This window comes from Thalassospira sp. (assembly GCF_048059015.1).
Lineage (GTDB): Bacteria > Pseudomonadota > Alphaproteobacteria > Rhodospirillales > Thalassospiraceae > Thalassospira.
This window is the reverse complement of record NZ_JBLLNT010000005.1, coordinates 1-57,671: the sequence shown is the minus strand read 5'-3', so window position 1 is coordinate 57,671 and position 57,671 is coordinate 1. Positions and strand designations below refer to the sequence as shown.

Sequence of the window (57,671 nt, the reverse complement as noted above, 5' to 3'; positions counted from 1 at the left end):
GCCGCAGATTTGCCGGCGGTCTCAATCGTTTCTTGATGCTCAAAGCCCGGTTCACGCAGTTGCGCACGCATATCGACCAGTCCCGGTGCCAAGCAGGCACCACCAAGATCGATGATCTCAAAACCTTCGGGCACGGTGTCCTGGGTAACGTCAGCACCACTTTTAACAATGGTGGCGTCTTCAATCAGAAGGCCGCCGGTGCCATCGAACTGTTTGACCGGATCAAGCAGGCGGGCATTGATAAAGGCCTTTTTGCCAGCGCCCTTGGCGCGAATAGCGGGGCTCATGCCTGACCTCCCATCTTTCTGTGGTTCTGCACGAGCAATTCAAGCGCAGCCATACGGACTGCCACACCCATTTCGACCTGTTCGCGGATGACCGAACGTTCGACATCATCGGCAACTTCGCTGTCGATCTCGACCCCGCGGTTCATCGGACCGGGATGCATAATCAGCGCATCTGGCTTGGCATTGGCAAGCTTGGCGCGATCAAGGCCATGGAAATGGAAATATTCGCGTACGGACGGAATGAAGCTTCCCTCCATGCGTTCCAGCTGAAGGCGCAGCATCATGACGATGTCGCAGTCTTTCAGTCCTTCTTCCATGTCATGAAAAATCTCGACACCCATCCGGTCGATCTTTGACGGGATCAGGGTCGGCGGGGCGACCAAGCGCACACGCGATCCCATGGTATTGAGAAGAAGAATGTTAGACCTAGCAACGCGTGAATGGGCGATGTCACCACAGATCGCAACATTCAGGCGATGCAAGCGGCCCTTGTGGCGGCGGATGGTCAGCGCATCAAGCAGGGCCTGTGTCGGATGTTCATGGCGACCATCACCGGCATTCAGGACCGCGCAATTGACCTTTTCGCTCAGCAGTTTGACCGCACCACTATCGCCATGGCGGACAACAAGCGCGTCCGGGTTCATGGCGTTAAGCGTCATTGCCGTATCAATCAGGGTTTCACCTTTTTTGACCGAACTTGTTCCAACCGTCATGTTGATGACATCGGCACCAAGCCGCTTGGCGGCCAGTTCAAACGATGTCAGCGTTCTGGTGGAGTTTTCGTAAAACAGATTAACAACCGTGGCACCGGCCAGAATATTGCTGGTCTTGTCAGCAGAGCGGTTCTTTTCCGCGTAATGCTGTGCACGATCGAGAATAAGGGTGATTTCCCCGGGGGTGAGACCCTCGATGCCGAGGAGATGTGGGTGCGGATAGTGATCCGCCGCTGGTCCCATGACGCTCATGGCGTTGCACAATTCCCTTGGATGGTCTTGATGAATTTCGCGCGGAGCATAACGAATTGCCCCTGTCACGAAAAGTTAAATATTCCAGACCGGATGTCGCAAAAATCGGACAGTTTTCCTGACTAATTGGTCAGGTTTTATCGATCAAACCGCGTGGGTCAAAATCGCGATAATCGGCATGGTGACAATCGCAAGCAGGGTATGAACCGTAATGATACTGGCCATCATCTGGGCATCCCCACCCATAAGGCGGGCCAGGACATAGGCGCTGGCCGAACAGGGAAGGGCGGCATAAAGTACGACAGCTGCAAGCTCGACACTTTGCAAGCCCAGAACAATGCAAAGACCCGCCGCAATCGCTGGACTGATCACAAGTTTGCCAAGGCTTGAAATGCCGACCGGAAGCCCTGCACGCCCTGCAGCGGCAAGATCAAGGCCCGCGCCAACCGCAAGCAAACCAATCGGCAGTGCCGCGCGGCCCAGAACTTCAAGGAACGGGCCAATGATTGGCGGCAACCCGACGCCAGCAACGTTAAACAAGCTACCCAAAACACAGGCCATCAGAAGCGGGTTTTTAATCACATCGCGCAAGAGCGACAAAATGCCGGGCTTCCGATCATTTTCGCCCCAATGTGCGCATGCCAGCACCGAAATCACATTCACCGTTGGAACAACAAGCGCGACACAAAGGGCGGTTACGGTTAGGCCTTGTGTCCCCAAAAGGGCTGCTGCAACTGCAAGACCAATATAGGTGTTGGGGCGGATAGCACCTTGAACCAGTGATGAAAATGCGGCGGGACTTACTTTCAAAACGGGTTTGGAGGCAATGATCAGGGCAGTACAAATTGCAATCGTGCCCAACATCGCACCGGCAATGCCAAGCAAGGGCAGGCTGCCCAGATCGGCCTTGGCCGTATTTGAAAATAGCAATGCCGGGAAGGTCACAAAATAAGTCAGCTTTTCCGCACCTGGCCAGAATGTGTCTGGCAGGAAGTTTCGTTGGCGCAAGACATAGCCCAGAACGATCAGGGCAAAAGTCGGCAGCAAGGCGGAAAGAATAGCGATCATTTAGAACCTTTGGGTGGGGCGGAACAGGGCATGGCGCATCGCCAAGCAACTGTTAGCATCTTTGCGTTCTGGCGAAAAAGACTATCGTGATAAGTAACTGGCTTAGATGACTAAAATTCATTTGGCAGCCACTTGTTCTTTGCTCGAATGGCGCGCATGTGATACTCAGCACATCAATAACAATGCGATGACTTTAGACTGTTTTCAATTCAAAGCTGTCCAAACCACCGTAAATCCAAGAAGGGAACGTCATGTCGCGTGCGATTGATCATCTTGTGTTGTGTGTGAACGATCTTGATGCTGCCATCGCTGCTTATTCCCAGCTTGGTTTTACCGTTACCCCGCGGGCGATCCATCCTTTTGGTACCGGTAATGCCCTGATCCAGCTTGATGGCATGTATATAGAGCTTCTGTCGGTTGTTGATCCGGAAAAGATCGACGAAACCGATTTGGCCGCGCCATTTTCGTTCCCGATCTATAACCGCGACTATCTTCGTCATCGCGAAGGCATGTCGATGTTGGCATTGCAATCGGACGACGCGGAACGCGATCGCGTTGATTTTATCAATGCGGGGGCGGCGGTTCCCGATGTGTTTCATTTTGAACGTGATGCGAAAACGCCTGACGGGGATACTGTCGGTGTGGCGTTTTCCTTGGCATTTGCCAACCATCCGCTGCTGCGCCACGCGGTAAGCTTTGTTTGCCAGCATCGCCATCCGCCAGAAAACTTCTATTTCCCGACCTATCAGTCACATGCAAACGGTGCGATGGCCATCGGCAAGGTTATTCTTGACCACTGGGCGGCCGATGCGGTGCGCGATTTCTATGCCGAGATCGGGGTTGATGATCTTGTTGAAACGCTGCATGGCGATGAACTGGTGGCTGCTTATGGGCTCGACGACCCGGCATTCCCGACAGATGGATTTGCCGGGTATGAGCTGATTGTCGATGATATTTCCAAGATTTTTGACGCCGCAATATCGCTTGGCGCGCTTGAGCTCAAAGGGCGCCTGATCCTGCCGCCGTCGAAATTCTTTGGCGTGATGGTCGTCATTTCATCGAAATAAGAAAAAAGCTGCCTGAGCGATCAGGCAGCTTTTAAAATGCATTTATATAGACAAAAGCCTTGGCTTAGTCGTCGTCGCCGTCAAACTCATCTTCATCGGGCTCGGCATTTTCGCCGGGATCGGTGTGAAGGTTAAGGTGATCAAGCGCGCCCTGCAGGATGTAGGCAGCAGCCGTCTTATCAACCACTTCCGCACGGCGTTTACGCGTCATGTCGACTTCCTCGATCAGGATACGTTCAACCGCGTTGGTCGACAGACGCTCGTCCCACATCAGGACGGGCAGGTCGATATATTTTTCCATCTCATCAATAAACGCATAAACGCGATGGCAGGCCTTGCCGATCGAACCATCAAGTTCACGCGGGAAGCCGATCACGATGCCGCCGACATTCTGTTTGTCGATGATCGATGAAAGCTGGGCAATATCGCGGGTGAATTTCTTCCGCGAGATCAGCTCATGAGGTGAAGCGATCTGCAGCCCAACATCTGAAAGGGCCACGCCAATGGTTTTGGTGCCCAGGTCCAGGCCCAAAACGCGCGCTGCTGGTGTCAAGAACCGCAGCAATTCCTGAGTATCATTGCAAATCATGGCGACGTTATATGTCTGTTGCGGACAAAGTTCCAGTGCAATCGCGACATGCCGCTTGTCCATCCGTGCATGGCTTGCTGTACATTTGGATAGTCAGATCGCGAAATTGCGAAGATTGTTTGGCATATGTCTCTAATTTTAGAGAATTCAACTTAATGGCCCGGTGGGGTTGATGTGCTTGGACAGGTTTGTTTTAATAACGCACTGCAGAATTTGATCGAAATCGAAAATGCAGGGCACATGAAGCACGTTAAATGCGAACCGCACCGCAAGCGAAGATCCGGGCAAATACAGCGCATCCGTTACGCAAGTATGTCGCAATGCTTCTATACTTCTGCTGTTAGAACGCTCAAGCTGAATGCGTTCTAGTGAAATAGCTCAAAAAATAATCACCAAAAGCGAAAAACACTGAACAAACAATGACATATCAGGGGGTATTGGGTTTGGCCGACGGTGCATCGAATGACGCTTTCGTTGAGTTTGAACGCGTACAGAAGAGTTACGATGGCGAAAGTCTCGTCGTAAAAGATCTAAATCTATCAATGCCTAAGGGCGAGTTTCTTACCATGCTTGGCCCGTCAGGCTCTGGTAAGACGACCTGCCTGATGATGCTGGCAGGGTTTGAAACAGCAACCCATGGCGATATTCGCCTTGGTGGTGTTTCGATTAATGACATTCCGCCGCACAAACGTGGCATCGGCATGGTGTTCCAGAATTATGCGCTTTTCCCGCATATGACGATTGCCGAGAACCTCTCGTTCCCGCTTGAGGTTCGTAAAATGGGCAAAGCCGAACGCGAACAGAAGGTCAAAAGGGCACTCGACATGGTCGAGATGGGCGCTTTTGGCGGTCGCCGACCGGCACAGCTTTCCGGTGGTCAGCAGCAACGTATCGCCTTGGCGCGTGCATTGGTGTTTGAACCGGAACTGGTCCTGATGGATGAGCCGCTTGGTGCACTCGATAAACAGCTTCGCGAGAAGATGCAGTTCGAAATCACCCATCTGGCCCATCAGCTTGGCATTACCACGGTATACGTGACCCATGACCAGACTGAAGCGCTGACGATGTCAGACCGCGTTGCCGTATTCGACGACGGCCGCATTCAGCAGCTGGCACCGCCTGATAAGCTTTACGAAGCACCGGAAAACAGCTTTGTCGCCCAGTTCATTGGTGAAAATAACACGCTCGAAGGCGTCATTAAGGAAATCAGGGGCAATAGCTGTGTTGTTCAGCTCGATGGCGGTGAAATCATCGATGCCGTACCGGTCAATGTAAGCGAGGTTGGTGAACGCACCCGCGTATCGATCCGTCCGGAACGTGTTGAATACAACAAGGATCGCCTGCAGGAAGGGGCGCATACGCTTAAGGCTGAAGTGCTCGAATTCATCTATATGGGCGATATCTTCCGGACCCGCCTGCGCGTTGCAGGCAACGAAGAATTCATCATCAAAACAAGAAACGCGCCAGACCAGGCGCGACTGCAACCAGGTCAGCAAATCGAAATCGGTTGGCTTGCCGAAGATTGTCGCGCGCTCGACGCGTAACCGTCTGGTTCAGTCAGAAACAGGACTGGTACGCCCGGGTGCGGGTCCTACATTAAACAGGCCGGGAAACAATCAGGGAGTATGCAATGCGACTCATTAAAACGATTTCTGCGACGGCACTGCTTGTCGCATCCAGTGGCGTGGCTTTTGCCGACGATCACATGGCATCGAACATGACGTTGGTAAGCTGGGGTGGTGCCTATCAGGCCAGCCAGGTAGCTGCCTATGCTGAACCATACAAAGAAATGAACCCGGGTGTTGCTATTACCTGGGACGAAAGCTCGAACGAAGCTGTTGCTAAACTGCGTGCGATGAACGAAGCCAACAACGTCATGTGGGACCTTGTTGACGTCGTTGCTTCTGACGCACTTCGTCTTTGCGACGAAGGTTTGGCAATGGAAATCGATGCCAACGAAGTTCTTGCTGCGGCACCGGATGGTACCTCGGCAGAAGATGACTTTGGTGATCTTCTTGTAAGCGATTGCTTCATCCCGCAGATCGTTTACTCGACCACCGTTGGTTATCGTAAGGACATGGTTCCGGCCGGTGCAGCTGCTCCGACCGATATCTGCGCGATCTTCGATACCGAAACCTATCCGGGTATGCGTTCGCTTGAAAAGCGTCCGATCAACAACATGGAATGGGCTCTGCTTTGTGACGGTGTTGCCAAGGACGAAGTTTACGACGTGCTCGGTACCCCGGAAGGTCAGCAGCAGGCACTTGATAAGCTTGCGACCATCAAAGACAGCGTTATCTGGTGGAGCGCTGGCGCAGACACCCCGCAGCTTCTGGCTGACGGTGAAGTCTTCATGGGTTCGACCTATAACGGTCGTCTGTTCTCTGCAATCGTTGAGCAGAACCAGCCGATCGCAATGCTTTGGGACGCACAGGTGTTCGACCTTGATGGTTGGATCATCCCGGCCGGTCTTCCGGAAGAACGTCTTGAGCGCGTTCTGGACTTCGTGAAGTTCGCAACCGACACCCAGCGTCTCGCTGACCAGTCGAAATACATCTCCTATGGCCCGGCGCGTGCTTCCTCCGCACCGCTGGTTGGCAAACATGCTTCCCTTGGTATCGATATGGCACCGCACATGCCGACCGATCCGGCAAACAGCAAGAACACGTTCCTCTACAACTACGAGTTCTGGGCTGATTACCGTGACGACATCGACGCCAAATTCCAGGCGTGGCTTGCACAGTAAAAGTCAATGGAAGGGGGCCGTCCGCGGCCCCCTTATCCAATTGCTATCTGACCAATTTGAATAACTGACCGACAAATGCGGCGGGCTTACGGGGGCGTGATGAGTGAATCGACAGATGGGGTAGTGTTGGCCGCGGATGGCCGACCGTTAAAACAGAGTTTGCGTCGTGCGTTGATGCGCCAAAAAATGCGCGCATTGATGCTGGTTGCACCACTTTTGATTTTTGTGGTGGTGACCTTTATCGTTCCGATTATCTCGATGCTTTTCCGCTCTGTCGAAAATGACATCGTACCAAATACGCTTCCCGGTACCGTGGTTGAGCTCGCCGAATGGGATGGCTCGACGGGTGTCCCGCCGGAAGAAGGCGTTTTCCGTAATCTTTATATCGATTTGTTCAAGGCCGAAGAAGCCAAGCAGCATACCCGCCTTGGTACGCGCCTGAACTATGAAAAAACCGGTTTGTCGTCGCTGATGCGTACCACGGGGCGCGGGCTTGATGACATCGGTGAAGAATGGCAAGACCCGCTCGAAGATATTGATGCGAACTTCAAGGACGGTGCGTTCTGGTTCGACATGATGTCTGGCTCAGGCGGTGAAGAACTGCTTGAAGAACGCCGCGACCTTTGGGTTGCCATGACGGGCGAAAGCATGGCCGGCGATGTTGGCTTTGTGCCATCTGCTGAGGTGGCAAACATGCTGCCCTGGACCGCACGCGCCTATGCTGATTTCGCGATCTGGACGGCGATTGCCGATGAAGACGAAGTCGCCAAGGAAGATCCGTGGGAAGCCGTCTATGGCGCGCTTGGCATGGATTTAACCAATCCGGCAACGATTTCGGCCATCGCAAGCTATAACGGGTCGGGTGCAGATGCGCTCAAGACCGCTGTTGCCAATATCGATCAGCTGCCTAAGCAAGGGTTCCGAGAATTCTTTGCGGCAGAAAACGAAGATTGGCTGTCCCCGGAAGTCTGGGCGACGATCAAGCTTTATTCAGATCGCATTACGTCGGGTTACTTCCTTAATGCTGTTGATCTGCAGCTGACGCCAGAAGGTGTCGAGCTCAAACCAGATAACGAACAGATCTATACCCAGCTCTTTATGCGCACGCTTTACATGGCGCTGATCATTACCGCGAGCTGCATTTTGCTTGGTTATCCAGTAGCTTGGCTTCTGGCGAACCTTCCGATGCGCACAGCAAGCTTGTTGATGATCCTTGTTCTTCTGCCGTTCTGGACGTCACTTCTGGTGCGTACGTCGGCATGGAAAGTGTTGCTGCAGCAACAGGGCGTGATCAACGAAATCCTTGTCTGGCTTGGCTTTGTGAATGATGCGGATCGTTTGATCCTGATGAACAATGCGACTGGTACCGTGATTGCCATGACGCATATTCTGCTGCCATTCATGATCCTGCCGCTTTATTCGGTGATGAAAACCATCCCGCCAAGCTATCTGCGCGCAGCAAAGTCCCTTGGTGCAACCAACTGGACGGCGTTCTGGCGGGTCTATTTCCCGCAGTCGGTTCCGGGTATTGGTGCTGGTTCGATCCTCGTGTTCATCCTGGCGATTGGTTACTACATCACGCCGGAAATCGTTGGTGGTACCAGTGGTGTCTTCATTTCCAACCGTATTGCGTATCACATTTCAAGTTCTCTCAACTGGGGCCTTGCGGCGGCACTTGGGTCGATCCTTCTGATCGTCGTGCTGGGTCTGTACTGGTGCTACGACAAGATCGTCGGCATCGATAACGTGAAGTTGGGGGGCTAAGAACATGAATGACGTTATCGTAACCATCAAACGGCCAGACCTTATGACCTTCACCATGCCGATCGTGGCAGTGTTGGGCGCAATGTTTGGCTTCGTTACGGGCAATATCTATGGCAGTCCCTGGATCGGTTTCCTTGCCGGTGCGGTTGCCGGTGCTGTTGTCGCTGCGGTGATGCAGAAATTCATTAAGACCAATTCGCGCAAGAAAACGCTTTCGACGGCTGTATTGTTCGGCATCGTCGGGTTCGTCTTTGGCGGCGTGGGTGGTCTTGTTGGTGGCTTCCTGATCGGGGTGTCTATGGGATGGTTCGCATCCTGGGTTGGCACCGGTAAATATCGTTCAGGCGTGCCGATCTATTACACACCGGGGCAGGTGCTTTGGCACAACTCGTTCCTGTTTATCTGTGCCTTTGTGTTCTTCTTCCTGATCGCGCCGCTTCTGCCGGTGATCTGGTTGAGCTTCAATGCCGAGAACTTCTTTACCTTCACGCCAGAAATGCTGAGCTTCAAGGCAGAAGGTTACAGCCTGAAGCATTATCAGGACTTCCTTGGTACCGATGAATGGATGGTTCCGCTTAAGAACTCGCTGATCATCGCACCGGTTGCCACAATCATTTCTGTATCGCTTGGAACGCTTGCGGCGATTGGTCTTAGCCAGTCGCACGTTCCAGGGCGTCAGGCAATGATGGCGATCCTGATCTCGCCAATGATTGTGCCGCTGATCATTTCCGCGACCGGCATGTTCTTCTTCTATGCACCGCTGGGCAACTGGCTTGAAGCCAATCTTGGTCTGAACCAGTCCTTTGTCGGCTATGTGAAGGTGATTTTGGCCCACGCGGTTCTTGGTATCCCGTTTGTGATCATCACGGTGACCGCAACGCTGGTCGGCTTTGATAAATCGCTGACCCGTGCGGCGGCAAACATGGGTGCGGATCCGGTTACGACCTTCTTCCGGGTTCAGATGCCATTGATCCTGCCGGGTGTCATTTCCGGTGGCCTGTTTGCCTTCATCACCTCGTTTGACGAAGTTGTGGTGGTTCTGTTTGTCGGCTCGGCCCGTCAACAAACCCTGCCATGGCAGATGTATACCGGCCTGCGTGAGCAGATTTCACCGACGATCCTTGCTGCGGCAACGATCCTTGTGTCGGTATCGATCTTGCTTCTGCTAACGGTGGAGATTTTGCGCCGTCGTTCCGAACGTCTGCGCGGCATGAGCCCGACCTGATCTTTTCCATCAGGTAACACGCCTTTACAGGCCGACAGCATCTGCGCTGTCGGCCTGTTTTCGTATGGGCCAAGGGGCAGGGTGATGGCGTCCTGTCACGGTGACCAAAACAGGAAAAATGCATCATGCTTGTGATCGCGTGATCATCAGCGTTTCCGGCCCTTGCGATAGGGACGGCGGGGTGCTAGTTTCCGCGCTGTAATTCACGTTCTGGCAGATATCGATCTGCCGGGTTTTTTGTCATTCCTTAAGAGAGACTTTCATCCATGTCGTCTTTGGATAAGGAAACAGTTCGCCGTATTGCCTATCTTTCGCGTATCAACGTGTCCGAAGAAGGCCTTTCCGAACTGGCGGGAGATTTGACCCGTATCCTCGATTTTGTCGAGGAACTGCAAGAAGTTGATGTCGAAGGCTGTGACCCGCTGACGTCTGTTGCCGATCTGACCCTGCCGCTGCGCAAGGACGAAGTCACCGATGGCAACATCCAGCAAAAAGTGCTGTCCAATGCACCGATGACCGATGCTGGCTGTTTTGTTGTGCCGAAGGTGGTTGAATAATGACTGATCTGACAAATCTGACGCTTGCAGAAGCCCGCGACGGGCTTGCAAAGGGTGAGTACACCTCGGTCGAACTGACCGAAGCGCACCTGAAATCGATGGACGCCCATCGCAATCTGAATGCGTACATCACCGAAACCCCGGAAAAGGCCATTGAAATGGCTAAGGCATCCGATGCCAAGCGCGCCAAGGGCGAAGCTGGCAAAATGGAAGGCCTGCCGATTGCGGTCAAAGACCTGTTCTGCACCGAAGGTGTTCAGACCACGGCTGCATCGCACATCCTTGAAGGTTTCAAACCGGAATATGAATCCACCGTCACCAGCAACCTGTTTAACAACGGTGCTGTGATGCTGGGTAAGGCGAACCTAGATGAGTTCGCCATGGGGTCGTCGAACACCTCGTCCTATTACGGTAACGTGATCAACCCTTGGAAAGACAAATCCGGCAAGGATCTGGTTCCGGGTGGGTCTTCTGGTGGTTCGGCTGCTGCTGTTGCTGCGAACATGGCGCTTGCCGCAACCGGTACCGATACCGGTGGTTCGATCCGTCAGCCGGCATCCTATTGCGGTATCGTTGGCCTGAAGCCGACCTATGGTCGTTGCTCGCGCTGGGGTATTGTTGCCTTTGCAAGCTCGCTTGATCAGGCTGGTCCGATGACCAAAACCGTTCGTGACGCAGCAATCATGCTGGGTTCGATGGCAGGTCACGATGCCAAGGACAGCACGTCCGCACCCGTAGCCGTTCCGGATTTCGAAGCAGCTCTTTCTGGTGATATCCGTGGCATGAAGATCGGTATTCCAAAAGAATACCGCGTGGACGGTATGCCGGAAGAAATCGGCAAGCTGTGGGATGATGGCGTTACGATGCTGCGCGATGCGGGTGCAGAAGTGGTCGATGTGACCCTGCCGCACACCAAATACGCCCTTGGCACGTACTACATCGTTGCCCCGGCAGAAGCTTCTTCCAACCTTGCACGCTATGACGGCCTGCGTTATGGCCAGCGTGTCATGGAAGAGGGCGACAGCCTTGATGACATGTACATGAAGTCACGTGCGGCTGGTTTCGGTAAAGAAGTCCAGCGCCGTATCATGATCGGCACCTATGTGCTTTCGGCTGGTTACTATGACGCCTATTACAACAAGGCGCTTAAAGTCCGTCGTCGTATCTATCAGGACTTCGAAGGTGCGTTTGGCAAGGTCGATGCGATCCTGACCCCGACGGCACCGTCAGCGGCCTTTGCGATTGGCGAAAACGAAGGCGATCCGGTCAAGATGTATCTCAATGACGTCTTCACCGTTCCGGCAAGCCTTGCAGGTCTTCCGGGCCTGTCGCTTCCGACCGGTTTGTCGTCCGAGGGACTTCCGCTTGGTCTGCAGCTGATTGGCAAGCCGTTTGATGAAGAAACCGTTCTGCGTGTTGGTGGCGTACTTGAAAGTGCAGCCAACTTCACCGCAAAACCGTCCGGGCTGGAGGGTTAATCAATGACCTATATTCTTGAAGGTTCAACCGGCCCGTGGGAAATCGTTGTCGGTCTTGAAGTTCACTGTCAGGTGATTTCACATTCCAAACTGTTTTCCGGTGCGTCGACCAAATTCGGTAACGACCCGAACACAAACGTCAGCCTCGTGGATGCGGCGATGCCGGGTATGCTTCCGGTCGTGAACGCAGAATGCGTGCGTCAGGCGGTTAAAACCGGTCTTGGCCTTAAGGCCAAGATCAACAAGGAAAGCGTTTTTGCCCGCAAAAACTATTTCTATGCTGACTTGCCGCAGGGCTACCAGATTTCTCAGTTCGACAAGCCGATTGTTGGCGAAGGCACGATCATTCTTGATATGCCGGATGGTTCGACCAAGTCGGTTGGCATTGAACGTCTGCATCTTGAACAGGATGCCGGTAAGTCGATGCATGATCAGGACCCGAAATACTCGCATATCGACCTGAACCGTTCGGGCGTTGCGCTGATGGAAATCGTTTCCATGCCAGACATCCGTTCGCCGGAAGAAGCAGGCGCATACCTGACCAAGCTGCGCGCGATTGTGCGTTATCTTGGCACCTGTGACGGCAACATGAACGAAGGCTCCATGCGCTGTGATGCCAACGTTTCTGTGCGTCGTCCGGGCGAAGGTTTCGGTACCCGTTGCGAGATCAAGAACGTCAACTCCATCCGTTTCGTGATGCAGGCGATCGAGATCGAAGCAAAACGCCAAATCGAAGTCATCGAAGGTGGCGGCACCATCGCTCAGGAAACCCGCCTGTATGATCAGCGTCTGGGTGAAACCCGTTCGATGCGTTCCAAGGAAATGGCACATGACTATCGCTATTTCCCGGACCCGGATCTGCTTCCGCTGGTATTCGATGATGCGTTTATTTCGGAAATCGAAAAAGAACTGCCGGAATTGCCGGACGAGAAAAAAGCCCGCTTCATGCGTGAAAACGGTCTGTCGGCATATGATGCTGGTGTTCTTGTCGCCGAAAAGGAAAAGGCTGATTACTACGAAGTCGTCGCCAAGGGCCGTGATGGCAAACTGGCTGCGAACTGGGTGATCACCAACCTGTTTGGCGCGCTCAACAAGGCTGAAGTCGGTATTGCTGACAGCCCGGTTTCTGCTGAAAACCTTGGTAAGCTGATCGATCTGATCTCGAACGACACCATCTCTGGCCGTATCGCCAAGGACGTCTTTGAAATCATGATCGAAACCGGCGGCGATCCGGAAAAGATCGTTGAGGAAAAAGGTCTTAAGCAGATCACTGATACCGGTGCGATTGAAACGGCGATTGACGAAGTCATTGCCGCGAACCCGGACAAGGTTGAAGAAATCCGCGCAGGTAAGGACAAGATGCTTGGCTGGTTCGTTGGTCAGGTCATGAAGTCCACGGGTGGTAAAGCCAACCCGGGAATGGTCAACAAGCTTCTGCGTGACAAAATCCTCGGCTGATTTAAATCATCAGACCAAAGAAAAAGCCGCCCTGATGGGCGGCTTTTTTTGTGTGAGGATTAAGAAACCGGTTCGATTGCCGCAACTAATGCATCAAGCGCGCGATCAAGAAGTCGGCGGCTATCGTCGTTCTCAACGATGTCCGCCACGCTGAAATTCTTGCCATTCAGTGGAATGGTCAGACAGGCTTGCTCAATGATCCTGGCATCCATCGTGCGGATGGTTTCGATCAGGGCGGCTTGCGCAATTGTTGCCCGGCCCGATGCATTCAAACAAGCAACCGGCTTTTGCATGAATTCGCCGCTCGCGACGACCCAATCAAGGGCATTCTTGATCGCACCGGTCACACCATGGGCGTATTCGGGACTTGCCACCAAAACTGCGTCAGCATCGCGGAGCGCAGTGCGAAATGATCGGACATGGATGTTATCTGTGTCTTCATGATCGGGGTTGAAGATTGGCAATGTTCCCAGTTCTTCAAAAATATCGATCTTGGCCCCATGAAGATGCGCAAGCTTGTGGGCTGCTTTCAGCAGGGTTTTGTTGATTGAGCCTGTTCGAAGGCTTCCGCACAAGGCGATGATTTTAAATGTCACTTTCGTGCCGCTTTCAGTTTGTCGCGATGGTTGCACAAACCGGGCATCCGGGTAAAGAAAAGCCGCCTGCATCATATTAATGCAGGCGGCTTTGACGTTCGGGTGGGGGGACGCGAACGTGGGGTTTGGTTTAGCGGGATTCTGACGCCGGATAACCGGCATCCGTGATTGCCGCGATCAGGGCGCTGACGTCCGGGTTGCCGGTAACAGCGACTTCTCCGTTATCGAGATCAACCTGTGCGCCTTCTACGCCACTGACGTTGATGGCAGCTGCAGTCACAGCATTTGCGCAGTGACCACAGCTCATTTTTTCGACCTTCAGTTTCACCATCATGTGTCTCCATAAGTTTAGGTGCTTATGAAGTGACTATGCAGCTTCCAGTAGATGGAAGGTCAAGCAGTTTATGCAGACAGAAGTTTGATGACTTCATCTGCCGTTGCATCGCTTGATGCCGGGTTTTGACCCGTGACAAGTTTGCCGTCGGTAACTGCAAATGGCGCCCACATGTCACCGCGTTCATAGCGTCCGCCCTGTTTGGTGAATTCATCTTCGATCGACAGTGGCACAACAGCTTCGAGGCCAACGGCCTTTTCCTCGTCATTGGTAAACCCTGTAACCCGTTTGCCGGCCACCAATGGTTTTCCATCCGCTGATTTTGCATTCACCAAAGCGGCCGGGCCGTGGCAGACAGCCGCAACCGGCTTGTTCTGAGCAACGAATTCCTCGATCAGGGCGAGGGATTTTACATCGGTTGCCAGATCCCAAAGCGGGCCATGGCCGCCCGGATAGAACAGGGCATCAAAATCATCTGCCTTAAGGTCATCAAGGGTCAGGGTGCTTTCGAATGCCTGCTTGGCGGTGTCGTCCTTTTCAAAACGTTCGGTTGCCTCGGTCAGGGCATCTGGCACCAGGCTGTTGGGGTCAAGTGGCGGCTTGCCACCCTTGGGCGATGCCAAGGTGATGGTGGCACCTGCGTCACGAAAACGGAAATAGGGCGCTGCGAGTTCTTCAAGCCAGATTCCGGTTTTGTGGCCGGTATCACCCATCTGATCGTGGGACGTCGTGATCATCAAAATACGCATCAGATCCTCCATGCGTTGATTTCATTTGCCATGATGGTAACTGGCTGACAAAATTTGCGTTAGAGTGAATAACTAAACACATTGTCAAATTATTTGAGCGTTATGAATGTCGGCACTTGATGAAGTCAGGGCGATGATGATCTTTGCCCGCGTGGTCGAGGAAGGCGGATTTTCCGCGGCCGCCCGCAAGATGGGGCTGAGCCGCGCAGCGGTATCACATCAAATCCGACAGCTTGAAGCCAAGCTTGGTGTGCCACTGCTAAGGCGCAGCACGCGGACCTTTAGCCTAACCGATGCTGGTACGCGCTATTACGATAGTTGCCGTACGATCATGCTTGAGGCAGAGGCAGCCCGTAAACGGGTTGAAGAACTGCGCGATGAGCCGGTTGGCAAGATTTCGATCACGTCATCTGTGCATCTTGGCAATTTGCGTATCGTTCCCATTCTGGACAGGTTCCGACAGGCTTATCCCGGTGTTGCGATTGACATCCATCTGAGTGACGAGGTCGTCGATTTGATCGGGCAGGGGATTGATATCGGCATTCGGTCGGGGCCACTAAAAAGTTCGGAGCTTAAAAGCTTCAAGCTTTATCAAACGCGGCGCATTGTTTGTGCCAGTCCGGCATATCTTGATCGCGTGGGCTATCCACAAACGGTCGATGAGTTGGCGACGCATGATTGGGTGATGTATAGCCGCGTCCCGGAAACGCTGACTTTGATGTGTGACGGTGTCGAAAAGAAAGTCCGCGTCACCGGGAATGTGCGGGTGGATAACGCGACCGCGCGTTTGCAATTCCTGCGGGGTGGGCACGGTCTTGCCGTTGTTCCGCTGTGCGATGTGCAAGACGGGGTAAAGAATGGCGATCTGGCTTGGGTCTTACCGGATTGCACTCTTCCGGATTTGCAAGTCTATGCGGTTTATCCGGCTGGCGTGACCCGCAGTGCCAAGGTCCAATCCCTTTTGGAATTCATGCGCCGGGAGCTTCGCGATATCGATTTATCGCGCAATGGCGGGTGACATGTTTATCGTCGTATTGATCAATCGTGTTTGATCGGCTATGTCCCATTGACGACTTTCGGGGGGATCCATGGCCAATCTGTTTTTCTACTACTCGTCGATGAATGCGGGCAAATCGACCACGCTGCTTCAGGCAAGTTTCAATTACCGTGAACGCGGTATGGAAACGCTTCTGATGACCGTGGCGTTTGATAACCGCTTTGGCGAAGGCAAGATTGCATCACGCATCGGTCTTGAAGCCCCGGCACTATTGTTTGATGCAGAAACCGATATGTGCGTCTTGATCCTTGAGCAGATGGAAAAAGGCAAGGTCGATTGCGTTCTTATCGACGAAGCGCAGTTCCTCAGCAAAAAGCAAGTCTGGCAGCTTTCCGATATTGCCGACAAGCACAATGTTCCGGTGTTGTGCTATGGCATCCGTACCGATTTCCAGGGCGAGCTGTTTGAAGGATCCAAATGGCTTTTGGCGTGGGCGGATAAGCTCAATGAACTTAAGACCATTTGTCATTGCGGACGCAAGGCCGGCATGGTGCTTCGTGTAGATGAGAATGGCGACCCGGTGCGCGAAGGGGCACAGGTCGAAATCGGCGGCAATGATCGATATGTCCCGGTCTGCCGTCGCCATTTCAAAGAAGCAATGGCGTAAATCGCCTTAAAACAACGGTTTGGCGTGAAGCTTAAATTCGTTCCCAAACATCGCGAATTTTACGGACGTCTTGGCACTTGCCAGTGACCGTTGGATTGTTAAAACTAGGCCGAAGTACATAACGCTTTGATGATATACCTCTTTCGAGTGGGAGAGGAAAAAGGCGCACTGGAGTTCGGTTTTTGGCGATCCTTAAACGCCTTTACGTGTCGGCTGCCCTGGCAATAACAATTCTTGTCCTGATTTCAGGGGCACGTCATCAGGCAAGCTTTGCCCAACTTGGCGATGAAGCCGAGCTGACCAATATCATCCAGCGTAGCCAGACCAATCTTCAACTATCTGATTTGGAACGTAATTGGCTTGCCGAGCATCCGGTTGTTCGGGTCGGCATTGATGCGGATTTCGAACCTTATTCCTTTGCCGATGAAGACGGGTTCGATGGCATTGTTCCCGATTATCTTTCGGTTCTCGAAGGCCTTTTGAATGTCCGGTTTGAAGCCGTTTCCGGTTTGAGCTGGTCTGACATTATCGAAAGAGCCCAGTCGCGCGAGATCGATATGATCGCGACTGCTGCGCGCTTGAAAGAGCGCGAAAGCTATTTGACCTTTTCCGACTTTTTGCTGCCGACGCCAATCGTGATCATGACGCGCGAAAATCAGAAGGCAGAATTTTCTGATCCGTCTGACCTGGCGGGCCGCAAGATGGCGCTGGTGCATGGTTACGCCGCAGGCAAACGCGCACGGCAAGATTATCCTGACGCCATTGCGATGATGTATGACACGCCGCGCGATGCCCTTATTGCCGTCGCATCGGGCGAGGCGGATGCCTATATCGGCGTTTTGGCAACCAATGCCTATCTGGTGCGAAAGCATGGGCTTGGCAATCTTGTGGTGGCATCGCGTTACGGTAATAACGTTGACGGTCAGCGATTTGCCATCCGCGATGACTGGGAAATCTTGCGCAGTGCCATTGATAAGGCGCTTGCGGCGGTATCAACGCAGGATCACAGCCTTTTGGTTAAATCCTGGTCGCCAAACCTGGAGATTCCGAACTACAAGCCGACAAAACTGGTCATTGGTGCGCGCGAGCAGGCCTTTATCGCCAGCGGAAAACCTGTTCGGATGTGCGTTGATCCGGATTGGATGCCCTATGAGCGCATTGATGCAAACGGTAAGCATGTCGGAATTGCTGCGGACTATATCGAAATGTTTGCGGATACGCTGGGCATCAAGGTTGAGTTGGTGCCCACCGAAAGCTGGGCCCAGAGTGAAGAATACGCACAAGCGCGCAAATGCGACATTCTGTCGATGCTAAACAAGTCCGAACGGCGTTCGGAATTTCTGAACTTCACCGACCCGTATATTATTGCCCCAATCGTGATCGTCGCACACCAGTCCGCGCCATATATTGACGGGCTTGAAAGCCTGTCGGGCAAGACCTTTGCGATGGTCAAAGGCTATGTCTATGAAGACATCCTCAAGCAGCAATATCCATCGATTGAGCTTGTCTATGTCGAGAATATGGATGAAGCCCTTCGTAAGGTTTCAAGCGGCGAGATTTATGCGACGATGGGCTCGCTTTACATCATCTCGACGCAGGTTCAAAAGCTGGGCTTAAGCGATGTGAAAATCGCCGGTCATACGGAGCTTACCAACGAGTTTCGCGTTGGTGTACGCAATGATGATCCCATCATGCTGAGCCTGTTCCAAAAGGCCGTTTTGCAAGCAGATGAGCAGCGTGAATCAGAAATTCTGCGAAAATGGGTTGCGGTAAATATTGAACAACCCTTTGATTATGATCTTCTTTGGAAGGTGTTGGCGGTCTTTGGTGTGATCCTGGCCTTCGTTGCTTATCGCCACGTGACAATCCGAAACTATAACCGGCAGCTTCGTGAAAAGAATGTCGAGTTCGAGCGTCAATCGCGTACGGATGCCCTGACCGGTTGCGCAAACCGCCTGAAATTGAACGAAGTCATTGCTGATGCAGAAAAAAGCGCCAAGCAGGATAGTTCGAACCTATCGCTGATCCTGTTTGATATTGACGGGTTCAAGCCAATTAATGACATGCATGGCCATCTGGTAGGTGATGACGTGTTGATCGCCGTTGTAACCGCCGTTCGATCAATCTGCCGGGACAGCGACACTTTCGGGCGTTGGGGCGGCGAAGAATTCATGATCGTTTGCCCAAACACAGCCGTCGATGTCGCCAAGGAAATGGCAGAGGCCTGCCGTCAGGCAATTGCCGATATTTCTGTCGGTGAGGTCAAGCAGGTTACCGCAAGCTTCGGCGTGACGGGATGCCGTGGCGATGATGGTGCCAATGCCATGGTGCGGCGTGCTGACAATGCGCTTTATCAGGCAAAGGAGAACGGACGCGACTGTGTCGTTGTTGGATGACGTTGATCCCGTCCATTTGATACCCTATGCCATCAGAGCGCGGATTTCCGGTGCAAGCAGGCTATAGGCCACCAGCCACATTACGACACAGGTAATCGCATCAACGATCTTCCAGGTGATTGGACGCGCAACATATGGCGCAAGCCATGCAGCACCCAGTGCAATGGCAAAGAACCAGACGAAACTTGCACTCATCGCCCCCAAGGCAAAGCCAAGTCGCTCATCCGTCGGGAACTGCCCGCCAATGCCGCCCAGCATGACGACGGTATCAAGATAAACATGCGGGTTGAGTAACGTCACCGCCAAGGTGGTCGACAGCACCGCTTTCCATCCGTTTTTTGAAATCGCTTCGTCCGACAGCGTTTCAGTTTCAAACAGACGCCGCAGGGCACCAAGCCCATACCAAATCAAAAAAGCCGCACCGCCCCATGCCGCGATCTTTGTCAGAAGCGGGTAGGCCGCAATAAGGGTGCCGAGGCCTGCAACGCCCGCTGCAATCAAAAGCGCATCACACAGCGCGCAGACAAATGCCACCATCACCGGATGATTACGACGCAGACCCTGACCAAGGACAAAGGCGTTTTGCGCACCAATGGCGATAATCAATCCACCACCAAGGCCAAATCCGGTTGCATAGCTCAGAAACATTTATCAGCGTCCTTACGTTGTTCGGTCCGCCTTTGATATCAATTTCCCAAAATAAGAAAATCGAATTATGATAAACTATCATTAGAAAAATTTATGATACGGATATGCTCGATTACAAATTGCTTCAAGCCAGTGCGGAGGTCATCCGACATGGCAGTTTTGAAAAGGCAGCACGTGAACTGGGACTGACCCAGTCTGCGGTGTCTCAACGTGTGAAACTGCTTGAAGAGCGGTTGGGGCAGCCCGTCATCATTCGTGCCAAGCCGATTGCCGCAACGGCCGCCGGACAGCGACTGTTGGCGCATTATCAAAGTGTCCGTTTACTTGAACGGGAATTGCAGGAAGAACTGCCCGACATTCAATCAGATGGCGGGTTTGGGCAGGTGTCATTGGCGATCAATGCAGATAGTCTGGCGACATGGTTTGTCGATGTGCCAAAGCATCTTTTTGAAGAGCTGGGGCTTCTTGTTCATCTGCGCGTCGATGATGAATCGCTTAACCACGAAGCATTGCAGGACGGCACGGTTCTGGGCGCGGTTAGCATGCGGCCAAACCCGATTCAAGGATGTCGCGTGCGGCCCTTGGGGCTGATGCGTTATGTGATGGTGGTGTCGCCGGAATTTAATGAACGCTATTTTGCCAATGGTGTGACAGCAGAAAGTCTGCGCGCTTGTCCTGCCGTGAACTTTTCCGAACATGACGAGCTGCAAAACCAGTTTCTAAAGCAGTATTTCGGTCTCAATCCCGGAGAATTTCCAGCCCACATGGTGCCAAGCTCCCAGGGTTTTGTCACCGTGGCAGAGCAGGGCATTGCCTATGCGGTTGTCGAACAGCATCAGGCCGAAGAAGGTTTGCGTGCCGGACGATTGATCAGGCCATGTGATTATGAAATCGACCGGCCGCTATATTGGCATCACAAAACCATCCAGAGCCGATTGCTTGATCAGGTCAACGAAATCGTTATTTCGCAAGCTCGCCGTTTTTTGCCCAAAATCACCTCGTAACAAAGGCTTCTGAGCTGTTCTGTAAAGTTGCGTGACGCTTTGCGTTGGGCCGTGTTCGTCTTGATGCGGTTTGACTTCACCTTAAAAGTGTCGCTTACTTTGCTAGACGAGCCAATTTGGATAACGGTTTGTTTAAACAGGGAAACCATGTCGCATCGACTGATCGCCTGTGAACATTGCGACTATCTCCATGTCGAGGAAGACATCCCGACAGGAAGCGTTGCCTGCTGCGTAAGATGTGGATCACCACTTTATGGGGCGGAGCAAACCCGCTTTGACAAACCGCTTGCCTTGGCACTAACAGCACTTCTGCTTTTCATCATTGCCAACAGCTTTCCGGTTTTGACTTTTGCCATGGAAGGCCGGGTTGAAACCAACACATTGGGAAGCGGTGTTTTGACCTTCTGGCAGGAAGGCTTTCCGTTTTTGGCCTTTATGGTCGCGCTGACATCGATCATCGCACCTTTGCTTCTGATACTTGCCCATATCTATGTGTTGCTGCCGATTTGGCTTGACCGGGAATTCTCAGGCATGCAGCGCGTTTGGCGGGTTCTGGCCCATATTCGGCCTTGGTCGATGTTGGATGTGTTTCTGATCGGCTTGCTTGTCGCGCTGACCAAGCTGACCGACTTTGCGCAGGTGATTGTCGGACCGGCATTTTTTGCGATCTGCTTTTTGATCCCGACGGTTCTTTTAATGAATGTCACGCTTGATCCGCGCTTTGTCTGGCGCAGACTTGCGCCGAGCAGTTTGCGATATCCGACATCTGACGATGTCAAGCCATCAGCCAATCCGGAAGCCGCCCAAAACGACCTTTTGACTTGTCATACCTGCGCTATGGTGGTTTTGGCACCGCGTACCGGGCATGTGCATTGCCCGCGTTGTGGCGATGCTGTCCATCACCGCAAGGCCAGAAGCCTGTCACGTGCTTGGGCACTCTTGATTGCGGCGATCATTCTTTATGTGCCGGCCAATGTGTTTCCAATCATGACCGTGACCTATCTTGGTCGGGCAGAGGCCGATACAATCCTGTCTGGTGTTGGGGCATTGGTTCAGGCTGGTGAATGGCCGATTGCAATTGTGGTCTTTACCGCAAGCATTTTGGTCCCGATCATCAAGATCGTAATGCTGGGCTGGGTTTATCTTGCGACCTATCTTGGGCTTGCCGGTCCGCTTCGTGAACGGACATTGATTTACCGGGTGACCGAGCTTGTCGGGCGCTGGTCGATGGTTGATGTCTTTATGGTTTCGATCCTTGCTGCCTTGGTGAAGCTTGGAAACATCGCGACGGTGCAGCCGGGGTTTGGTGCAGTGGCATTTTGTGGTGTCGTGATCCTGACCATGCTTTCGGCGATGGCATTTGATCCGCGCCTGATCTGGGATCGCGCTGGTATGCGGGCCAATAAAATCAATCCATTTTCTGACGACAACCAACAAATGGTTGAAAAACAGGGGACGCCGTCATGAGTGACGAAAACAGTTCTTCATCAGATCAAAGACCCGGCTCGCCTGAGGTCCGAAAAGGATGGGGGCGTTTTTCCATCATTTGGCTGGTGCCACTTGTTGCGCTGATCATTGGAGGTTGGTTGTTGTGGCGCGATATCGTTTCAAAAGGCCCTGAAATCACCGTGACGTTTGAAGCAGCCGAGGGGATATCAGCCGGTAAAACAGCGGTGCGCTATCGCGATGTCGATGTCGGGCAGGTCACAGCAATTAATCTGTCAGACAATCTCGATTACGTCGAACTCACTATTCGCATGTCTGCGGATTTCGCGGATTATCTGACCGATAAAACCCGGTTTTGGGTCGTGCGCCCGCGCGTTAGTGCGCGGGGCATTACCGGGCTTGAGACCATTGTGTCGGGCGCCTATATCGAAGTCGTCCCAGATAGTAGCGGGGCCAAATCCCGCGAATTCGTCGGCGAAGAAGAACCGCAATATATTCCCAACGATGATGACGGAACGCGTTTTGTCCTAAAGGCTGAGGAGCTGGGATCGCTTAGCACCGGGACGCCCGTTTTGTTGCGCGGGATTGAGGTTGGCGAGGTGCTTGATACAGAGCTTGATGCCAATGCCGAATGGGTGTCGATCCCGGTCTTTATCCGCAAACCATTTGATGCCTTGGTCAAACGCGATACGCGGTTTTGGGATTCAAGTGGCATTGCCCTTGATTTGAATGCCGATGGCCTGTCGGTTCGCGCGCAATCTGTGCGCTCGGTCCTGGCTGGCGGGATTAATTTCTACACACCTGATGGCAGCGTCAAGGAAGACAAGGCGCAGGCCGATACGGTATTTCGTTTGCATGAAAGCTTGGAAAAGGCAGAGCTTCTGGCACAGGGCTATAGCCAGAAATACATGCTTTATTTTGATTCATCCGTACGCGGTCTGTCGCGTGGTGCGCCGGTTGAGTTTAATGGCATCCGGGTCGGTACGGTCGAAAGTGTTGATCTTGAATATGTCGTCAATCAGGGGACTTTCCGTGTCCCGGTTGTCGTAACGATTGAGCCGGAGCGCGTCAGCCTTGTTGGTGGCCGCCAAGGCGACATTGATCCGCAGCAGACCGTTGAAAAGCTGATTGATAGTGGTCTTCGTGCGCGGCTTAAGACCGGATCTTTCATTACGGGCCAGCTGTTTGTTGATCTTGCGCTGAACCCGGTGTCGCCCGCGCGTTATCTTGGCGATCAGCGCGGCGATTTGCCTGAACTGCCGACCTTGCCCCAGAAGCTTGATGAAATTGCCAATTCGCTTTCAAGCCTGCTGGAGAAGGTCGAAACTTTCCCGCTGGAGGAAATTGGCATTCGGTTGCTTGGCACGGTCGAAGGGATGGAAACCATCGTGACGTCTCCAGCACTGACCGAGGGTATGGATAGCCTTAAGGAAGCAGCAGCAGGCATCAGCAGCCTTGTTACCAACCTTGATACCAGTGTCTTGCCAGCGACCCAGACCGCATTAGATGCAGCGCGTGAGGCACTGGGCGGGGTGCGCGACGTCACCGCGCCGACATCGCCGGTGCGCTATAACCTTGAACAGGCGTTAAAGGAACTAAGTGCGACAGCACGGTCCTTACGCGATCTGACCGAATTCCTTGAACAAAACCCGAGTGCACTGATCCTTGGGAAAAGTGGCCCGAAGGAGGATGAATGATGCGACAGGTAATCCGAATGCAGATCCGTAAATGCGTCTTGTTCCTCGCGGCACCGTTGTTGGTGGCCTGCGCGTCGCAATCCGTTCCTGATCGTTATTATCTGCTATCACCAATGACGCAGCAGATGGCACCGCCATCTGCGCAGGCACCTGTGGTGGGTGTCGGCCCGGTTACCATTCCAAGTTATCTTGATCGTTCCACCATCGTTACGCGCAGTACTGCCAACCGGCCAGAAGTCAATGCAGGCCATCGTTGGGCTGAGCCGCTGGATGAGAACATTAACCGGACCCTGATGGACAATATCGATCGGACGGGCAGGGCATCGCGCCTTGAGGTGTTTCCTTGGACGTCACGCGATGGTGTTGATTGGCAGATTGTGCTTGATATTGATCGGTTCGAACGTCAGGCGGATGGGAATGTCATTTTGACAGCGCGCTGGAAGCTGGTTGCGTTTGAGGATGGACAGATTGTGCGTGCGGCGAAATACAACAAGGTCAGCACACCCGATGACACGACGATCGAGGGCACTGTGATCGCCATGAGTACTTTGTTGTCGGATATGACCGCAGAAATCGTCGGAAATATTCCGTAATCAGTGCCTGAATTCTTGCAAATTCTGACATTGGTAAGTCTTGGTTGAATAGGGGTGGTGAAGTTTGTCACATCGCCGTAAATCAAGCTGCGGAAAACGTTAGAAAACCAAGGAACTTTGTAAAAGTTCAACATCAACCTATTGTTTTCATCCCCTGAATAGCCTTATAAAGAAGATATAAATATAAAAATGGGACACGCGCCTGACTGAGTTACCGGCAAGTATATGCCGCCCAAACAGGAAGTTAGGGAGCCAGAGCGCATTATGTCGGATACGACATTCGAAGTATTGGTTCAGCGGGGGGATCGCTGGATCATCCACTCGACATTTGATGTCGAAAAAGAAGCGGTTTCGGAAGCTGAAAAGGTTCTGAAAACGAAGGTTTCTGCCGTTCGTGTTGTCCGTAACTGGGAACGCGGCGACGGTCGTCATATTGAAAAAGTGCTTCTTGAAAGAGAAGGCGCTGGCGATTCCGAAGAGGAAGACGTCCGTGTCTCTGCGATCGAGGAAGCGCCGCTATGCTCATCTGACAACGACCTTTTGCAGAAAGAAAGTCGCGCGACCATCAACCGGTTGCTGCGCAAGTATTTCGAACAGGAAATTCTTACTCCTTGTGAGGTAATGTATAATTACCAGAACCTTCGCAAGTTGATGTTCCATGACACCTTGATGCCAACGGCAGTCGACAAGGTTGCTGGCCTGCACGCCAAGGCAACCGATGGCGATCATATCGAAGCGATGAACAATCTTCATGGCGCGATCGAGCAGCTTTCTGCGCGCGCCCGTGAAGTTGAAAAGGTAGATCTGCCTGCGTTTGAAGATGCGACGATTTCTGAAGTCCGTGATGAAATCCGGCGCCTTAACCTTGCAGAAGACACCGACTTTTTGACCATGGTTGCGCTGACGCGCGTCTTGTCGTCGACGCGTAACTGGGTTGGCAAGCTTGATCTGGCACTTAAGGTCAAGGGTGACGAAAAAGACGAAGCTGCGCGCAAAATGGTTGATGACGTGATCGCAGATATTCTGGGATCACCTGTCGCGCTTAAGGACCTTCTTGGCAGTTCGCGGAGTTTTGGTGAGGCGGTAACGCTTCACATCGATCTTGCGTTGGGCCGTGCCAAAGGCAACCGGGGTGCCGCAGACGATATCATCGAACTTCTCAACCCGTTGTTCGGTTCCGGACTTCTGGTAAATAGCCAGGAAGCGATGTTTGATTACATCGTTCGTGAACTTCGCAGTGCCAATAACCTGACCCGCCATGAAAGCGATCCCGACCCGCTGGTAGACATTCTTGAACGTCTGATCACGGAGAACGGCGTAATCTATGGCACGCCGATGGTTGAAGCGATCTGCGAACGTGGTGCACGTCTGCGTAATGTCGGTGGGCCGCGCGCCCTGATCGAAGGTGTGGCCGAGATCAATGGCCGTCTCATCCCGAACTACCGCAAGCTGACTTGGCTGATTGCTGTGGCAAATAGTGGCATCGTCGAAGATTTCGCGGACGAGCTTTATGTCATGATGCAAGACGCGGTGAAGGACATGCGTGCCCTTCGTGCCTTCTGCGATCCGGAAGCCAAGCCGCGCGACAAGATGGCAACCGTCAAGCAAATGAGCGACATGCTTGCCGCATCTCAGGTGCCAGATGATTTCAAAGCGGGTGTCGCCGAAAAGCTTGATGACGGTCTGGCAGAGTATCTTGTGCGTGAAAAGGTGATTGAACGGATTGATAATCCGTCCCTGCACCTGCGTAAGCGTGCTTACATGCTTGTTCAATTCTGCTCAAGCGGCGTTCTGATCGAAGGCAAGTCTGCTGCGATGGCGCGTAAAAGAGTGGTTGGATATCTGAAGCAACCAAACTTCACCGACAAGCTCGTCGACGATATCAAGGACATGGCAACGAAAGAGGGCACGATCCGCGATTTTTATGCCCTGTTGCAGCGAAGCGGGTTCTAAGCCCCAAAGTTCCTTCGCACAGCGATTGATGAAAACACCCCACGAATGCCGGATGGCAAGATTCGTGGGGTGTTTGTCATTGTTGCCAAATGCAATATCCGGCATCCTGTATCTGTCCTAAGGAGATACCTCGATGCCCAAGCAATCCAACGCACCAAAAATAATGGCCTGCTATGCCTATGACGATGTCATGAGCCTTGACGTCATCGGCCCGCTTCAGGTGTTTGGATCGGCCAATGACGAACTGACAGCCCTTGGACGGCCGCAGGCCTATGAGGGTATCGTTGTTGGTCCCGAAACCGGGGCGGTTCGGACATCATGCGGTGTGCGGATCTATGCCGATATTGGCTGGCGCGACCTTGATTTGGCGACCGTGGACACACTTTTCATTCCCGGTGGCACAGGGGTTTGGCCTATTCGCGAGGATGCGGAAATCCTTGGCTGGGTGCAAAAGGCCGATGGGATCGTCCCGCGGCTTGGTTCCATATGTTCTGGCGCGCTTATCTTGGCCGAGGCAGGCGTCTTGGACGGCAAGATGGCAACAACCCATTGGTCACGTTGCGAGCAAATGGCGCGCGAATATCCGGCCATTCACATGATGGGGGATCGTTTGCACAGCTATGACCCCAGTGGTCTTGATGGCGACCCGCATGTCTTTACATCGGCCGGGGTAACGGCTGGTATTGATCTGGCCTTGGCAATTGTTGAGGCCGATTTTGGTCGTGCCTTGGCGCTTTCCGTGGCACGCCGATTGGTGATGTTTCTTAAACGCCCGGGTGGGCAGGCACAGTTCAGTGCCTATTTAATTCCAGAAACGGGAACGACGGCACGTTTGACTGGTTTGCTGGAATGGCTACCGGGTAATATTGCCAATGACTTGTCGCTAGAGGCCATGGCGGAACGCGCGGGCATGACACCGCGCACATTTTCACGCGTCTTTACCCGTGACTTGGGCATGAGCCCGGCACGTTATGTCGAAAGGGTCCGGGTCGAAGCGGCCCGTGCACTTTTACAAGACGAGGCATTAGCAATCGGGCAGGTGGCGGAACTGTGTGGTTTCCGCCACCCAGAAACCCTGCGCCGCGCATTTCAGCGCCATCTTTCGGTGAGCCCACAGGAATATGCGGAACGGTTCGCGCGAAAGTCGCTTGTAAACGCGGTCTAGGCTGCCCTCGGACATCTTCATCACAATCTGAATTTTTGGAGTTGGGAACATGTTGTTACTGACCAATGGATCATTGCGTCTGCTGTTTATCGCCCAAGCGCTTTATTGGTCCTGTTCGCTGATCGGGATCACATTGACATCGATTGTTGGTGTGACGCTGGCGCCATCGCCTGTGCTTGCCACATTGCCGCTGGGTGTTTTGATGATCGGCAACCTTTTGGCGGTTCATCCTTTGGCAATGCTGATGCAAAGCCGTGGACGCAGAGTTGGTCTTTTTGTCGGGGCAATCTGCGGCGTAGTTGGTGGCTTGCTTTTGGCTGTGGGCATCTATGTCGGGGCGTTTTGGCTAGTTGTGATTGCACCGGCACTTATTGGTGTCTATCAGGCGTCAGCAATGTATTACCGCTATGCCGCACTTGAGAGTGTACAGCCATCACAAGCCGGGCGTGCGGCAGCGATGGTTGTCGGGGGCGGTGTTTTGGCAGCCCTGATCGCGCCGGAAGTTGCTGCAACCAGTCGCGACATGTTGCCGGTTCCGTTTGCCGGGGCTTATGTAGCACTAGCGGGATTGGCAGGCATTGCTGCGGCCTTGATGATGATACTTCCTGATGGTGGTGTTCCTGCGCGTACCGGATCGAGCAGGGCGGTGATGGCAGAACTTCTGCGCCGTCCTGTTATTCGCGGGGCGATTGCAATCAGTGCGGCCGGCCACGGGATCATGATCCTTGTGATGACAGCAACGCCACTTGCGATGAAATATTGCGGCTTTGATGTGGATGTGTCGGCCAATGTTATCCGCTGGCACCTGATTGGCATGTTCCTGCCTGCTTTTGTTGCCGGGCCGATGATTGATCGGGTTGGTCCGCGCCGTGTCGCAAGCCTTGGTGCGGCGGTGTTGGCAATCAGTGCTTTGGTTGCCGTATCGGGTATCGAGATGTCGGCCTTTTTGATCAGCTCGTTCCTGCTTGGGATCGGTTGGAACATGATGTTGCTGGCTGGAACGACCCTTTTGGGTGAGGGGCATGACGCATCAGAACGTGGTCATGCGCAAAGCCTGATGGAGCTTGGCAACAGCATCACCGGGACCGTCGCATCCCTTGCTAGTGGTGCATTGATTGCCGGGGCTGGCTGGAACCCGGTCAATTATGGAATGATTCCGGTCCTGATTGTCGCATTGATCCTGATGTGGCGGGGATATGTCGCCAAACAAGCAATCGCAGGCGCCTAAAGCTAAAAGAAACCGCCGGTCATTGCGACCGGCGGTGAAGTGCAGGGCGAACGGGGAGTTTCGCCCCGGCGCGACTGAGAACGTCAAGCTCAATCCCCAAAGACGCCCGACGGGGACGGGCATTGTCTTCGGGCAATAAAAAACCGGCCATCAGGCCGGTTGGGATGCCAGTGCTGTCGCGTTGCCTGCGACAAAGTCTTTGATCTTTTGCAAAACGAAATCGCGTGAGCTGTTTTCACGGGTGCGGAACAGAACTTCGCGATCCTGAATGACCAGGCCCATATAGACCGGGTCGCTGTGACCTTCCTTGGTCATTTTCAGGGCACGAAGGGTGTGACCAAAATCGTCGGTGCTTTGATAGATCGTACGCATCTTTCTCCAACCAGCTTCTGCGTCATATGACGGTAAAAAACCAATCTACTGTGGCTTTATGACATCCATTTTTTTCCAGCCGATGACAACTATGTGATGGTTTGAAGACTCTTCTGGGTTTCAACCAGAAAACGCCATGAGCGAACCCGTCAAAAAGCTGCTGGTTTTATTTGCCAAGACTGCTAAAAAGAAAACGTCATCAAGGCCGGTTTCGGGCATTGACACATGCCATGTCGATGTTTAAGAAAGGCGTCGTTCCGCAGGGAACACCAAAGACATAAAGGGCAAATGGCCGAGTGGCTGAAGGCGCTCCCCTGCTAAGGGAGTATAGGGTGACAAGCCCTATCGAGGGTTCGAATCCCTCTTTGCCCGCCATTGATTAAAGCACCCCAAAAGGGTGCTTTTTTCTTTTTCCGGATGGCAGAAAATCACCTTCCCAAGCGTTGTATCGTTGTGTGGACCTCGCATTTCAGTGCAAAGTCCATATCTGAAGATAAGAAAACAACACAACGCCTGAGGATGAAATGCCTGAAAAATCGAGCTTTTCCAGATTCGCGATGACCGTTTCCGTTGCCAGTGGTTGCCTGCTGGCAGTGACATCTGTTGCCCAGGCACATCCAAGCCAAATGCAACATGATCATGGCATCGTCGAAGTCGCCCAGGGTGGTGGTATTTTTTCTGACGAAGAACGCCGCATCATCACCGACGTTCTTGATATCGCGACCGGCAATACCGGTTCGAACGATGATGGCGACAAGGGTGGTAAGAAAGACAAAGGCAATAAGGGCAAAGGCAACAAGGGGCTTCCGCCCGGCATTGCGATGAAGCTTGAGCGTGGCGGCTCGTTGCCGCCGGGCATCGCCAAGCGTGACCTGCCATCTGATCTTACGTCCCGTCTTCCCAAACGCACCGACGGTGCGATCCGACAGATCGTCGGCGAAGACGTTGTTCTGATCCAGAAGGGGACAGAAGTCATTCTTGATATCATCAGGGGTGCAGCCAAAAACTGACGCCAGACGGTTAAATCAGCTTAAAACACAAAAAAACGCGGCGAAGATACTCGCCGCGTTTTTCATATTCATGCCTTTGATGCCAATCAGGTGAAGGCATTAAAGGTAATGATGGTCTGGGTGTCCTTGATGTGTGGCAGTTTGTGGATCTGCTCATTCACATAGCGACCGATATCCTGTTCATCTTCGATATAGACCTTGACCAGAAGCTCGAACGGGCCGGACACGGAATAGACTTCCGAGACGCCTTCGACTTCTTCAACTAGGTCGGCGGCCACGTCATAGGCTTTGCCAAGTTCACATTTCACGAAAATGAAAAACGGATGCATCAGGACTGCTCCAGTTTGAATTTGAATTTCTGACAAGCTACCTGCCTTGGCCGATGCTTGCAATCTTCTAGCGCGGGAAGGGCGGTTGGTCGAAACCAGCCAGTACCCGTCAAAGCGGTGTTTTTTCTGCCTGTGCTGCGCGTGTTGCAACTGCGTCCTGGCTCAGGTTCCAGACAGTGGTGCCATCGGTTTCTGCCGTCAGGCTTGCCATGGCAAGGCCTGACGCGACCGCGTCATCAATATCGGTATCCGGTTTGGAGAACGCAGACAGGAAGCCGGAATAAAAGGCATCGCCAGCCCCGTTCACATCGCGAAGCTTGGTCGGCAGTGGATGCCAGAATGCAGTGCCTGAATTCGAAGAGGACACAACGCCCTTGGCACCAAGGGTGATCACCACTTCGGGAATGCCTTTGCCACGCAGCAATTCAATCGCGATCTTTGCCTGTGGTAGTTCGTTGATTTCAATCCCGGTCAGGACATGCGCCTCTGCCCGATTGGCGATCAGAACATCAAGTTGGCCGAGAACAGGTTTGAAACGTGCCGATTTACTGGGCGATACCGTTGCCGCGCACATCTTCGTGCTGCCTTTGTTCGCAGCCAGCCATTGAATGGTTTCTGTTGGAAGGTTGGCATCAATAAGCCACCACGGCCACGCTTGAAGGTTGGGCAATTGTGCTTTTAGGCGGTCAATGGTCAAAAGGTCATAGACCTCTGCATCCATCATGCCAAGCGCAAGCTCACCAGTTTCATCAAGAACAGCTGTGTAGCCCGCAGTGTGTTTGCCTTCGAGCTTCATCATCCGGCGGGTGTCGATGCCAATATCCGATAGGGCTGCAATCACCTGTTCGCCATCACCATCGTCACCAACAGCACCCAGCATCGCGACATTATTGCCAAGGAGACGCAGATGAACCGCAATGTTGCGACCAACGCCGCCAGGTTTGCGATGAAGGGTACGCACCGGGTTGGAGGCCGCAGGTACGAAATGTTCCGTGCATTGCAAGGTGCGGTCAAAATGGGCGGCGCCAAAGCACAGAATGTTGGCAGAAGGCGTGATCACAGCGCGTTGCTCTTTGTGGTGGGACGTCACATCGTGACGAGCAGTTCTTTTGAAGCGACTTTCATAAGCCGCCTTAACATTTAAAGGCAAGCAAAACAAAAGGGCGGCCACAATGGACCGCCCTTGGTTTGGCACGATCAGTGATCAGCCTTATTTTAGCATGATGCGGTCCGTCGTGGCCGGCGTCATTGGCGAATTCATGCCAATATATTCCGCCACAGCCTGTTCAAGGTTCGGGCCGAAGTCATAGACGTCCGTTGCGTTGTCGCGGAACAGGGCATAGCCATCGCCGCCATTACGCATGAAGTCGTTGGAAACCACGCCATACATTTTGCCAGCGTCGATCGGCGCATAACCTTCACCTTCGGCGACCATGACGTTGGAAACGCGTGAGCCTACCGGCTGGGATAGATCAAGATCGAACTTCATGCCCGCGACTTGCGGGAATTGACCCTTGTCTTCATCGACTTTGGAGACACCATGTTCGAGCGATGCAACAATGTCAGCACCGGAAAGCTTGAAAGTGGCAAGCGCGTTCTGGAACGGCAGCACCGTCAGGACTTCGCCCATGGTCACAGTGCCTTCATCGATGCTGGCACGAACACCACCACCGTTCTGAATGGCGATCTGATAGCCTTCGCCAGCTTTCCAAAGCATCGCATCAGCAACGAGCGACCCCATTGAGCATTCCATGTGACGGCAGCTTTCGCGCGATCCGTCGGCCGCGGCGGTGAAGCTGCCGACTTCGACGTTACGTACAGAATCAACCTTGCCGCTTGCAGCAGCAATTACGTCAAGAACGTCTTGGGCTGGTTTTACGCTGGCATCAAGGGCGATGGGTTCACCCGACCATGCGGTTGCAACACCGGCATCATCAAAGGTGACATTAAGTTCGCCAAGATAGCGGCTATAGGCATATGCCTGAACCACAAGAACCGGGTTGCCATCCGGTGCCGTTTCAACAACCGGGTAGGGGTAGTTGGCTTTCTCGTTGGTATTGGAGAACAGCTGGTTGTCATGGCCGCCGACAATCACGTCGATGCCGCTAACGGTTTTGGCCAGTTCGAAGTCCTTGTAGGAACCGGAATGGCTCATGACGATGATCTTGTTAACGCCCTTAAGTCGAAGGCGCGCAACCGAATAGCGCAGTGCCATTTCGGAATCGGTGATTTCCACCTTGTCACCCGGACTTGAAATGTCCGGCGTTTCTTCGGTGGTGATACCGATCAAACCAATCTTCTCGCCACCAAGCTCGATGATGGTTTCCGGGATGATTTCACCCTTGAGGTTTGAGGCCGCAGTCGGATGAACGTTGGCAGACAGAACCGGAATTTTGCTGGCCTTGATGAAGGCCTCAAGAACTTCGGGGCCGTCATCAAACTCATGGTTGCCGATGGTCATGGCATCGTAGCCAGCCATCGCCATCAGTTCAGCGGTAAGTGCCCCACGATAGGTCGAGTAGTAAAGTGAGCCCTGGAATTGGTCGCCGCCATCAAGGGCAAGAACATTGCCGCCTTCGGCCTTGGCATCACGGATCGCAGTTGCAAGGCGGGCATAACCACCAAAGCATTTGCCTTCTGCGTCGTCTTCCGCCTTACAGGTGTTGTTATATTTTGTAACGGATTCAACACGGTCATGAACGTCATTGGTATGAAGGATACGCAAATCATAATCGGCCAATGCGCTTCCGGCACCGATGGTCAGCATGGTGCAAGCTGACAACAGGCCAGCAAGTTTCTGTTTCATCACTACTCTCCAACAATAAGCAGCCTTTCCTGTCCCTCGCGGTAAGGCTGTCACGACATTTCAAAGCCTCTGGGTCTTAAAATCGTATGACCTGCTCAATGCTAGCATCAAAAATTGGCGGTTGGTATGCCCGGTTGATGACTGCTTGGTGAAATTGCATCTGATTTTGTGATTTCATCGTGTAATGGTGGGGGGGCTAAGAATCGGAAACTGGTGCAAAGCGGGACAAATTGGCGATTTCGCGAAAAATTCATTAGGCCGATTATTAACTTTGCTAAGAAAATCTATAGCGCTCAGTTTCGAGGTCAGACACTTGGTAACACCCTTGAACCTAAGGGAAACCCCGCACAAGCAGCGCGCATCACGGGATTTGGGTTGGACCTTTTTTGACCAATTGGACAGGTTTTGTGTTGCCCTTGCATGCTCGACTATTTACAGGGCACTATATTTTGTAGTTACCATAAGCGTTCGCAACATGACCAAAAGGATTGTCTCGGTTGAGGGACCGTAGCGTCCGACATGATGTGGATCACATGTTTTCGATGAGGGAGTCCCATCGGTTAAGGGCACCGATGGGTAGAATAAACAGAATTCAAGCAATGAAGGGCATCGGAATGAAAAAGCTTCTGACCTCCGTGGTCGCGGCTGTAGCCTGCTATGCAGGTGTTGCTTCGGCTGCAGAAATCAAACCGGCAGTGGTCTATGACCTTGGTGGCCGTTTTGACCGTTCGTTTAACCAGGCTGCTTACACTGGCGCCGAGAAATACAAAGCGGACAAAGGTACCGAGTACCGCGACTTCGAAATCCAGAACAACTCACAGCGCGAACAGGCAATGCGTAACTTTGCCCGTCGCGGCATGAACCCGATTGTTGCAATCGGCTTCTCGCAGGCGTCTGCACTTGAAAAAGTCGCAAAAGAATTCCCGGACACCAAGTTCACGATCGTTGACATGGTTGTTGACCTTCCGAACGTTCAGTCCGTTGTTTTCAAAGAACATGAAGGTTCGTTCCTCGTTGGTGTTCTTGCTGCAATGGCATCAGAAACCGGCAAAGTCGGCTTCGTTGGCGGCATGGACATTCCGTTGATCCGTAAATTTGCTTGCGGTTACGCTCAGGGCGTTAAATACGCCAATGGCGATGCCGAAGTATTCCAGAACATGACCGGCACCACCGGTGCAGCTTGGAATGACCCGGTAAAGGGTGGCGAGCTTGCAAAATCGCAGTTTGACCGTGGCGCAGACGTTGTCTACCACGCAGCTGGCGGTACCGGTGTTGGCGTTCTGCAGGCAGCTGCAGATGCTGGCAAGCTGGGTATTGGCGTTGACTCCAACCAGAACGGCCTGCATCCGGGTTCGGTTCTGACCTCGATGCTCAAGCGCGTTGACGTTGCTGTCTACGAAGCATTTGACGCAGCTGCCGGTGACAGCTGGGCACCGGGCCTGACCGTTCTTGGTCTGGCAGAAGGTGGTGTTGATTGGGCTCTTGATGAAAACAACGAGAAGCTGATCACTGCCGATATGAAAGATGCCGTCGCCAAGGCGAAGGAAGCGATCACTTCCGGCAGCCTTGAAGTTCACGATTACATGAGCGACAGCGCCTGCCCGATGTAAGGCAGCCTTGAAGCAAACCGGGGATTTGTAGTGTCGGATACGATGCATCAAATGCACGGCACCGGGGATACTGGTGCCGTGCAACCCGCTATTGAACTGCGTGGCATAGACAAGCGGTTCGGAGCGGTACACGCAAATAAAGAAATCGACCTTAAGGTCGATAAGGGAACAATCCACGGGATCGTGGGAGAAAACGGGGCAGGGAAGTCGACCCTGATGAGTATTCTGTACGGCTTTTATCAGGCTGATGCAGGTACCATCCATGTTGACGGTAATCTGTGTGACATCAAAGGATCGGAAGACGCCATTTCGGCCGGGATCGGCATGGTGCATCAGCACTTCATGCTGGTGGAAACCTTCTCGGTTCTTGAAAACGTTATTCTTGGTGTTGAAGGCGGTGCGGTTCTGCGCGACGGTGTTGACCGGGCACGCGAGGAACTTGAACGTCTTGAGCGTGAATATTCGCTCGACATCGACCCGGACGCCATTGTTGGTGATCTGTCGGTCGGCCTTCAGCAACGTGTTGAAATTCTTAAAGCGCTGTATCGCGGTGCCGAGATTCTTATTCTCGACGAACCAACCGGCGTTCTGACCCCGCAAGAGGCAGACCACCTGTTCCGTATCCTTGATACGCTGAAAGAACAGGGCAAAACGGTTGTTCTGATCACGCATAAACTGCGCGAAATCATGGCTGCGACGGACAATGTTTCTGTCATGCGCCAAGGGGCAATGGTTGCACACCGCAAGACTGCGGAAACCAGCCCGGAAGAACTTTCTGAATTAATGGTTGGCCGTAAGGTATTGCTGCGCCTTGAAAAAGGCGATGCAAATCCGGCTGCCACGGTTCTGAATGTTGATAACCTTTGCGTGGAAAACGCCCAGGGCGTGCGCAAGGTCAAGAACGCGACATTCTCGGTCCGTGCGGGCGAGATTGTCGGCATCGCCGGTGTGTCTGGCAATGGCCAGAGCGAGCTTCTTGAAGCTCTTGGCGGCATTCGTTCGGCAACCGAGGGACTGGTTGAGCTTAATGGTCAGGACGTCACACCGGGCAAAGGTGTTGATGCAGCTGAACTGCGCCGTCGTGGTGTTGCCCACGTGCCAGAAGACCGTCATCGCATGGCGATGGTAACAGCATTCTCGGCCAAGGAAGCAGCCATTCTTGGTTATGAAAACGATCCGGCCTATCAGAAGGGTATTCTTCTGGACTGGAACGCGATTTCAGCCGCGACTGCCAATATGATGTCGGAATTCGACGTGCGTCCGGATAACCCGGACCTTAAGGCGGCGAACTTCTCGGGCGGGAACCAGCAGAAACTGGTTCTGGCACGTGAAATTCTGCGCGATCCGGAATTGCTTCTGGTGGGGCAGCCGACCCGTGGTGTTGATATCGGCGCCATCGAGTTTATTCACAAACGTATTGTCGCCATGCGGGATGCCGGCAAAGCCGTCCTGCTGGTGTCCGTGGAGCTTGACGAGATTATGTCGCTTGCCGACCGCATTCTGGTGATGTGCGATGGCGCCATTATTGGCGAAGTTGCTGCATCCGAGGCAAATGAACGTGTACTTGGCCTGATGATGGCTGGTGTTGACCCGAACGAAGCCAAAGCAGCGGAGGGTCAGGCATGAGCAAGACAGTCGAACTCCCGCGCTGGATTGACGTTGGCGCATTGCCGTTGATGAACCTTTTGCTGGCACTTGCTGTGTCGGGCCTTGTGGTTCTTGCAATCGGTGAAAACCCGGTCGAGGTTGTTGAAATCCTGCTTTACGGTGCCTTTGGCTACGAAGAAGCATGGGGTTACACGCTTTACTACACCACCAACTTCATCTTTACCGGTCTTGCCTTTGCCGTTGCATTCCATTGCGGATTGTTCAATATCGGCGCCGAAGGGCAGGCCTATATCGGTGGTCTTGGTGTCACGGTTGCGGCCCTTTATCTTGATTTCCTGCCATTTCCGATCATGCTTGTGGTCGGTATGATGGCAGCGATGATTTTCGGTGCTGCATGGGCATATATCCCGGCATATCTGCAGGCGCGCCGCGGGTCGCACGTCGTGATCACGACGATCATGTTCAACTTCATTGCGTCATCGGTGATGGTGTATCTGTTGGTGAATGTTCTACGTCCCGAAGGGTCCATGACCCCGGAAAGTGAACAGATTGCCGAAAATCTGCGTTTGCCGTTCATTCATGACATGGCGGCTGCCTTTGGCATTGAAATGGCATCAAGCCCGCTGAACCTGTCATTTGTTTATGCGATTGCGGCCAGCATCCTTGTCTGGATGTTCATCTGGCACACCCGTTGGGGCTATGCGATCCGTACGGTTGGGGCGAATGCGGTTGCTGCGACCTATGCCGGTCTGGAGCCGGGCCGTTACATCATCATTGCGATGATGATTTCCGGTGCGTTGGCATCCTTCATGGCGCTTAACGAAGTGATGGGTGTTCAGCATCGTCTTCTGATCGATTTCACCGCTGGCTATGGCTTTGTTGGTATCGCTGTGGCGTTGATGGGGCGTAACCATCCGTTTGGCATCTTCCTGGCGGCATTGCTGTTTGGCATGCTTTATCAGGGCGGGGCGGAGCTTTCGTTTGAAATTCCGACCATTTCCAATGACATGGTCGTGGTTATTCAGGGTCTCGTCATCCTGTTTACTGGTGCGATGGAACATATGTTCCGTCCACGTGTGACAAAGATTTACACCGCGTGGCGCTTGCGCCGTGATGCGCAGGAGGCCGCGTGATGGAAACCTTTGAACTGATCATTCTATTACTCGATGCGACCTTGCGGACATCCACACCGCTGATTTTGGCGGCTCTTGCAGGCATGTTTTCCGAGCGTTCCGGTACCATCAACCTTGCCCTTGAAGGCATGATGCTTGGTGGTGCGTTCTCGGCTGCGGCTATTGCGTTTTACGTCGGAAGCCCGTGGGTGGGCCTTTTGGCCGCGATTGCGACCACGATTGCGTTGTCGTTGCTGCATGGCTTTGCCTGCATCACCCATAAGGGCAACCAGGTCGTATCGGGCATGGCGATCAATATCCTGATGTCTGGCCTGACCGCACTTGTCGGGATTGCACTGTTTGCACAGGGCGGTAAAACGCCGGCCCTTGATAAGGCGTCACGTTTCCAGCCGATTACCCTTCCGGGTGCAGAAGCCGTACAAGATGTTCCGATCATCGGTCCGATCTATTTCGAACTTCTGAGCGGCCATAACATTCTGGTTTATATCGCGTTCCTTGCGGTTCCGGCTGCTTGGTGGGTGATGTATCGCACCCGCTTTGGCTTGCGTCTGCGTGCTGTCGGTGAAAACCCGGGGGCTGTTGATACGGCCGGTATTGGCGTTGTCATGATGCGCTATCGCGCGGTGATTTGCAGTGGCGTGCTGGTTGGTATGTCCGGTGCGTATCTTTCGACAGCACAAGGTGCATCCTTCCTGCAGGATATGACGGCGGGTAAAGGCTATATCGCGCTGGCAGCCATGGTGTTTGGCAAATGGCGTCCGTTCCCGGCCTTGGCCGCGTGTTTGCTGTTTGGCTTCCTTGATGCCGCAGCGACCCGTTTGCAGGGTGTCATCCTGCCCGGGATTGGCGAAGTTCCGGTCCAGCTGGTTCAGGCACTGCCATATGTCCTGACCGTGATCTTGCTAGCAGGCTTCATCGGTCGCGCCATTCCGCCAAAGGCACTTGGCCGTCCGTATGTGAAGGAACGCTAAGAGTAACGACGTTCGGGGCAGGGTAGCCTTGCCCCGAACAGTTTGCTTAATCGTTGCGTTAGAGGCATTTCATGCAAATCAAACCGGTTTTCGGTGTCATCGCAATCTTGTCGGCCCTTGCGTCGGGAAGTATGGCGGTGAGTGCCCCTGCATTGGCTGATCAGATGGCCAAACCCGCGATTGTCTATTCGACGGGTGGAAAGTTTGACGGATCGTTTAACCAGTCTGCCTTTGACGGGGCGGAACGGTTCAAGTCCGAATTCAACATGGAATACCGCGAGTTTGAACTTCGCAACGATACCCAAAGCCAGCAGGCCATTCGCACCTTTGCCCGCGAAGGCCGCGATCCGGTTGTTGTGATCGGTTTCCAGCAGGCATCTGCACTGGCCGAAGTTGCACCGGAATTCCCTGAAACGCGTTTTGCGATTGTCGATATGGTTGTTGATCGGCCCAATTTGCAATCCATCGTGTTTCGGGAACATGAAGGCAGCTACATCGTTGGTATGCTTGCCGCCATGGCATCGAAGTCGGGTGTGATCGGCGCTGTGGGTGGTATGGATATTCCGCTGATCCGGCGCATGACCTGTGGCTATGAACTTGGCGCACGTAGTGTGAACGGTGAGGCAGACGTTCTGGTGAACTTCGCCGGAACAACCGGCGCTGCCTGGAACGATCCGATCAGGGGTGCTGAACTCGCCACGACGCAAATCGGCAAGGGCGCTGATGTGGTGCTTCAGCTTGCTGGTGGAACAGGCCTTGGCGTTTTGCAGGCATCGGCTGATGCTGGTGTTTTGGGGATTGGATCAGATTCCAATCAGAACGGGCTTCACGCCAGATCGATCCTGACATCGATGGTCAAACATGTGGATGTCGCTGTTTACGAGGCGTTCCGTACGGCCCTTGACGGCACTTGGCAGCCGGGTATCAGAAGCCTTGGTCTTGCCGAAGGCGGCATTGACTGGGCGCTTGATGAAAATAACCGCGATTTGATCACGGCTGAGATGGAAACTGCTGCCAATCAGGCCAAGGCTGACATTGTCAGCGGTAAAATCGCAATCCATGACTACATGACAGATAACACCTGCCCGAACTAGGCAGCGTTGATTTACGAAACAGGACAATCATGATGGCTGAAACAAAACAGGCCCCCCGCGATTTGATCGATGCAGCATTGGCCGCACGTGACAAGGCCTATGCGCCATATTCAAAGTTCCATGTTGGTGCGGCCTTGCGGACCGCTGATGGCAACATCATTGCAGGCTGTAATGTCGAGAACGCAGCATATCCAGAAGGTGTCTGCGCAGAAGCAGGTGCGATTTCCGCAATGGTGCTGTCGGGTGAAAACCAGTTTGACGAGATTGTTGTTGTCGGGCTTGGCGATGTTGCCTGTACGCCCTGTGGTGGTTGCCGCCAGAAGATCCGCGAATTCACCCAGTCGGATGCGACCATCTACATCATCAATGATGGTGGTGACACGCTTCTGACCCTGTCGCGTGAAGAACTGATCCCGCATTCCTTTGGTCCGGAGAACCTGAAATGAGCAACGTAAAAGCTGCACTGGACGTTATTGCGTCAAAAGCACCGGGTTTCAAAGCCGACGTAGCAATGGTACTTGGAAGTGGCCTTGGCGGCGTTGTCGACGCCGTCAGTGATGCCATCACCATTTCCTATGAAGACCTGCCGGGTTTCCCGCGTCCGACCGTTGTGGGACATGGCGGCAAGCTTGTGCTGGGTCGCATTGGGGCGGTCTCGGTTGCAGTGATGCAGGGCCGGGCGCATTTCTATGAACATGGTCGTTCAGACTTGATGGCGGAGCCGCTTGAAACACTTCGCGAACTTGGCGCAGATCGTCTGATCCTGACCAATGCTGCGGGCTCGCTCATTGCAGATGCGGTTCCAGGCAGCCTGATGCTGATCACTGATCATATCAGCCTGTTTGGTCCGAACCCGCTGATTGGATATCACGGCGAAGATCGCTTTGTTGGCATGGATGTACCTTATGATCCCGAAATCGGATCGGGCCTGCATGACACGGCGGCTAAGCTTGGCATCAAATTGTTTGAAGGAACTTATTGCTGGTGCACGGGGCCAAGCTTTGAGACGCCGGCAGAAATTCGTGCGCTCAAGGTGCTTGGTGCGGATGCGGTTGGCATGTCGACTGTGCCGGAAACCATCCTTGCCCGTCGTCTTGGTTTCCGGGTTGCCGCAGTTTCCAACATCACGAACCTTGCCGCAGGCATGAGCGCAACTCCGCTTAGCCACGAGCAGACTTTGGATATGGCCAAAGAAGGTTCTGCCAACCTTATCAAGATCTTGCTGCAGTATTTTTCAGAAGCAGCCTGAACTTAAAAGTAACCAGAATTGGTTTCGTAAATTAACGACAAGCGCGCAGGAGACAGCAAATGCTGCCGCAGGAAATTATTCGCCGCAAACGTGAAGGCGAAGTTCTGACAGACGCCGAGATCGCCTTTTTCGTCAAAGGCATCACCGATGACAGCATCAGCGAGGGGCAGGTGGCTGCCCTTGCGATGGCCGTGTTCTTTAACGGCATGACGATGGATGAGCGTGCTGCCTTGACGCGTAATATGCGCGATAGTGGAACGGTTCTGGATTGGAAGGCGCTTGGTCTTGATGGTCCAGTTGTCGACAAGCATTCCACCGGTGGTGTGGGCGATAAAGTCAGCCTGATGCTGGGCCCGATTGTTGGTGCATGCGGTGCCTTTGTTCCGATGATTTCCGGTCGTGGTCTTGGCCATACTGGCGGAACGCTGGATAAATTTGATTCCATTCCGGGATATCGCACGACCCCGACGCTTGAAGAATTCGCCAAGGTCACCCGCGAAGTCGGATGTGCCATCATTGGTCAGACGTCTGATCTGGCACCGGCAGACAAGCGTTTCTATGGTATTCGTGACGTTACCGCGACGGTCGAAAGCATTCCGCTGATCACGGCATCTATCCTGTCGAAGAAACTGGCCGCAGGTCTTGATTCGCTGGTGATGGATGTGAAATTCGGTTCGGGCGCCTTCATGAATGAATATGAACGCGCACGTGAACTGGCCCAAAGCATCACCGAAGTTGCGACCCGCAATGGTGTGCCGACTGTGGCCCTTCTGACCGATATGGAGCAGGTTCTGGGCGATACGGTTGGCAATGCATTAGAAATGCGTGAATCGATCGAGTTCCTGACGGGTAACCATCAGGAACAGCGCGTCTATGACGTTACCATGGCGCTGGCAGCAGAAATGCTTGCAGTCAGTGGTGTTGCAACCGACGTTTCCGATGGTTTTCGTATGGCAACCGATGCGCTTAACAGCGGGAAGGCCGCCGAAGTGTTCGGCAAGATGGTCACGAGCCTGGGCGGCCCGGCAGACTTCATCGAAAGGAATCAAAACTACCTTGAAGCAGCGCCGATGGTGAATGCGGTAACCGCAGCTAAAACCGGTCGTGTTCTGTCGATGGATGCGCGCAAGGTTGGCTTGGCACTTGTCGCGCTTAAAGGTGGTCGTACACGCGCGGATCAGAAGATCGATTTCGCCGTCGGTTTCACCGATTTCATCAAGGTTGGTCAGCCGGTTTCGGCAGAAACACCGCTTTGCATTGCCCATACGCGCGATGATGCCCAGCTTGAAGATGCAACCAAGCTTCTGCGTGAGGCGATTGTGATTGGCGATGGCGATGTCCACCCCACGGGCTCCGAGCCAGCCGTGCGCGAGCGGATTGTGGCTGCCAAAGGCTAACACACTAGTTCAAACATTGGAAAAGGCCGGGATGTAAGTTCCGGCCTTTTCTTTTGGCCGTGATCATTGCAGCGGCCTGTTCGACTATCTGGGGCAGGAGCAAATTACGTTTGTCATAGATTGTTACAGGACTTGCAAAATACGCGAATAGACCGCATTTTGATCGGTAACGAAAATTCGCCCACCAAGACGAAAATCAAAAACATCAGGAGAGACAGGCATGGGGAAACTGGATCGGCGCCGCCGTGAGATTTTGGAACTTGTGGCGTCCAACAGCTTTATGACCATTGATTCCCTTGCTGATCATTTCTCTGTCACCCCGCAAACCATCCGGCGCGATATCAACGAGATGGCCGAAGAGGGGCTGATTGCGCGCTATCACGGTGGTGCTGCAAGTGTTTCGACCACGGAAAACACGGCATATACCGACCGCCAGGTCCTTAACCTTGGCAGCAAACGTGAAATTGCCAAGCTGGTCGCGGAACATATCCCGGAAGGCGCATCGCTTTTCATCAATATTGGCACGACCAACGAAGAAGTCGCCCATGCACTTTCAGGTCACAAGAGCCTGAAAATCATCACCAATAACCTGCATGTGGCTGAAATTTGCGCTGCCAATCAGGGCTTTGAAGTTATTATAGCGGGCGGTGTCGTACGCCAGCGTGACTTTGGCGTCATTGGTGAAGCGACGATTGATTTCATCAACCAGTTCAAGGTCGATTACGCCATCATCGGTATTTCAGGTGTTGATGAAGATGGCAGCCTGATGGACTTTGATTATCGTGAAGTCCGGGTTGCACGGGCGATCATTTCCAACGCGCGACAGACGTTCTTGTGTACCGATGCATCAAAGTTTGGCCGTCGTGCGATGGTGCGCCTTGGGCATCTTTCAGAGATTGACGCCCTGTTTACCGATCGTCATCCGGGCCCGGTTTGGTCGGATGTTATCCGCGAAGCCGACGTGTCGGTTTATACCGCGAACTAGCAGGCGGTTTTCAGTTGCATACCAATCAGGATAATTTTCAGCAGGCTCAAGCGTAGACGTTGTCGTCGCGCTTGCCTGTGCGCATGGTGATCGGGCCGTGAGATGAGCCATTGAGCATCTGCGTCAGGTGATCATTATGCGCATCATCAATGTCGCTGGTCTTGCCAGACCAATAGACTTTGCCTTCATGCATCATCATCAGGTTCTGATAGCGGGTTCTGGCGATCTGCATGTCATTGGTTATCGAAATCACCGTAGTGCCGCGTTGTTCGGCGATTTTGGCGATCATCAGCTCGATATGATTGGACAGAACCGGGTCAAGACCCGCTGTCGGGTTATCAAGCAGCAGAATTGCCGGATCGGTAGAAATGGCGCGCGCAATGCCAACACGTTTTTGCATCCCGCCCGACAGGTCATTTGGTGCCAAATCAGCACTTTCCGGTGCAAGGCCGACAAGACCGAGTAAATGTAGCGCGTGGTCTTTGGCGTCTTTGCGGTTAAGTGTTCCTAGCTCGATCTGGCGAAAGCAGATGTTCTCCCAAACCTTTAGGCTGTCAAACAGAGCGTTTTGCTGAAACAGCATACCGATGCGCGACGCCCATTCAGGACGGGTTGGTGCACCTATACGGCTGACATCATCGCCATCAAGGTAAATGGAGCCGCTATCTGCGCCATAGATCCCGACCAGGCACTTCATCAGCACACTTTTACCGGCCGCTGACGGGCCGATAATCGCCATGGTTTCACCCTTGGCAAGGTGAAGATCAACTGCTTCAAGCGCGTGTTTGCTGCCAAAGCGTTTGAAAAGCTTTTCAACAGCAATAAAATCGGGTTGTGCAGTTGGGACTGATGCAGGCTGGGTCATGAATGTTCCGGTCAGAATGCGAATTGGTCCCGAGTTTCGGAAATTGCCGGGCAGGGGGCAAGTGCCAAATTTACAAAAATGAAAACGGCCCCGAAAGCGGGGCCGTTTTGCAAAGTCTCGGAAATCGAAAACCGATTAGTGCGACAGGATCTGGCTGAGGAACAGCTTGGTACGGTCGCTTTTCGGATTGTCGAAGAATTCCTGCGGACCTGCCATCTCGATGATCTGGCCGGCATCCATAAAGATGACGCGGTCTGCAACCTCTTTTGCGAAGCCCATTTCGTGGGTCACGCAAAGCATGGTCATGCCTTCTTTTGCAAGTTCGACCATCACGTCGAGAACTTCCTTGACCATTTCCGGGTCAAGGGCCGAGGTCGGCTCATCGAACAGCATGATTTTCGGCTGCATGCAGAGCGAACGGGCAATTGCTACACGCTGCTGCTGACCACCGGAAAGCTGACCCGGGAACTTGTGGGCCTGCTCTGCAATGCGGACACGCTCAAGATAGTGCATGGCCAGATCATTGGCTTCTTTCTTGGGCATCTTGCGAACCCAGATCGGAGCCAGCGTCAGGTTCTCAAGCACAGTCATGTGCGGGAACAGGTTGAAGTGCTGGAACACCATGCAGACTTCACGGCGGACGGCTTCGATGTTTTTCACATCGTCGCCAAGGAAAATTCCGTCCACGGTGACTTCACCGCTCTGATAGGTCTCAAGGCGGTTCAGCGTACGGATCAGCGTGGATTTACCCGACCCTGACGGGCCACAGATAACGATACGCTCACCCTTGCGTACGGAAAGATCGATGTCCTTGAGAACATGGAAATTGCCGTACCATTTGTTCATCTTGTTTACGACGATGACGTCTTCCTCGGAGGGAGGAGGCACAGCGCCGGTAGTGGTTTCAGTTGCTACAGTCATTGTTTTTTCCTCACTCCTTACCTGCGTTCGCCTTTGCGAAGCTCTTTTTCAAGATAGGCAGAATATTTCGCCATCGAGAAACAGATCAGGAAGAAAATTGCCGCGGCGAAGGCATAGCCTTCGACGTAATACTTGGTCCAGGCCGGGTCACTGCGCAGTGCCAGTTTCACCGTGCCAAGGAAGTCAAACAGGCCGATAATCACGACCAGCGTGGTGTCCTTGAACATCGAGATGAAGCTGTTCACGGTAGGTGGAATAACCAGACGCAGTGCCTGCGGCAGAATGATCAGGCGCATGGACTGCCAGTAAGACAGTGCAAGGCTGTCGCCTGCTTCAAACTGACCACGCGGAACAGCCTGCAGACCACCACGGAACACCTCAGCAAGGTAGGCCGCGGTGAACAGAATGATACCGATCTGTGCACGAAGCAGTTTGTCGATGGTTACCCCATCAGGCAGGAACAGCGGGAACATGACCGATGCCATGAACAGAACCGTAATCAGCGGAACACCACGAATAACTTCGATGTAAACCACAGAAACGGTTTTGATGGCTGGCATGTGCGACTGACGACCAAGGGCCAGCAGCAGACCGAACGGGAAGGCGAAGATCACACCAATCGATGACAGGATCAGCGTCAGCGGCAGGCCACCCCAATAGCTGTTCTGAACATAGGTGAGACCAAACATACCGCCCCACATCAGGATGGCAATGATCGGAACCCCAATTACCCACATCGGGATGATTGCTTTACGCAGGCTTGGGTATTTCACCGCACCAAGGCTACCACAGATGATGCCCATCAGAAGGACCATGGCCAGCAGCGGACGCCACTGTTCATCAAACGGGTAGGTACCAAACAGGATCAGCCGGAGGTTGGCATTCACAAAGCCCCAGCACGCACCACTGACGGCCTTACAGTCATCAAAGGTTGGTGCCAATGTGGCATTTGTAATACCCCATTCGACCATCGGCGGAATCAGCCAGAGCAGGAAGGCAATCGAACCCAGAGTGAGAAGGGTGTTAAACCACCCGTCAAACAGGTTCTTCTTTGACCAGCTCACAGCACGTTCGACTGCGGTGCCGGCTGGAAGAGGAGGTAATTTTGCGTTATCTGACATGTTACCTCTCCACCAGTGCCATTTTCTTGTTGAACCAGTTCATAAAGAGCGAGGTCAACAAGGACAAACCAAGATAGATCGACATGAAGATCGAGATGGCCTCGATTGCCTGACCTGTCTGGTTCATGGTCGTGTTGGAAACCGAAACCAAGTCCGGATAGCCGACCGCAACGGCAAGCGAGCTGTTTTTGGTCAGGTTAAGATACTGGTTGGTCAGTGGCGGGATTGCGACGCGCATTGACTGCGGCAGAATCACCTTGCGAAGGGCGACGGACCGCTTGATGCCAAGGCTGTCAGCAGCTTCCCACTGGCCGTTCGGAACTGCCTGGATACCGGAACGAACAACCTCGGCAACATAGGTCGAGGTGTAAACAGTCAGGCCGATCAGAACTGCCAGGAACTCGGGCGAAATGTTATAGCCGCCGCGAATGTTAAAGCCCTTCAGTTCCGGCATGCTCAGCTCGGTCGGTGCGCCACCTGCCAGATAGGCAAGGAACACAAGGCCGACAAAAATGCCAAGACCAGCAAAGAACATCGGGAAGGGTTGTCCGGTCGCATCCTGACGCTTTTTGGCCCATCTTTTAACAAAGAAGATGATCACAAGCGCGATAACGGCGGCAATGCCCATCAGGGTATAGGCGGTATCGGCGACCGGAACCGGCATATACATGCCACGCGACGTAAATAGCACACCCGGGAGCGGCTCAAGCGCGTCACGCGGGTGGGGGAATGCACTTGGGATCAGCGCGTACCAGAAGAACAGCTGAAGCAGAACCGGGATGTTACGGAAGATTTCGACGTAAACGGTTGCGAGTTTACGAACGATCCAGTTCGACGACAGACGGGCGACGCCAAAGATGGTTCCGATAATCGTACAAAGAATGATGCCAAGCACCGAAACTTTGACGGTATTGAGAAGACCGACAATCAGTGCCGTCGCGTAATCGCTTTGGGCACTGTATTCGATCATGGTCTCACTGATCTCGAAGGATGCTTCAAGATCGAGGAACCCGTAGCCGGTTGAGATGTTCTGTTGTTCAAGGTTGTACAAGGTGTTGGACACCAGGTACCAGCCAGCCAGAATGATAAGGCCGATTGCGATTACCTGGTAGAGCACCGCACGGACATTCTCGTCATTCAGATAGTCGACGAGGCCCTTGGAACGAACATCCCCCGGGGCATTTTGAGGCTTACTCATATGACCCTCAGGTGTAGATTGTATCCAAAATCAGTAGCCACCTAACGAAAAGCTCCGCCCATGCGTTCAGGCAGTGGGGCGGAGCTTCGTAGGTTCTAGTGAACGGTTGCTAACGAATTAGCGAACCGGCCATGCGTACTGCAGGCCACCATCGGTCCACAGAGCGTTCAGACCACGCTCGAGGCCCAGCTTTGCAGTTACGTTGGTTGCATAGCTTTCGCCGTAGTTACCAACGTTTTTGATGATGCGGTAAGCCCACTCTTCGTCGAGACCAAGAGCTTCACCCATGCCCGGCGAAACGCCCAGAAGACGCTGGATACCCGGGTTGGTGCTGTTTGCTTTCATGTCGTCAACATTACCCATGGTGACGCCAAACTCTTCAGCTTCGACCATCGCGGTCAGTGCCCAACGAGCAATGTCCGACCACTGTTCGTCACCCTGGGCGACAACCGGGCCGAGCGGCTCTTTGGAAATGATTTCCGGAAGAATGATGTAGTCATCCGGGTTTTCAGCCATGGTGGTACGGATCGAAGCAAGACCCGAAGCATCCGTGGTGTAAACGTCGCAACGGCCCGAGAAGAAGGCAGCGGTTGCTTCGTTGATGTTTTCGATAACGACCGGCTCGAAGGACATGCCTTTAGCGCGGAAGTAATCAGCGAGGTTCAGCTCGGTCGTGGTGCCCGGCTCTACGCAGACGGTTGCGCCGTCAAGCTCGGTCGCGCTGTTCACGCCAAGAGCTTTCGGGATCAGGAAGCCCTGACCGTCATAATAGTTGATGCCGACGAAGGTCAGGCCGAGTTTCGCATCACGGGTGGTGGTTGCAGTGGTGTTACGTGACAGGATGTCGATTTCACCAGACTGCAGCGCCGTGAAACGCTGTGCTGCGGTCAGCGGGGTGTACTGAACGCTGTTTGCATCACCGAGAACTGCAGCAGCAATTGCACGGCATACATCAACGTCGATACCTTCCCATTTACCTTCAGCATTGGCAGCAGAGAAACCCGGAAGACCGGTGTTCACGCCACACTGAACGAAACCTTTTGCCTTGATGCCGTCGAGCACGGCACCAGCCTGTGCGTTCTGTGCGGCAACGGCTGCAACGGTCATTGCGCCAGCGGCAAGGATCGTTTTGATTTTCATTAGATGAGCTCCCTTATTAGCAAAGCATTGTTTTTAGCTTTTGTGCCACCCAGGATACGCCTTGCAGCATATCCTTCTGTCCGAAATCAGCGGACCGCCAAATTAAGAAATTTTAGGCCGCCTTGTGTCAAGTATGAAAAATTTTCGACTGTGAGCCAGGGCATGCAAATGGCCGCAAATTGAGCTTTTTTCGGGGTTTAACTGCTGATTGCACAGAGATCTAATAATTTATGCAACTTCAAGATTAGTGCAGTATTTCAGTTATTTAACCCGTGAATTAGGGGGGCTGACATGCAGTCCTTCAAAATGCACGAACTTTTTTTCGCCCAATTGAGGTGTGTGCGTAAAAAAAATGCATTGGAAAACCGTGTTTAAAAAATGCGCACTGTTGCGATGCGGAATCGGATGGCTTTTGGATTCCTGTGCGCGCCGATCGACCCATTTGAAGATCGTGCAAAAACAAACCCCCGCCGGTTGGGGCGGGGGTTTTGCTGATCAGGTTTTAAGTTCGCTTAGATTTGAGAACAGTTCCAGTGCCGTCGGGTTTGCTAGGGCTTCCTGATTTTTAACTGGTCTGCCATGAACCACGTCGCGGACCGCAAGCTCTGTAATTTTGCCCGATTTTGTGCGTGGAATATCGGCAACAGCGATCACTTTTGCCGGAACATGACGTGGTGTGCAGTTGGTGCGGATCTGCTTCTTGATCGTGTCAATCAAGGCGGTATCCAACTCATAATTTTCGCGCAGCACAACAAACAGGATGACGCGAACGTCATTATCCCAGTCCTGTCCGATGACAATCGATTCCTGAATTTCAGGCAGCTTTTCAACCTGGCGATAGATCTCTGCTGTGCCGATGCGAACACCACCCGGGTTCAGGGTGGCATCTGATCGGCCATAGATCACCATGCCGCCTTCGTCATCAAGCTCTACATAATCACCATGGCACCAGATGTTATCAAACCGGTCGAAATAAGCGCTGTGATAGCGTGACCCATCCGGATCGTTCCAGAAGCCAACCGGCATGGACGGGAAGGGCTTGGTGCAAACCAGTTCGCCTTTTTCATTGCGAACAGATTTGCCCTCGTCGTCAAACACGTCAACGGCAACGCCCAAAGCACGGGTTTGAATGACGCCGCGTTTTACCGAAAGGACTGGCGAGGCAAGGACAAAGCAGCCGAGGATATCAGTACCGCCCGAAATGGACGCCAGATGGATGTCTTCCTTGATGTCGCGATAAACGTAATCGAAGCTTTCTGGCGCAAGTGGTGAGCCGGTCGAGGTCATGGCGCGAACAGTAGACAGGCGATGCGTCGCACGCGGCTTTAGTTCTGCCTTGGCAAGCGCATCGATATATTTTGCAGATGTGCCAAACAACGTCATGCCTTCCGTATCGGCATAGTCAAACAAGATGTTGCCGCTCGGATAGAAGGGGGAGCCATCATAAAGAAGCAGGGTAGCGCCAGCAGCAAGGCCTGCCATCAGCCAGTTCCACATCATCCAGCCACAGGTGGTGAAATAGAACACCCGATCACCCGGCGCGACATCGCAGTGAAGGACATGTTCGGAAACCTGCTTTAACAACGTGCCGCCGGTGCCATGCACAATGCATTTCGGCTTGCCCGTGGTTCCGGACGAGAACATCACATAAAGCGGGTGATTGAATTCGACCTGCTCAAAGACGATTTTTTCAGCTTCGAACGGTGCGATGAAATCGTCATAGGCAATGGAATTGCGAATGCCGATGGTGTCAGTACCATCAAAGGCATATTTGACGATGACAACTTTCTTGAGGCTGTCGATGCGATCGACGACATCGCGAACTTTCTCGCGGATATCGTGTTGCTTACCATTATAGTGGTAACCATCGACCGTGATCATCACTGTCGGTTCAATCTGGCCAAAACGATCAACAACGCCCTGAACCCCGAAATCAGGGGAGGCGGAGGACCAAGTGGCGCCGATGGCCGCCGTTGCCAGCATCGCGATCACGGTTTCGGACATGTTGGGCATATAGCCACAAACACGATCACCTTTTTTCACACCCTCTGCGCGAAGGGCCTGCGAGAACTTGGATACTGCGATGTTAAGTTCTGCCCAAGACAGGCGTGATTTGACCTTGTCTTCGCCCCAGAACACCAGCGCGTCAGTGTTATCATCACGTACCAACAGGTTTTCCGCAAAGTTCAGGCGTGCATCTGGAAAGAACTGAGCGCCCGGCATCTTGTTGCCATCAATCAGGACGCGGTCGCCCCAGCTTTCAGCTTTCAGTTCGGTATAATCAATGATGGCAGGCCAGAATTTCTCAATGTCTGATACCGACCAGTCATAAAGAGCGGTAAAGCTCTGGAGGTCCAGGCCGTACTTTTCGTTCACCCAAAGCCGAAAGCGGGTGACGTTTGCATTTTCAACACGTTCTTTCGTCGGTTGCCAAAGCAAGTCGCTCATGATGGGTCCTCTGTTTCCTGCCAGTTTGAGGTAAAGATAACAGTGCGTCGTTCAACTGCGCGCTAAATTGGTATCTCTTTACCGCTTTTCTACGGGGAAAAATCTTGGGCGGCAAGCAAAGTAACGCGGATGTCTTTAATTGGTAATACCAATTTGGTTAGAAAATTGAATGTGTTGCATCCAGGTATGTGGCTTAAATAATTGATAAAGTGTGACTATGTTCTGCAACTAGTGGTGCTAAAATAGTTTTACGATCATTGGTGAATGTGCCGTTTCTTGATAATAAAATGCCAAAAATGGGCAAGATATTGTTCAAAGATGATTCGATTGTCGCGTGCGTTTGAAGTCAGGAGCGCGAAAACGCTTGCGGATGTTGGCGGTCATACTAGTTTGACGGGTCATCGGATTAAGACAGTGGAGGCGACCTTGGCCGGGATTGATGAAAGTCGGGAATTCGTTGCAATCAATATTGCGGTGCTAACCGTAAGCGACACCCGCGAAGCCCATAATGATACATCCGGCGATGTTCTGGCCGGGCGGATCGATGCCAAGGGCCATAAACTGTACGAGCGTAAAATCCTGCCTGATGATCAAGTGGTTCTGCGCAAGCAATTGGCGGCTTGGTGCTCTAATCCTGACGTCGACGTTATCATCACCACGGGTGGTACAGGTGTTACCGGGCGCGATGTGACTGTCGAAGCGCATCGTGCACTGTATGAAAAGGAAATCCCTGGCTTTGGCGAGTTGTTCCGTTGGATTTCCTTCCAGAAGATCGGGACCTCAACCGTTCAATCACGCGCAACTGCGGGTGTGTGCATGGGGACTTATATGTTCGCGCTGCCGGGATCGACGGGGGCATGCAAGGATGCATGGGACGATATTTTGACCTATCAGCTCGATATTCGGCATCGGCCCTGCAATTTTGTCGAGCTGATGCCGCGTCTGCTGGAAGTCTGACTTCGTTTCCTGATTTGCCACCATAAGGACCACCAATGGATTTCATCACGGATCCGTTCTTCTACGTTGTTGCCATTCCAGCCGTTCTGATAGCCGGCGTTTCCAAAAGCGGTTTTGGCGGCGGCTTGGGGGTAGTGGCGGTCCCGCTTATGGCGTTGGCGGTGTCTCCACAGGTCGCGGCTGCTGTGATGTTGCCGATCCTGTGTTTGATGGATATTGCAAATGTCTGGGCCTATCGGACGCGTTGGGACCGACGCAACATGATGATCCTTGTGCCTGCCGCGCTGGCGGGGATTTTGGTGGGTGTGCTGACATTCAGTTATTTAAGTGTCGCTGCGGTCAAGCTGATCATCGCCCTTATTGCGATCATCTTCACCCTTGATCACTGGCTGCGTGGCAAGAAGGCGGGGGATACGCCAAAACCCGCAGCCGTGGGTAAGGGAACTGTTCTTGGCGGTCTTGCGGGGTTTACAAGCTTTGTCGCCCATGCTGGTGGACCACCGGTTTCGGTTTTCCTGCTGCCGCAGCGCATGGATAAATCGATCTTTGTCGGTACGACCGTGATGTTCTTCATTGTGGTCAACTATGTGAAGCTGATTCCGTATTGGTTCCTTGGCCAATTTAGCGCAGCAAACCTTGGTACCGCAGCCGTGTTGATCCCGGTGGCCATTTTTGGCACATGGCTTGGTCTTTGGGCTCATGACAAGGTCAATGTGACCTGGTTCTATCGGGTCTGTTATACACTTCTATTTGTTACCGGTGTGAAGCTGCTTTGGGATGCTGTTGCGCTGTTTGCCGCTGGCCAATCTACTGCGCTCTAACCTTTTCCGATTTTAGCATTTTATGCCAGCAGGGGCTGGATACTCCAGTTAATGGAGGCATTTATCGTCAAAATCACGATCACGAATTGCAGAATATTCGGTTTTTTGCGTTTGCAGTGCGGAGAAAACGTGCTCAAAAGCGTGGTCGCAAACATCAAATTTATGCGTTTGTCTTAGCTGTTCCAATACTGTCGTACTAGGCGATAATGCGTAGGTTATTTGTGCCTGCATGGAATAAATCTTGTAAGGTTTTGGAACTTTGATCTAAGTACCTGAAATTAAGGGTTTATAATATAACGCCGTATTTGGTGTATTTCATAAAAATCTGATGATCTAATGCTGGTGGGGGCTCAGGATTTGGTTGAACCATAAAAAAAGGGGATGGCCAATATGCCTGAGAGAATTCTGAACGCTGCTACGAACATGTCGGAACTAACGACAGCCAAAGTTAACGAAATTCAGAATGTCACCAAAACCGCCAAAATGCTTGCAATGAACGCCTTGATCGAGGCGTCCCGTGCCGGGGAAGCCGGAAGAGGTTTCGCGGTCGTTGCAAATGAAGTCACCAATATCTCCCAGAAAATCACATCAATCGCCAACGAGTTGCAGGAACTGTTTGTTGATGAAGCAGCCGAGCTTCGTAAAACAGCACAGATTGTTCGTGGCTCGCGCCTTTCTGATCTTGCGCTTTATGTGATCGAACTGATCGACCGTAACCTCTATGAACGCAGCTGCGATGTCCGTTGGTGGGCAACCGATAGCGCGGTTGTACAAGGGTGTGACGCGAACGCGGATGATGCGACGCGCAAATTTGCCTGCAAGCGCCTCGGCGTGATCCTTGATTCCTATACCGTCTATCTGGACCTTTGGGTTGCAGATAAGAACGGGCGCGTCATTGCCAATGGTCGCCCGGATCGTTACGGCGCAATCGGCACTGACGTCAGTGGAAAGGAATGGTTCCGTCAGGCGATGGCGACCCGAAACGGCGGTGAATATGCTGTCGCGGATATTGAGAACAACGAAGCACTGGGTGGCAAATCGGTTGCGACCTATGCCACGGCTGTGCGGGCTGGGGGTGAAGAAGATGGCGAGATCGTGGGGGCGATGGGCATCTTCTTTGACTGGGAAGAACAGGCGGAATTGGTGGTCAATTCCATTAACCTGCCTCCAGAAGAGCGCGAACGTACGACCATTATGATCGTCGATCGTGATTGCAAGATCATTGCTTCGTCGGACAGAATGATGCGCTTGGGCGAGTATATGGCACTTCGTCACAACAAGGAGAAAAAGGGGGCTTATCTTCTTGAGGATGAAACCATTGTCGCACATGCATTGACGCCGGGTTATGAAACCTATGCCGGTCTCGGTTGGCGTGGCGTAATTGTTCAGAAACCGGCATCCAGCATTGCTGCCATTCGAACCCAGGCGAATAATGTTCGTCGTTCCGAAGACCTGTTCCAGCGACAGCGTATTGCTGTGTAAGTCTTGTGATATCCATCGGTACTTTGAAGTCAACGGGCACCCAGGTGGTGCCCGTTCTTCGTTTGTGAACCACTGATCAGTGGTTCGTGCTTGCCCGATCCATGTAAACCAGATAGCGATAGAATCACTTTGTTGATAAAATGTCATTGTAAATGGCGTTTGTATGGTGAGGGGCGCTAGATGGAACTGATACTGGCAAAGATTGCTGTCTCCATCGGAACGGTTTTGGGATTGTCTGCCTTGGCCGAGCGCGCAGGTCCACGCGTTGCGGGTGTTTTGTCAGGTTACCCGCTTGGTACCGCCATCCTGCTTTACTTCATCGCGATCGAGCAGGGCATTCCGTTTGCCAGTGAAAGTGCCGTCTATGCCTTGCCAGGCCTGATTGCGACCTTGGCATTTCTGTTCGTCTATTATCTGGTGTCCAAGCGTCTGGTCACCATGCCGATCATCCCGCAGGTATTTTTAAGTTCGGTTAGCGCATTTGTGATCTATCTGGCGGTATCCTGGTTGTTCCAGCTCGCGTCCATGAGCTTGACACAGGCTGCTATCATATTGCTGATCGCGATGTTTGGTGCGCTTGTCCTGTTTCGTAAAATTGAGAATGTCCGCATTCTAAACCGGGTGCGGTTGACCAAGCGCGTTGTTCTCTTGCGTGCGGCGTTGGCGGCACTGATCGTCCTCATTATTAGTGGTATGGCAGCATGGATTGGGCCACGTTGGGCAGGTTTGCTGTCAGGTTTTCCGGTGTCGCTGTATCCCACAATGCTGATCTTGCATTTCACCTATGGTGCGGAGCCTGTTCATACGCTGATCCGGAACTTCCCGCGCGGCATGGGCGCGCTTTGGGTGTATATTCTTGCAGTGACCCTTGGATATCCGGTTCTTGGCATCGGATTGGGCACACTTGTGGCCTTTGGCGTCGCAACTGCATACTTGGTCAGTTATTCCACTTTCGTCTGGATGCGGCAAAAGTCCGTGCAAGCAGGCGGCTGATCCCATAACATCCGTATTTAATGGAACAATAATGGGCGACTAAGCCGTCCATTCGCAGGGAGTTACATCTGCATGCAGCAGGTTCAATCATTGGTCAGGGCTCTGAGCATCCTGAACGCACTCGCGGAAAGCGATGACGGGATGACGCTGACCGAAATTGCGCAACAGGTAAAGTTGCCACCATCCACAGCGCACCGTTTGCTGACCACGATGCAGCACGAACGCTATGTAGCGTTTGATGGGGAACGGACTTTGTGGTTCGTCGGCGTACAGGCCTTTAGCGTAGGCAATGCCTTTACCAAAAATCGCAATCTTAGTCAGATCGCACGCCCCTATATGCGGGCATTGATGGAAGACAGTGGTGAAACCGTCAATCTGGCGGTTGCCGACGGCGGAGAGGTTATTTTCCTGTCGCAGGTCGAATGCCGCAAAATGATGCGTGCACTGGTCACACCGGGCCGTCGTGCGCTTATGCATTGTTCTGGCGTTGGAAAGGCCTTGTTGGCGTTTCTGCCTGAAGAAGAGCTGAAATCTGTCGTTGCCCAGCATGGTTTGCCAAAGATCACCGAACGGACTTTGGTGTCCCAGGCAGCACTTGAAAAGGATCTGGAGCGATCCCGTCAGCGTGGTTACGCCCTTGATGATGAAGAGCATGCTGTCGGTCTTCGTTGTGTTGCTGGTGTCGTTCGTGATGAGACCGGAACGCCAATTGCTGCATTATCGCTTTCGGGGCCAGCTGCGCGTATTCCCAATGATCATATCGAACAGCTTGGCCTTAAAATCCGTCGCGTATGCGCGGATCTAAGTCGGGAATATGGTGGGAAGCCAGTTTAACCGCTTTGTGCAACGTGCCGACTAGGACGTTGGCGAACAATTGTTTTTAGCAAAGCGGAAGGTGTTCCTTCCGCTTTTTTTGCGGCATACATTGCATCATCTGCCGCCGCGATCAGTTCATCGACGGTTTCGCCGTGATCGGGATAAAGTGCCACCCCGATAGATGCCGAAATGCTATAGGGCGGTCGATCAGCGCCGATATCCACGCCGGTATCGGTCAGCGCCCTTTGAAGTTTTTTGGCAACCGTTTCGGCGTCTTCCGGCGTTTCAGTGCCGGGCAGGATGACAGTGAATTCATCACCGCCAATTCGGGCAACTGTATCCACAGTCCGCAATGAAGCACTTAGCCGATTGGCAATTTCACCTAGAACCTTGTCACCGGTGGAATGGCCACAACTGTCGTTGAGTTCCTTGAACTCGTCGATATCGATGAACATCAGGGCAAAGCATTCCCGACGGCGTTTGGACAGCTTCATGGCATAGGTCAGGCGATCCATGAAAAGATAGCGGTTGGGAAGTGATGTCAGCGCGTCATGATTGGCCTGAAAACGAATTTGTTCTTCCGAGAATTTTCGATCCGAGATGTCAGTAAAGCTGGTCAGGCGCAAAATGTTTCCCTGAATGATTACATTGCGGCCATTGATCTCACACGGGAATTCACGCCCGTCCTTGCATTTCGCGACGGCTTCATAGGGCTTGTCATAGCCCGATCGGATATTGGCCATCACAAGGGGCAGGGTGTCCTTTGAAATGATATCGGTCGCACTTAGTGTGAGTAGTTCTTCACGCTTGTAGCCAAACATCCGCTCTGCCGCGTTGTTGGTATCAATGCATTTGCCCCCGTCATGCAGAAACAGGGCCTCGTTGGTCAGTTTTTCAAGAACACGCAGGCGTTCTTCACTTTCCTGACGCAGATTGCGTTCTTCAACCAGCTCTGTGATGTCCCAGACGATGCAATCGATCTGGCAATCGGCCGTGAAAGGTGCCACGGCGCACATTTGAATACGGATCCAGCGCTGATCGCCAACACTTGTGGTGACCGGAAGTTCCACGGTTTGCACATCGCCCTTGGCCCGAATGGCCTGAAGGCGGAGTGCCAACAAGGACTTATGATCAAATATATGTTCGCGAAGATTGTCTGATAGGGACGCACCAATCCAGTTTAGTCCCTGGTCGGAGGCAAACTCGATCTTTCCGTACTGATCAATGCGGAAAACAAGTCCGGGAAGGCGTGAGAAGAACCGTTCACGCGATTTGTTTTGCCGTCGCATTATAAAATGCCCGGCAGCAAGTGCCAGTGCGGTAAGAACGAAAAACAGAATGGAGGTGGATGCTGTTTCAGTGACCGGTTCGGAAAGGGCGAAAGCCACATTGATGCCGCCACACAACCACAGTCCCAGCAGGCACCAGCAGACCTGCAAGGCGACAATTTCCCGGTTCTTTAGTAACGGACCCAGCATAGCTCTTTGTATACTCTTTTCCCGCCGCTTGGGGTGTAGAATATACCCATGGTGGAATAAGACAAGTGTGCTATGCGCCCCCCAATTGTTGAAAAGAAAAAGGCCACTGGCGAGATCAGTGGCCTTCTTTGTTACATGCCCGGGCAGGAAACCCCGGTTCCACCCAGCCCACAATATCCATCTGGATTTT

The 57,671-nt window shown here is 53.0% G+C and carries 52 protein-coding genes and 1 tRNA gene (1 of these 53 running past the window's edge); 34 read left to right on the top strand and 19 right to left on the bottom strand.

All coding sequences use genetic code 11. The features are described 5' to 3' along the window. From pyrC to ACMZ66_RS08405, 3 genes are all read right to left on the bottom strand, one after another. Positions 1-287, bottom strand: partial view of a dihydroorotase gene (gene pyrC, locus ACMZ66_RS08415; protein WP_416936313.1) — the beginning only. Its footprint begins 1,036 nt before the window's first position; the window shows 287 of its 1,323 coding nt (coding positions 1-287); it begins with the start codon at positions 285-287; its stop codon lies beyond the left edge, outside the window. Next, positions 284-1,243 (bottom strand): aspartate carbamoyltransferase catalytic subunit, encoded by a 960-nt coding sequence (locus ACMZ66_RS08410; RefSeq protein ID WP_297021309.1) that lies wholly within the window; start codon positions 1,241-1,243, stop codon positions 284-286. Before ACMZ66_RS08410 ends, pyrC begins: the two co-directional genes overlap by 4 nt. A 153-nt stretch (positions 1,244-1,396) precedes the next feature. Next, positions 1,397-2,320, bottom strand: coding sequence for an AEC family transporter (locus ACMZ66_RS08405; RefSeq protein ID WP_416936311.1), 924 nt, complete (start codon positions 2,318-2,320; stop codon positions 1,397-1,399). A 251-nt stretch (positions 2,321-2,571) separates the two neighbouring features. On the opposite strand from ACMZ66_RS08405, the gene ACMZ66_RS08400 reads away from it, so the two are divergent. Continuing rightward, positions 2,572-3,387: a VOC family protein gene (locus tag ACMZ66_RS08400; RefSeq protein WP_416936310.1), complete on the top strand. Its 816-nt coding sequence runs from the start codon at positions 2,572-2,574 to the stop codon at positions 3,385-3,387. A 64-nt stretch (positions 3,388-3,451) separates the two neighbouring features. On the opposite strand, the gene ruvX is transcribed toward ACMZ66_RS08400, so the two are convergent. Continuing rightward, positions 3,452-3,976: a Holliday junction resolvase RuvX gene (gene ruvX / locus ACMZ66_RS08395; protein WP_416936672.1), complete on the bottom strand. Its 525-nt coding sequence runs from the start codon at positions 3,974-3,976 to the stop codon at positions 3,452-3,454. A 419-nt stretch (positions 3,977-4,395) separates the two neighbouring features. On the opposite strand from ruvX, the gene ACMZ66_RS08390 reads away from it, so the two are divergent. The 7 genes from ACMZ66_RS08390 (at position 4,396) to gatB (ending at position 13,204) form a co-directional block, all read left to right on the top strand. Next, the gene (locus ACMZ66_RS08390; RefSeq protein WP_416936308.1) at positions 4,396-5,520 is read left to right on the top strand and encodes an ABC transporter ATP-binding protein; all 1,125 of its coding nucleotides are present in this window, start codon (positions 4,396-4,398) and stop codon (positions 5,518-5,520) included. Positions 5,521-5,606: 86 nt separating this feature from the next. Further along, a complete protein-coding gene (locus ACMZ66_RS08385) occupies positions 5,607-6,722 on the top strand; it encodes an extracellular solute-binding protein (protein WP_416936306.1) in 1,116 nt (371 codons plus the stop codon). Positions 6,723-6,821: 99 nt separating this feature from the next. Then, a complete protein-coding gene (locus ACMZ66_RS08380; RefSeq protein ID WP_416936304.1) occupies positions 6,822-8,486 on the top strand; it encodes an ABC transporter permease in 1,665 nt (554 codons plus the stop codon). A gap of 4 nt (positions 8,487-8,490) precedes the next feature. Then, the gene (locus tag ACMZ66_RS08375; RefSeq protein WP_416936302.1) at positions 8,491-9,711 is read left to right on the top strand and encodes an ABC transporter permease; all 1,221 of its coding nucleotides are present in this window, start codon (positions 8,491-8,493) and stop codon (positions 9,709-9,711) included. A gap of 266 nt (positions 9,712-9,977) precedes the next feature. Then, positions 9,978-10,268, top strand: a complete 291-nt coding sequence (gene gatC, locus ACMZ66_RS08370) for an Asp-tRNA(Asn)/Glu-tRNA(Gln) amidotransferase subunit GatC (RefSeq protein WP_114097697.1) — start codon at positions 9,978-9,980, stop codon at positions 10,266-10,268. Further along, entirely contained in the window at positions 10,268-11,746 is a 1,479-nt protein-coding gene (gene gatA / locus ACMZ66_RS08365) for an Asp-tRNA(Asn)/Glu-tRNA(Gln) amidotransferase subunit GatA (RefSeq protein WP_416936299.1), read from the top strand. Before gatC ends, gatA begins: the two co-directional genes overlap by 1 nt. 3 nt (positions 11,747-11,749) lie before the next feature. After that, positions 11,750-13,204: an Asp-tRNA(Asn)/Glu-tRNA(Gln) amidotransferase subunit GatB gene (gene gatB, locus ACMZ66_RS08360; RefSeq protein ID WP_416936297.1), complete on the top strand. Its 1,455-nt coding sequence runs from the start codon at positions 11,750-11,752 to the stop codon at positions 13,202-13,204. A 59-nt stretch (positions 13,205-13,263) separates the two neighbouring features. On the opposite strand, the gene ACMZ66_RS08355 is transcribed toward gatB, so the two are convergent. The 3 genes from ACMZ66_RS08355 to ACMZ66_RS08345 all read right to left on the bottom strand — a co-directional run bounded on the left by ACMZ66_RS08355 (position 13,264) and on the right by ACMZ66_RS08345 (position 14,883). Beyond that, complete coding sequence (locus ACMZ66_RS08355) at positions 13,264-13,800, bottom strand: NADPH-dependent FMN reductase (protein ID WP_416936295.1); 537 nt, start codon at positions 13,798-13,800, stop codon at positions 13,264-13,266. 130 nt (positions 13,801-13,930) lie between these two features. Continuing rightward, positions 13,931-14,134, bottom strand: a complete 204-nt coding sequence (locus tag ACMZ66_RS08350; protein WP_416936293.1) for a heavy-metal-associated domain-containing protein — start codon at positions 14,132-14,134, stop codon at positions 13,931-13,933. Between the two features lie 68 nt (positions 14,135-14,202). Continuing rightward, positions 14,203-14,883 carry a type 1 glutamine amidotransferase domain-containing protein gene (locus ACMZ66_RS08345; protein WP_416936291.1) on the bottom strand — a complete coding sequence of 227 codons (681 nt, stop codon included), beginning with the start codon at positions 14,881-14,883 and terminating at the stop codon, positions 14,203-14,205. 106 nt (positions 14,884-14,989) lie between these two features. On the opposite strand from ACMZ66_RS08345, the gene ACMZ66_RS08340 reads away from it, so the two are divergent. From ACMZ66_RS08340 to ACMZ66_RS08330, 3 genes are all read left to right on the top strand, one after another. Then, positions 14,990-15,901, top strand: a complete 912-nt coding sequence (locus ACMZ66_RS08340) for a LysR family transcriptional regulator (RefSeq protein ID WP_416936289.1) — start codon at positions 14,990-14,992, stop codon at positions 15,899-15,901. 70 nt (positions 15,902-15,971) lie between these two features. Next, positions 15,972-16,547, top strand: coding sequence for a thymidine kinase (locus ACMZ66_RS08335; protein ID WP_416936287.1), 576 nt, complete (start codon positions 15,972-15,974; stop codon positions 16,545-16,547). A 182-nt stretch (positions 16,548-16,729) separates the two neighbouring features. Further along, the gene (locus tag ACMZ66_RS08330; protein WP_416936285.1) at positions 16,730-18,943 is read left to right on the top strand and encodes a transporter substrate-binding domain-containing protein; all 2,214 of its coding nucleotides are present in this window, start codon (positions 16,730-16,732) and stop codon (positions 18,941-18,943) included. Positions 18,944-18,967: 24 nt separating this feature from the next. On the opposite strand, the gene ACMZ66_RS08325 is transcribed toward ACMZ66_RS08330, so the two are convergent. Further along, on the bottom strand, positions 18,968-19,591 hold the full coding sequence (locus tag ACMZ66_RS08325) for a LysE/ArgO family amino acid transporter (RefSeq protein WP_416936283.1): 624 nt from the start codon (positions 19,589-19,591) through the stop codon (positions 18,968-18,970). Between the two features lie 104 nt (positions 19,592-19,695). Between ACMZ66_RS08325 and ACMZ66_RS08320 the strand changes: the two genes are divergently transcribed. The 7 genes from ACMZ66_RS08320 (at position 19,696) to ACMZ66_RS08290 (ending at position 28,677) form a co-directional block, all read left to right on the top strand. Beyond that, complete coding sequence (locus ACMZ66_RS08320) at positions 19,696-20,595, top strand: LysR family transcriptional regulator ArgP (protein WP_416936281.1); 900 nt, start codon at positions 19,696-19,698, stop codon at positions 20,593-20,595. A gap of 147 nt (positions 20,596-20,742) precedes the next feature. Beyond that, a complete protein-coding gene (locus ACMZ66_RS08315) occupies positions 20,743-22,062 on the top strand; it encodes a paraquat-inducible protein A (RefSeq protein ID WP_416936279.1) in 1,320 nt (439 codons plus the stop codon). Then, complete coding sequence (locus ACMZ66_RS08310) at positions 22,059-23,738, top strand: intermembrane transport protein PqiB (protein WP_416936277.1); 1,680 nt, start codon at positions 22,059-22,061, stop codon at positions 23,736-23,738. Before ACMZ66_RS08315 ends, ACMZ66_RS08310 begins: the two co-directional genes overlap by 4 nt. Continuing rightward, positions 23,735-24,331, top strand: coding sequence for a PqiC family protein (locus tag ACMZ66_RS08305; RefSeq protein ID WP_416936275.1), 597 nt, complete (start codon positions 23,735-23,737; stop codon positions 24,329-24,331). The genes ACMZ66_RS08310 and ACMZ66_RS08305 overlap by 4 nt, the downstream gene beginning before the upstream one ends. A 264-nt stretch (positions 24,332-24,595) precedes the next feature. Continuing rightward, positions 24,596-26,284, top strand: coding sequence for a hypothetical protein (locus ACMZ66_RS08300; protein ID WP_416936273.1), 1,689 nt, complete (start codon positions 24,596-24,598; stop codon positions 26,282-26,284). A gap of 133 nt (positions 26,285-26,417) precedes the next feature. Continuing rightward, on the top strand, positions 26,418-27,449 hold the full coding sequence (locus ACMZ66_RS08295) for a GlxA family transcriptional regulator (protein WP_416936271.1): 1,032 nt from the start codon (positions 26,418-26,420) through the stop codon (positions 27,447-27,449). Between the two features lie 49 nt (positions 27,450-27,498). Further along, positions 27,499-28,677: an MFS transporter gene (locus tag ACMZ66_RS08290; RefSeq protein WP_416936269.1), complete on the top strand. Its 1,179-nt coding sequence runs from the start codon at positions 27,499-27,501 to the stop codon at positions 28,675-28,677. 150 nt (positions 28,678-28,827) lie between these two features. Here the strand turns inward: ACMZ66_RS08290 and ACMZ66_RS08285 are convergent, their stop codons facing one another. Then, positions 28,828-29,049 carry a hypothetical protein gene (locus tag ACMZ66_RS08285; RefSeq protein ID WP_416936267.1) on the bottom strand — a complete coding sequence of 74 codons (222 nt, stop codon included), beginning with the start codon at positions 29,047-29,049 and terminating at the stop codon, positions 28,828-28,830. A gap of 282 nt (positions 29,050-29,331) precedes the next feature. Here ACMZ66_RS08285 and ACMZ66_RS08280 point away from each other — a divergent pair. After that, positions 29,332-29,424 (top strand) — tRNA-Ser (locus ACMZ66_RS08280). Between the two features lie 182 nt (positions 29,425-29,606). Further along, positions 29,607-30,059 carry a hypothetical protein gene (locus ACMZ66_RS08275; RefSeq protein WP_416936265.1) on the top strand — a complete coding sequence of 151 codons (453 nt, stop codon included), beginning with the start codon at positions 29,607-29,609 and terminating at the stop codon, positions 30,057-30,059. An 86-nt stretch (positions 30,060-30,145) separates the two neighbouring features. Here ACMZ66_RS08275 and ACMZ66_RS08270 read toward each other — a convergent pair whose 3' ends face one another. From ACMZ66_RS08270 to ACMZ66_RS08260, 3 genes are all read right to left on the bottom strand, one after another. Next, positions 30,146-30,388 carry an Lrp/AsnC ligand binding domain-containing protein gene (locus tag ACMZ66_RS08270; protein ID WP_416936263.1) on the bottom strand — a complete coding sequence of 81 codons (243 nt, stop codon included), beginning with the start codon at positions 30,386-30,388 and terminating at the stop codon, positions 30,146-30,148. 109 nt (positions 30,389-30,497) lie between these two features. After that, the gene (locus ACMZ66_RS08265) at positions 30,498-31,448 is read right to left on the bottom strand and encodes a carbohydrate kinase family protein (RefSeq protein ID WP_416936261.1); all 951 of its coding nucleotides are present in this window, start codon (positions 31,446-31,448) and stop codon (positions 30,498-30,500) included. Positions 31,449-31,598: 150 nt separating this feature from the next. Continuing rightward, on the bottom strand, positions 31,599-33,194 hold the full coding sequence (locus tag ACMZ66_RS08260) for a bifunctional metallophosphatase/5'-nucleotidase (protein ID WP_416936259.1): 1,596 nt from the start codon (positions 33,192-33,194) through the stop codon (positions 31,599-31,601). 614 nt (positions 33,195-33,808) lie between these two features. Between ACMZ66_RS08260 and ACMZ66_RS08255 the strand changes: the two genes are divergently transcribed. From ACMZ66_RS08255 to ACMZ66_RS08215, 9 genes are all read left to right on the top strand, one after another. Beyond that, positions 33,809-34,804 carry a BMP family lipoprotein gene (locus ACMZ66_RS08255; RefSeq protein ID WP_416936257.1) on the top strand — a complete coding sequence of 332 codons (996 nt, stop codon included), beginning with the start codon at positions 33,809-33,811 and terminating at the stop codon, positions 34,802-34,804. 42 nt (positions 34,805-34,846) lie between these two features. Then, positions 34,847-36,430, top strand: coding sequence for an ABC transporter ATP-binding protein (locus ACMZ66_RS08250; RefSeq protein WP_416936670.1), 1,584 nt, complete (start codon positions 34,847-34,849; stop codon positions 36,428-36,430). Then, on the top strand, positions 36,427-37,545 hold the full coding sequence (locus ACMZ66_RS08245) for an ABC transporter permease (RefSeq protein WP_416936255.1): 1,119 nt from the start codon (positions 36,427-36,429) through the stop codon (positions 37,543-37,545). The genes ACMZ66_RS08250 and ACMZ66_RS08245 overlap by 4 nt, the downstream gene beginning before the upstream one ends. After that, positions 37,545-38,516 (top strand): ABC transporter permease, encoded by a 972-nt coding sequence (locus ACMZ66_RS08240; protein WP_416936253.1) that lies wholly within the window; start codon positions 37,545-37,547, stop codon positions 38,514-38,516. The genes ACMZ66_RS08245 and ACMZ66_RS08240 overlap by 1 nt, the downstream gene beginning before the upstream one ends. 71 nt (positions 38,517-38,587) lie before the next feature. Then, a complete protein-coding gene (locus ACMZ66_RS08235) occupies positions 38,588-39,610 on the top strand; it encodes a BMP family lipoprotein (protein WP_416936251.1) in 1,023 nt (340 codons plus the stop codon). A gap of 32 nt (positions 39,611-39,642) precedes the next feature. Further along, positions 39,643-40,056: a cytidine deaminase gene (cdd, locus tag ACMZ66_RS08230; protein WP_416936249.1), complete on the top strand. Its 414-nt coding sequence runs from the start codon at positions 39,643-39,645 to the stop codon at positions 40,054-40,056. After that, positions 40,053-40,859, top strand: coding sequence for a purine-nucleoside phosphorylase (locus ACMZ66_RS08225; RefSeq protein ID WP_416936247.1), 807 nt, complete (start codon positions 40,053-40,055; stop codon positions 40,857-40,859). Before cdd ends, ACMZ66_RS08225 begins: the two co-directional genes overlap by 4 nt. A 59-nt stretch (positions 40,860-40,918) precedes the next feature. After that, positions 40,919-42,256 carry a thymidine phosphorylase gene (deoA, locus tag ACMZ66_RS08220; RefSeq protein ID WP_416936245.1) on the top strand — a complete coding sequence of 446 codons (1,338 nt, stop codon included), beginning with the start codon at positions 40,919-40,921 and terminating at the stop codon, positions 42,254-42,256. A 220-nt stretch (positions 42,257-42,476) separates the two neighbouring features. After that, on the top strand, positions 42,477-43,241 hold the full coding sequence (locus ACMZ66_RS08215) for a DeoR/GlpR family DNA-binding transcription regulator (protein WP_416936243.1): 765 nt from the start codon (positions 42,477-42,479) through the stop codon (positions 43,239-43,241). A 46-nt stretch (positions 43,242-43,287) separates the two neighbouring features. Here ACMZ66_RS08215 and ACMZ66_RS08210 read toward each other — a convergent pair whose 3' ends face one another. From ACMZ66_RS08210 to ACMZ66_RS08185, 6 genes are all read right to left on the bottom strand, one after another. Next, on the bottom strand, positions 43,288-44,106 hold the full coding sequence (locus tag ACMZ66_RS08210; RefSeq protein WP_416936241.1) for an ABC transporter ATP-binding protein: 819 nt from the start codon (positions 44,104-44,106) through the stop codon (positions 43,288-43,290). A gap of 135 nt (positions 44,107-44,241) precedes the next feature. Beyond that, entirely contained in the window at positions 44,242-44,952 is a 711-nt protein-coding gene (locus ACMZ66_RS08205) for an amino acid ABC transporter ATP-binding protein (RefSeq protein WP_416936668.1), read from the bottom strand. Between the two features lie 92 nt (positions 44,953-45,044). Further along, complete coding sequence (locus ACMZ66_RS08200) at positions 45,045-46,148, bottom strand: amino acid ABC transporter permease (protein ID WP_416936239.1); 1,104 nt, start codon at positions 46,146-46,148, stop codon at positions 45,045-45,047. 1 nt (position 46,149) lies between these two features. After that, a complete protein-coding gene (locus ACMZ66_RS08195) occupies positions 46,150-47,346 on the bottom strand; it encodes an amino acid ABC transporter permease (protein ID WP_416936237.1) in 1,197 nt (398 codons plus the stop codon). Between the two features lie 117 nt (positions 47,347-47,463). Then, complete coding sequence (locus tag ACMZ66_RS08190; RefSeq protein ID WP_416936235.1) at positions 47,464-48,486, bottom strand: amino acid ABC transporter substrate-binding protein; 1,023 nt, start codon at positions 48,484-48,486, stop codon at positions 47,464-47,466. Between the two features lie 495 nt (positions 48,487-48,981). Further along, entirely contained in the window at positions 48,982-50,934 is a 1,953-nt protein-coding gene (locus tag ACMZ66_RS08185) for an acetoacetate--CoA ligase (protein WP_416936233.1), read from the bottom strand. 414 nt (positions 50,935-51,348) lie between these two features. Between ACMZ66_RS08185 and moaB the strand changes: the two genes are divergently transcribed. The 5 genes from moaB to ACMZ66_RS08160 all read left to right on the top strand — a co-directional run bounded on the left by moaB (position 51,349) and on the right by ACMZ66_RS08160 (position 56,021). Next, a complete protein-coding gene (gene moaB, locus ACMZ66_RS08180; protein ID WP_416936231.1) occupies positions 51,349-51,891 on the top strand; it encodes a molybdenum cofactor biosynthesis protein B in 543 nt (180 codons plus the stop codon). Between the two features lie 35 nt (positions 51,892-51,926). Then, positions 51,927-52,712 (top strand): sulfite exporter TauE/SafE family protein, encoded by a 786-nt coding sequence (locus ACMZ66_RS08175; RefSeq protein WP_416936229.1) that lies wholly within the window; start codon positions 51,927-51,929, stop codon positions 52,710-52,712. 390 nt (positions 52,713-53,102) lie between these two features. Further along, complete coding sequence (locus tag ACMZ66_RS08170) at positions 53,103-54,194, top strand: methyl-accepting chemotaxis protein (protein WP_416936227.1); 1,092 nt, start codon at positions 53,103-53,105, stop codon at positions 54,192-54,194. Positions 54,195-54,374: 180 nt separating this feature from the next. Further along, complete coding sequence (locus tag ACMZ66_RS08165) at positions 54,375-55,187, top strand: hypothetical protein (RefSeq protein ID WP_416936225.1); 813 nt, start codon at positions 54,375-54,377, stop codon at positions 55,185-55,187. Between the two features lie 72 nt (positions 55,188-55,259). Continuing rightward, positions 55,260-56,021, top strand: a complete 762-nt coding sequence (locus ACMZ66_RS08160; RefSeq protein ID WP_416936223.1) for an IclR family transcriptional regulator — start codon at positions 55,260-55,262, stop codon at positions 56,019-56,021. Here ACMZ66_RS08160 and ACMZ66_RS08155 read toward each other — a convergent pair. Then, positions 56,018-57,481: a diguanylate cyclase domain-containing protein gene (locus tag ACMZ66_RS08155; RefSeq protein WP_416936221.1), complete on the bottom strand. Its 1,464-nt coding sequence runs from the start codon at positions 57,479-57,481 to the stop codon at positions 56,018-56,020. The genes ACMZ66_RS08160 and ACMZ66_RS08155 overlap by 4 nt on opposite strands. Positions 57,482-57,671: the final 190 nt, after the last annotated feature.

Coding starts and splice junctions, on each gene's coding strand:
- ACMZ66_RS08410 (WP_297021309.1), bottom strand. CDS start 1,243: ATGGGACCAGCGGCGGATCACTATCCGCACCCACATCTCCTCGGCATC.
- ACMZ66_RS08405 (WP_416936311.1), bottom strand. CDS start 2,320: ATGATCGCTATTCTTTCCGCCTTGCTGCCGACTTTTGCCCTGATCGTT.
- ACMZ66_RS08400 (WP_416936310.1), top strand. CDS start 2,572: ATGTCGCGTGCGATTGATCATCTTGTGTTGTGTGTGAACGATCTTGAT.
- ruvX (WP_416936672.1), bottom strand. CDS start 3,976: ATGATTTGCAATGATACTCAGGAATTGCTGCGGTTCTTGACACCAGCA.
- ACMZ66_RS08390 (WP_416936308.1), top strand. CDS start 4,396: ATGACATATCAGGGGGTATTGGGTTTGGCCGACGGTGCATCGAATGAC.
- ACMZ66_RS08385 (WP_416936306.1), top strand. CDS start 5,607: ATGCGACTCATTAAAACGATTTCTGCGACGGCACTGCTTGTCGCATCC.
- ACMZ66_RS08380 (WP_416936304.1), top strand. CDS start 6,822: ATGAGTGAATCGACAGATGGGGTAGTGTTGGCCGCGGATGGCCGACCG.
- ACMZ66_RS08375 (WP_416936302.1), top strand. CDS start 8,491: ATGAATGACGTTATCGTAACCATCAAACGGCCAGACCTTATGACCTTC.
- gatC (WP_114097697.1), top strand. CDS start 9,978: ATGTCGTCTTTGGATAAGGAAACAGTTCGCCGTATTGCCTATCTTTCG.
- gatA (WP_416936299.1), top strand. CDS start 10,268: ATGACTGATCTGACAAATCTGACGCTTGCAGAAGCCCGCGACGGGCTT.
- gatB (WP_416936297.1), top strand. CDS start 11,750: ATGACCTATATTCTTGAAGGTTCAACCGGCCCGTGGGAAATCGTTGTC.
- ACMZ66_RS08350 (WP_416936293.1), bottom strand. CDS start 14,134: ATGATGGTGAAACTGAAGGTCGAAAAAATGAGCTGTGGTCACTGCGCA.
- ACMZ66_RS08345 (WP_416936291.1), bottom strand. CDS start 14,883: ATGCGTATTTTGATGATCACGACGTCCCACGATCAGATGGGTGATACC.
- ACMZ66_RS08340 (WP_416936289.1), top strand. CDS start 14,990: ATGTCGGCACTTGATGAAGTCAGGGCGATGATGATCTTTGCCCGCGTG.
- ACMZ66_RS08335 (WP_416936287.1), top strand. CDS start 15,972: ATGGCCAATCTGTTTTTCTACTACTCGTCGATGAATGCGGGCAAATCG.
- ACMZ66_RS08325 (WP_416936283.1), bottom strand. CDS start 19,591: ATGTTTCTGAGCTATGCAACCGGATTTGGCCTTGGTGGTGGATTGATT.
- ACMZ66_RS08320 (WP_416936281.1), top strand. CDS start 19,696: ATGCTCGATTACAAATTGCTTCAAGCCAGTGCGGAGGTCATCCGACAT.
- ACMZ66_RS08315 (WP_416936279.1), top strand. CDS start 20,743: ATGTCGCATCGACTGATCGCCTGTGAACATTGCGACTATCTCCATGTC.
- ACMZ66_RS08310 (WP_416936277.1), top strand. CDS start 22,059: ATGAGTGACGAAAACAGTTCTTCATCAGATCAAAGACCCGGCTCGCCT.
- ACMZ66_RS08305 (WP_416936275.1), top strand. CDS start 23,735: ATGATGCGACAGGTAATCCGAATGCAGATCCGTAAATGCGTCTTGTTC.
- ACMZ66_RS08300 (WP_416936273.1), top strand. CDS start 24,596: ATGTCGGATACGACATTCGAAGTATTGGTTCAGCGGGGGGATCGCTGG.
- ACMZ66_RS08295 (WP_416936271.1), top strand. CDS start 26,418: ATGCCCAAGCAATCCAACGCACCAAAAATAATGGCCTGCTATGCCTAT.
- ACMZ66_RS08290 (WP_416936269.1), top strand. CDS start 27,499: ATGTTGTTACTGACCAATGGATCATTGCGTCTGCTGTTTATCGCCCAA.
- ACMZ66_RS08285 (WP_416936267.1), bottom strand. CDS start 29,049: ATGCGTACGATCTATCAAAGCACCGACGATTTTGGTCACACCCTTCGT.
- ACMZ66_RS08275 (WP_416936265.1), top strand. CDS start 29,607: ATGACCGTTTCCGTTGCCAGTGGTTGCCTGCTGGCAGTGACATCTGTT.
- ACMZ66_RS08270 (WP_416936263.1), bottom strand. CDS start 30,388: ATGCATCCGTTTTTCATTTTCGTGAAATGTGAACTTGGCAAAGCCTAT.
- ACMZ66_RS08260 (WP_416936259.1), bottom strand. CDS start 33,194: ATGAAACAGAAACTTGCTGGCCTGTTGTCAGCTTGCACCATGCTGACC.
- ACMZ66_RS08255 (WP_416936257.1), top strand. CDS start 33,809: ATGAAAAAGCTTCTGACCTCCGTGGTCGCGGCTGTAGCCTGCTATGCA.
- ACMZ66_RS08250 (WP_416936670.1), top strand. CDS start 34,847: ATGCATCAAATGCACGGCACCGGGGATACTGGTGCCGTGCAACCCGCT.
- ACMZ66_RS08245 (WP_416936255.1), top strand. CDS start 36,427: ATGAGCAAGACAGTCGAACTCCCGCGCTGGATTGACGTTGGCGCATTG.
- ACMZ66_RS08240 (WP_416936253.1), top strand. CDS start 37,545: ATGGAAACCTTTGAACTGATCATTCTATTACTCGATGCGACCTTGCGG.
- ACMZ66_RS08235 (WP_416936251.1), top strand. CDS start 38,588: ATGCAAATCAAACCGGTTTTCGGTGTCATCGCAATCTTGTCGGCCCTT.
- cdd (WP_416936249.1), top strand. CDS start 39,643: ATGGCTGAAACAAAACAGGCCCCCCGCGATTTGATCGATGCAGCATTG.
- ACMZ66_RS08225 (WP_416936247.1), top strand. CDS start 40,053: ATGAGCAACGTAAAAGCTGCACTGGACGTTATTGCGTCAAAAGCACCG.
- deoA (WP_416936245.1), top strand. CDS start 40,919: ATGCTGCCGCAGGAAATTATTCGCCGCAAACGTGAAGGCGAAGTTCTG.
- ACMZ66_RS08215 (WP_416936243.1), top strand. CDS start 42,477: ATGGGGAAACTGGATCGGCGCCGCCGTGAGATTTTGGAACTTGTGGCG.
- ACMZ66_RS08210 (WP_416936241.1), bottom strand. CDS start 44,106: ATGACCCAGCCTGCATCAGTCCCAACTGCACAACCCGATTTTATTGCT.
- ACMZ66_RS08205 (WP_416936668.1), bottom strand. CDS start 44,952: ATGAACAAATGGTACGGCAATTTCCATGTTCTCAAGGACATCGATCTT.
- ACMZ66_RS08200 (WP_416936239.1), bottom strand. CDS start 46,148: ATGTCAGATAACGCAAAATTACCTCCTCTTCCAGCCGGCACCGCAGTC.
- ACMZ66_RS08195 (WP_416936237.1), bottom strand. CDS start 47,346: ATGAGTAAGCCTCAAAATGCCCCGGGGGATGTTCGTTCCAAGGGCCTC.
- ACMZ66_RS08190 (WP_416936235.1), bottom strand. CDS start 48,486: ATGAAAATCAAAACGATCCTTGCCGCTGGCGCAATGACCGTTGCAGCC.
- ACMZ66_RS08185 (WP_416936233.1), bottom strand. CDS start 50,934: ATGAGCGACTTGCTTTGGCAACCGACGAAAGAACGTGTTGAAAATGCA.
- ACMZ66_RS08175 (WP_416936229.1), top strand. CDS start 51,927: ATGGATTTCATCACGGATCCGTTCTTCTACGTTGTTGCCATTCCAGCC.
- ACMZ66_RS08170 (WP_416936227.1), top strand. CDS start 53,103: ATGCCTGAGAGAATTCTGAACGCTGCTACGAACATGTCGGAACTAACG.
- ACMZ66_RS08165 (WP_416936225.1), top strand. CDS start 54,375: ATGGAACTGATACTGGCAAAGATTGCTGTCTCCATCGGAACGGTTTTG.
- ACMZ66_RS08160 (WP_416936223.1), top strand. CDS start 55,260: ATGCAGCAGGTTCAATCATTGGTCAGGGCTCTGAGCATCCTGAACGCA.
- ACMZ66_RS08155 (WP_416936221.1), bottom strand. CDS start 57,481: ATGCTGGGTCCGTTACTAAAGAACCGGGAAATTGTCGCCTTGCAGGTC.